The organism is Flavonifractor sp. An92 (assembly GCF_002159175.1).
GTDB lineage: Bacteria > Bacillota > Clostridia > Oscillospirales > Oscillospiraceae > Pseudoflavonifractor_A.
The window spans coordinates 1-55,604 of record NZ_NFGZ01000016.1; the positions used below are offsets into that span (position 1 = coordinate 1).

The following is a 55,604-nucleotide window of genomic DNA, read 5'->3' on the forward strand; positions in this document are numbered from 1 at the left end:
GGGGCGGCATCGCCGCCCCCGCGCCGGTTGCACACGGGTTCAGTATAGCAGAAAGAGCCGACGGATTCAATCTCAGTCGTGATCCCGCTCCGCCTCCAGGATGGTACCGTTCACCGCGTCCAGCTTGTACTCGTACTCCACGCCGCCGCTGCGGAACTCCAGCTCATACTCCAGGCGGCCGTCATCGCGGTCCAGCTCCGCCTTCTGGAAGGTGGCGCTGGAGGCGCTGACGCCGGCGTGCTTGAGGGCGATGGCCTTGGCCTCGTCCACGCTCATGGCAGTACCGGTGGAGGAAGAGGGCGCGTAGTGCTCTGCGTCGTAGTCGTAGTCCAGGACGGTGCCGTCGTCGGCGGCGATCTCGTAGTCGTACTCCTTGTTGCCGGAGTAGAACTCCACCTCGTACACCAGGCGGCCGTCGTCCCAGTCCCGCTCCACCTTCACGAAGGTGGCGTTGGAGGCGCTGACGCCGGCGTGCTTGAGGGCGGCGGACTTGGCGGCCTCCGCGCCGATGTCCTTGGTGGAGCTGCTGGGGATGGTGTAGTTCTCCACGTCGTAGTCCACGCTGCGGATGGTGCCGGTGTAGGCGTCGATGTCGTAGTCGTACTCCTTGTTGCCGGAGTAGAACTCCACCTCGTACTCGGGCTTGCCGTCATCCCAGTCCAGCTCCACCCGGAAGAAGGTGACGTTGGAGTAGCTCAGGCCCGCGTGGTCCAGGGCGATCTCCTTGGCCCGCTCCTTGCCGATGTAGGTACCGGTGGAGGTACCGCCGGAGGTGCTGCTGCCGTCGTCGTTGAGGATGACGGTCTGGGTGTCGTCGTCCCAGTCCACCGTCATGCCGGCCAGCTGGCCCACCGCCCGAATGGGCAGGTAGGTGGAGCCGTTGTAGATGATGGGGTAGACGGCGTTGCCGTTGCCGTCCTTCAGGTTCTGCTCATCGCCGTTGACCTTCACGGTGATGTCGGGGCGGATCTCCGCGGTGACGTTGCGCCGCACCGCGTCGGCAGCGGCAACGCCCACCACCAGAGTGCCCACCAGACCAACCGCCATCAGGGTACGCTTCCAATTCCAATTGTATTTCATCTCGATCCATCCTTTCTGAGTTGACATCCCGGCGTGCTGCCGGGTCTTTTTTGTCCTTTCACCCAGATAACGAAGGAGGGGTCGATTTTATCGCAGGGATTTTAAAAAAATTTTTTTATTTTTTCAGACGGGGAATACGTCGGTGTAGACCAGCACCTGATAGAGCAGGGCCGCGGCCTCCTCCCGGGTGGTGGTCCCCTGGGGCTCGATGTTCTCCAGGTCGTCCCACAGGAGGCTGATGGTGTTGCCAAAGTACCCCTGCTGGCTCAGGGCCAGCAGCCACACCTCGTCCCGGGCCCAGGCGGAGTAGTCCAGCAGGGACACCACCTTGGTGGCGTCAGCCGGCATGGCCTTGGCGTCCTCATAGAAATTGATGTTCAGATACTGGGCCAGCCGCCCCAGAATGGAGATGAACTGCTCGTGGTTCACCGGGTCGTCAGGGCGGAAGGTGCCGTCGCCCACGCCGGACACCAGTCCCATCTTGGCCAGGGCGTTGACGGCGGGGCCGTACCAGCTGTCCATGGACACGTCGGAGAAGGCGCTCTCCCCGCTGGGGACGGTGCAGTTGAGGGCCTGGGCCAGCAGAGCACAGAGCTGGGCCCGGGTCAGGGCGCCCTCGGGCTCAAAGGCCCCGTTGCCGGTGCCGGAGAGGATGTCATAGGTGGCCAGCAGATCGATGGCCTGGGCGTAGGGGCTGTCCTCCGTGTCGGTGAAGGAGCGGTCGGTCACCGTGACGCCGGTGTCCTGGGTGATCTTCTCCACGCTGGTGCTCTGCCAGCCGCTGGAGCCGCCGGTGCCCTCCCACACCTTGGTGGTGGGGGGCAGGGCCTCCAGCAGGGCCGCCATGGCGTCGGCCCACTCCGGCTGGGAGGCCAGATCCTTGTCGATGTACCAGCGCCACTCCAGATCCACCCGGTAATACCCGGTGGTGTCCGAGGTGGGGCTGCTGGCCGAGAGCAGATAGGCCACGTCATCGGCCAGCCCGGCGGGGACCAGCAGGTCGGGGATCACGCCCACCACGTCGTTGGTGGCGCCCTTGTTGGAGAAGAAGCGGTAGGTGGTGATCTTCATGGCGCTGCCGTCGGGGAAGAGGTCGGGGAAATTGGTCTCGTCCATCAGGGTCTGGGCCACACCCTTGCCGTAGGTGCGTTCACCGATGACGATACCGCAGCCCAGATCTCCCACCGCCTTGGAAAAGAGCTCCGAGGAGCTGGCGGTGTAGGGGTCGGAGAGGACGATCACCGGCTCGATGGTCTTGGCCCCGCCCTCACTGGCGAAGGCGTAGTACTTGCCCTGTCCGTCCCGCAGGTATCCCACGGTGCCCGCTCCGGCGAAGAGGCCCACGCTGTCCACCGCCGCCTGGGTGAGACCGCCGCCGTTGCCCCGCAGGTCCACGATCCAGTGGTCCACCTGGCTGCCGTAGGTGGTGATGCCCTCCTCCATATGTCCGGCGGTGTCGCTGCCGAAGGTGGTGCAGGTGATGTAGCCGATGTGGCCGTCCAGCAGGTCGGTGGTGGTGGCGGGGATGACGATGGCCGCCCGGGTCAGGGTCAGCTCATGCTCCGCGCCGTCCCGGAGATAGCGCACAGTCACCTGGGTGCCCTCCTCGCCCTGGATCCAGCCGGTGACGGTCTCCAGCGCCTCCCCGGCCACCTTGTGGCCGTCCACCTGGGTCAGGATGTCTCCCGCCTGGAGCCCCGCGGCCTGGGCCGGGGAGTCCTCCAGGATCACGCTGATCCGAAGGCCCTCCTCGCAGGCGGTGCCGGTGATGCCGATGCCCACGATGTTGCCGTCCTCCATGGAGGCCAGGAATTCCGCGTATTCTTCGGCGGTGAAATACTGGGTGTAGGGGTCGCCCAGCGCCTCCAGCATGGCCTCAATGGTGGTCTGATTGAGCACCTCCGGAGACACCGGATCGATGTAATACTGCTCCAGCAGCTCCCCGGCCTGTTCCACCGTCAGAGCCTGGGCGGGCAGGGCGAGCATCGTAACAGCCAGAACCGCCGCGCTCAGTCGGCGGAGAAGGATTTTTTTCATGGAGTATCGCCTCCTTATTATGTTAACGGTCCAATTCTACAACAGATTGGAGGACCGCACAATCCCCATTTTGGTTTTGTCACCAGATTGTTTCTTTTTGGGCGGCGCCGGGGCAAGAAAAAAACCGGGCTGTTCTCCTTCGAGAACAGCCCGGTTTTTTTGTCGGGTTATGGGATGGGATCACATGATGTGACGGCCGTAGACATAGACGCGGCTGTAATAGCCGGAGTCCAGGTTGTCGATCTGCACGGAATATGTATTGGTGGAGGCGTGGATGAACTGGCCGCCGCCAATGTAGATGCCCACGTGGGACACCGGCTTGGTGGTGTTGGCGCGGAAGAACACCAGGTCGCCGGGCTGCAGCTGGCTCTTGGAGACGGCGGTGCCGTTGGCCAGCTGGTCGGTGGCGGTGCGGTTCAGGGTCACGCCGAAGTGGGCGTACACATACTTGGTGAAGCCGGAGCAGTCAAAGCAGTTGGGGCCGTTGCCGCCGTAGACATAGGGGGTGCCCAGGAACTGCTTGGCATAGGCCACGATCTGCTCCCCGATGCTGGAGCTGGAAGTGGTGGTGGTGGAATCGCCGCGGGAGGTCATAGACTTGACGGTGTCCACATACTCGCTGCTGACATAGCCGGTCTGGCCGTTGTAGGAGATCTTGTACCAGCTGCCGTACACGCCGGTGATCTGGAAGGTGGCGCCGTCCGCCAGAGTGGCGACCTTGGCGTAACCGGTGCCCGGGCCGCTGCGCATGTTCAGAGTCGAACCGCCGGCGCTGACCTGACCATAGCCGATGGCGGCATCGCCCTGAGTGGCGACGGTCAGATACTCACCGGACATGTAGCCCTCCACCGACTGATAGTCTACCTTGTACCAGTTGTTGCCGGCGTCGGCCAGAACGATGACGTTCTCACCCTCGGAAACGGTGGCCAGGATGGTGGAATCGGTGCTGGCCGACTCCCGCAGACGCAGAGCGCTGGTATCAACGGTGCCGACACCGATGCTGGCGGCGGCGGCGCTGGCCATACACAGTCCGGAGACGGCGGCGGTGAGGAGCAGCATGCGCAGGGCCTTGGAACTTCTCATTGGTATGTGACCTCCCATTCTTGAGTCAGGGCCGCCCCGACAGCGGCCGTTGGCGTTTTCTTACGTGTATCCGTGGGGTCTGGCCTTACTTGCCGGCCAGAGCCCGATCCAGCCAGACGGCCGCCACGTCCATGGCGGCGTAGAGGCTGTCCTTTTCGCTCTTCTTGACCACGCGGTCCCGGCTCTTCAGGTCGGGATCGGTGAGCTGGAGCTGGACCAGGACCTTATTGGCCACATCCAGATCCTTGACCTTGCGGGTGCTCATCACCTGGATCATGATGATATACTTATCGGCCATGCTGCCGTAATAGATGAGGTTGTCTTTTCTGCGCAGGGGATGTCCCTTGTAGACCAGCGGTAATTTTTCGCCTGCCATTGCGTACCTCCTGAAAATCGGATTAAAAACTGTAACCAAATTGTAACACATTGTTTCCAGGTTGTCAAACACCAATTGCAATTATGTCACTATTATGTTAAGTTAACGCTTTCCAGGACCAGAGAGGTACTTTTTTGTTACTTTTCCACTTCCAGCACCACCCGGCGCTGGGGATCGGTCATGCGCAGCACCACGGCGGCGGCCTCGGCCCGGGTGAGGGAGTTTTCCGGCCGGAAGGTGCCGGAGGGGTCGGTGCCCACCATCACGCCCGCCCGGACCAGGCGGTAAATGGCCTCCGCCTGGGGGTGCGTTGTGGGCACATCGGGGATGGATTTCACGTCGTTGACCGACTCCAGCGCCTCTTCCGGCAACGCCCGGGCCAGGAGCGCAGCAAACCCGCCCCGGGTCAGCACCGCGCTTCCCTGGGCGGCTGTGGGAGCAACATCCAGGATGCCGTGCTCCAGCGCATAGTTGACATAAGTTTGATACCACGGCGACCCCGCCTTCAGGTCGTCGCTCCCGGCGGCGTGGATGCGGTGGACCCGGGCGGCCAGGGCCACTCCCTCCCACAGGGTCAGGATGCGCTGGGGGGCAAAGGACGTGCCCCCCACCCCCTGCATGAGCCCGGCGTCATAGGCGGCGTACACCTCCGCCTCGTACCAGCTCCCGGCGGGGATGTCGGTGAAGGGCCGCTGCGCCGCCACGGTGCGGCCAATGGCGCTCAGGAGGCTGTACGGCCGGTTTGTCGTGTCCTGGCTCAGCTCCCAGATCATCACGCCCCCCAGCTTCTCCAGGGCGTAATTGGTCTTGGCGGTGATGGTAGGGATGCCGTTATACCAAACTGTGCTGCCCTGGTAGGTCACGCTGTCCCGCTCCCAGGCATTGGGCACCGCCGCCAGCAGGTCCCCGTAGGGCACATACCGGTCCCGGCCGTAGAAGGGCACGCCCAGCACCACCTTGTCCCCGTGGAGGCCCCGCTGTCCGGTCCAGTACTCGGCGGCATAGACGGCGAAGTCGTAGGTGGAGTGCTGAGCGCCGTTCCCGCCCTCGTAGGCCATGACGTTGATCCAGTCCACCGCGTTCAGCACCGCGTCGGTCTGGCCCATGCTGTCCCGGTAGGGGGTGCCCTGGGGGGATACCCCGGCGGGGACCGCCGCAGTCAGGAGCAGCCCCCGGCTGTGGAGGGCGTCGGCCAGCTCCAGCATGAAGGCCTCGTACTGCCGGTATGTACCGTCAGAGATCCGGGGGTACTCCCAGTCCATGTCCACTCCGTCAAAGCCGTACTCCTCGCACATGGCCACGATGGCCTTCACAAAGCGGGTCCGCTTCTCCGCCGTGGCGGTGGCAGAAATGAAGGTGTCGTTGAGGGGGATATTCTGGTAGCTCCAGCCGCCCACCGCCAGGAGCACCTGCACGCCATTGGCGTGGGCCTCTTTTAGGATGCGCCGGGCCAGGCTCTGCCCCTCCAGGGGGAGCAGCCCTCCGTCCTTGGTGGGGATGGCAAAGGCGTAGTTGATGTGGGTGAGGACGTCGTACTGGATCCGGTCCACCTTGTTCGGCTCCCAGTAGGGGTAGTAGCCCACCACCCGGAAGGAGCGCCCGGCCGCATCCGGGCGGATGGGCAAGAGTGCGGCCAGCAGCGCCAGCATCAGGAGCGCAGCCGCGCCCCGGGTTCGTATTCGCATGGTTGTGTTCCTGCCTTTCTCGTTCAATTGCCGCCCATTGTACCAAAAAGGTCCAAAAAAAGCTATGGAAATAGAAGGAACGCCAGCTGGAAGTTCCAACCGGCGTTCTCGAAAAGATTCGGATGTCTCAGCGGCCCTGGATGAGGCGGACGCGGAACACGCCCTCCACCGCCCGCAGGGCGTTCAGGCTGTCCTCCTGCACGGGGGCGTTCAGGTCCACCATGGTGTAGGCGTATTCGCCCCGGGCCTTGTTGGTCATGTGCTCGATGTTGAACCCCGCCCCGGACAGGACGGTGGTCAACTTGAGGAGCATGTTGGGGATGTTGCGGTGCAGCGCGCACACCCGGGGCAGGCCCCCCCGCTCCATGGAGACGTTGGGGAAGTTCACCGAGTTCTGGATGTTGCCGTTTTCCAGGTACTCCCGCAGCTCCTTGGCGGCCATAACGGCGCAGTTGCGCTCGCTCTCCGGGGTGGAGGCCCCCAGATGGGGCAGGGCCACCACATTGGGGGCCTGGACGATCTGGTTGTTGGGGAAGTCGGTGACGTAACGGGCCACCTTGCCGCTCTGGAGGGCGGCGATCATGGCCGTGTCATCCACCAGGCCGCCCCGGGCCAGGTTCACCAGGCGCATGCCGGGCTTGCACAGCTCCAGCACCCGCTCGTTGACGGTGTGCTTGGTGGCGTCCATATAGGGCAGGTGGAGGGTCACATAGTCGGCCCGGCGCCACAGCTCGTCGCAGTCCTGCACGCAGTGGACATGCCGGTCCAGCCGCAGGGCGGTCTGCACCGACAGATAGGGGTCGTAGCCGTAGACCTCCATGCCCAGGGACAGGGCCGCGTTGGCCACCAGCACGCCGATGGCGCCCAGGCCCACCACGCCCAGGGTCTTGCCCGTGATCTCCGGCCCGACGAAGGCCGCCTTGCCCTTCTCCACCACGGCGGAGAGGTCGGCTCCGGCCTGGAACTGCTCCCGCACCCAGGCCGCGCCCCCCACCAGATCGCGGGAGGCCATCAGCAGGGCGGCCAGGGTCAGCTCCTTCACGGCGTTGGCGTTGGCGCCGGGGCTGTTAAAGACCACGATGCCCGCCTGGGCGCAGCGGTCCAGGGGGATGTTGTTGGTGCCCGCGCCCGCCCGGGCGATGGCCCGGAGGGAGGGGTTGAACTCCATCTCGTGGAGGGAGGCCGAGCGGACCAGAATGCCGTCGGGATCGGTCACCTCAGCGCTCACCTGAAAGCCCGCGTCGGTGAGCACTTCCACACCGGCGGGGTCGATCTGATTCATCGTCTGAATGTTATACATGTCGCGGTTCCTCCCTCTCAGTGGCTGCGCTCAAAGGCGCGGATGAAGTCGCACAGCTTCTCCACGCCCTCCACGGGCATGGCGTTGTAGATGGACGCGCGCATGCCGCCCACCAGCCGGTGGCCCTTCAGGTTGGAGAACCCGGCCTCGGTGCTGGCCTTCACGAAGGCGGCGTCCAGCTCGTCGCTGCCGGTGCGGAAGACCACATTCATGTCGGAGCGGGCCTCCTTCTCCACCGGGCAGTGGAACATCCTGGAATCATCCAGCACGTCGTAGAGCATACCGGCGCGGGTCTTTTTGAGCTCCACCATGCCGGCGAGGCCGCCCTGCTCCTGGACCCAGTCCAGCACCAGGCCCAGCATGTAGATGCACCAGCAGGGGGGCGTGTTGTACATGGAGTCCTTCTTGATCATGGTGTCGTAGGAGAGCATCAGCGGGGTGATGGGCATCTCCTGACCCGCCAGGTCCTTCCGGATGAGGACCACGGTGAGTCCAGCGGGGGCCATGTTCTTCTGGGCTCCGGCGAAGATGATGCCGTACTTGCTCACGTCCACCGGCTGGGAGAGGATATCGGAGGACATATCGCACACCAGGGGCACGTCACCGGTCTCGGGGACGTACTTCCACTCGGTGCCGAAGATGGTGTTGTTGGCGCAGTAGTAGAAATAGGAGGCCTCCCGGTCCAGCTTCAGCTCCCCCTGGCCGGGGATACGGGTGTGGTTGCAGTCGGAGGTGTCGGCGGCCAGATGGACCGTGCCGTACTTTCCGGCCTCCTTGGCGGCGATCTTGGCGAAGTTGCCGGTCACGGCGTAGTCGGCCTTCCCGGTGCGGCCCATCAGGTTCAGCGGCACCATGGAGAACTGGGTGGACGCGCCGCCCTGGAGGAACAGGATCTCATGGCTGTCGGGCACCTGCAGCAGGGTGCGCAGCTTGGCCTTGGTGTCCTGGAAGATGCGGTCGAACGCCTTTGAACGGTGACTCATCTCCATGACGGACATACCGGAACCGCCATAGTTGGTGATTTCGGCCCCGGCACGGGTGAGCACCTCCAGCGGAAGCATGGAGGGGCCGGCGGAAAAATTGAAAATGCGTTGGTTTTCCATTTGGATACCCCTTTCATCGGCTGGGCAGATCTGCCCCGTTCTCTCCTCCCGGACAGACGTCCATGGAGGTTGATACGTATTATATCAATTTAATGCGCTAAAATCAAGGCGAAATCTCCAGGATCCCCCTGTTTTTCCACCAATTCGCCTTGAAATTATATCTAAAAAATCAGGCCGCTCCGGCTCGGATTCTGTGCACTCTTTCCAGTGGCGGTCTGTATCTCCGTTCTATGCCGCAGGGGCCCGCCCGGTTCCAACAAAAACGGACCGGCCCCAATTGGGGGCCGGCCCGCCGGAAGGTTGTGAACTTACATCCCCATGTAGGAGAAGTGCATGTAGTCGTGGTAGCCGCTGGAGGCGTCGCTGTCATAGGCCCAGGCGTCGCCGCCCCAGCTCCAGCCGTGCTCGGCAAAGATCCGCACCACCGAGCCGCCGGGGGTGATGGAGTAGGGGTTCACGCCCGGCTGCCAGAGGGAACCCGCCAAGGCCTGTCCGTCCCGGACCTGGTAGTTCTCATTGGAATTGATGTCGATGGCGGTGCCGCAGTTGTGCTCGCCGGTGGCGGTGTCGTCCCGCCAGGAGTAGCCGCCCAGATCATGGATGGGGAACTGCTCGGGGTCGTTGTAGATCTCGGTAAAGATGGCCTTCACGTCCTCAGCGATGGCGGCGTGGACGGAGAAGCTCATGGTGGAGGAGACCTTCTTGCCGCCCGAGAGCTTCCACACCGGCACAGTGACAGTGGTCATGTTGGCCTGGGCGGTGGCCTGGTCGGGGAAACGGCGGATGGAGGTGTCACCGAAGAGAAGCTGATACTTCCGGCTGTTCTCGCCCTGGAATTTCAGCCAGAAATCCTGGGCGTAGAACTCCTCGATGGTCATCTCGCCGCTGCCCAGTTTCCGCTCGGCATCCTCCATGGCCAGCTCGGCCGCGGTGAGCTTGCGGTAGCACACGGTCACCTCGGTGGAGACGGTGCTGAAGGAATACATATAGTCGTCGCTGAAATCATAGCCGTAGGGGTCCTCCAGCGCGGTGTAGCGGTCCCCCACATGCACCGTGGCGGTGTAGGCGGGCTGGATGGCGGCGCCGTTGGTGTCCACCGGGTGGACGAGGACGGTCACTTCCTCACCGTAGTGCTGGTTGTCCACCGTCTCCAGCAGCCCCATCAGCAGCACGGTGCCGTCGGCCCGGGCCAGGGTCTTTTCTCCGGCAAAGGTGCCGTCGCTGGTTCCGTTGATGATGCGGGCCTCATAGAGGGCTTCCACCGCGTCCTGATAGGCCTCGGGGATGGAGTCCCAGTCGCTCAGATCCTTCTGGGCGTCCCGCTCTTCCCAGCCCCACCACCAGCCGCTGCCGGAGCTGCTGCTGTCGGCATCCTCGGGCATGAGGCGGTAGAGGAGCTCGGCGGCCTCCTGGCGGTTGATGGGCGCGCTCAGGGTGTCCAGGCTCACCGGGAGCACATCGTCCTCCCGCAGAAGGCCGGTGTCCAGCGCCGCGTAGTAGCCCCGGTGGTCCCAGTTCTCCCCCGCCGGGGCGGCCTCGTAGTCCGCGCGGTAGAAGGTACGGCCCAGCATGGTCAGGTACTGGCCCCAGGTCAGGGTGCCGCTGGGGTCCATCCGCCCGTCCGGCAGGCCGGAGAGAATGCCCAGGTTGCTGGCCCGGTCCATGTCGTCAAAGGCCCAGTGGGCCTGGTTCAGGTCGGGGTAGTGACCCGCCGCGGCAGCAGGCACGGTCAGGACGGCCAGCAGCGCCGCCCCCGTCAGGACTGCTTTGAAATGCTTCATGGGTATCGCGCTCCTTTCTCTCGCAACTTGAAAAGTATACCATGTTTCTGCTACAATAGCATTAAATCTTGCTAATTTTTTTAAGCTCCGTGCATCCCCGGTTTGCATACGGCGCTTCTCACAAGGAGGCTCCCATCATGCGCGAAAAACTCCGCCGCTGGTGGCCGTGGCTGCTGGCGGCGCTGCTGCTGCTGTCCCTCATCCCCATCCTCTCCCTGGGCCGCTACGCCCGGGCCGCCGCCGACGACTACGGCTACGGTATCTTCACCCATCAGGCCCTCCAGAACGGCCGCGGCTTCCTCCGGGCCATCTGGCACACCGCCACCGGGTACTATGACTCCTGGCAGGGCACCTTTTCCGCCCTGGCCCTCATGTCCCTCACCCCCTGCATCTGGTCCGAGCAGGCCTACTGGCTCACGCCGGTGGTGATGCTCCTGTCCCTGGTGGGGGGCACCCTGCGCCTGTCCCACACCCTCTGCCGCCGTCTGGCCGGCGGGACGGGGCGGCAGGGTCTGGTGGTGGCCACGGCGCTGCTGCTCCCCTCCATCCAGTGCCTGAAAGCCCCCCTCCACAGCTTTTTCTGGTGGAACGGGGCGGTCTACTACACCTTCACTTATGGAATGTTCCTTCTGTATGTGGACTGTCTGGTCCGCCTGCTGCTGGAGGAGCGCCCCGGCCGGGTGGGGATCTGGCTCCCGGGCGTGCTTTTGGGGATCTTTCTGGGCGGGAGCAACTATGTCTCCGCCCTTCTGGCGACCCTGCTGGCGGGGCTCACCCTGTGCTATGCCCTCTTCCTCCGGCGGGAGCGGCTGTGCCCGGCGCTGGCCCTCTTTCTGGCGCTGGCCGTCCCCTTCGCGGTCAGCATCCTGGCCCCCGGCAATCAGGTCCGCCAGGGCTATGAGACCGGTATGCCCCCCTTCGAGGCCATCGGCGCGTCCATCGCCCAGGCCTGGGAGGACTGTCTGGACTGGCCCAACTGGCTGACGCTGGTGTGCTTCCTGGCCCTCATCCCCCTGCTGTGGAAGCTCACCGGGCTGCGGGAGCGCCGTTTCCCCCTGCCGGTCCTCTTCACACTCTTCACCTTCCTCCTCTTCGCCGCCCAGAACACCCCCCACTTCTACGCCGAGTCCATCCCCGGGCCGGAGCGGCTGCGCAACATCATCTACTTCTCCCACTACTGGCTCATCCTGATCAACGAATTTTACTGGCTGGGCTGGGTCCGCCGGGCGGTACTGCCCTGGGTGAAGGACCACCTTCCCGCCGGACGGGCCCCGGCGCGGATCAAGGCGGCCTGGCTGGCTCTGCTGGCGGTGGTCCTGCTGGGGTGGCTGCCCCACTACTGGCCGGAGCTCACCGCAGTGCGCTGCTCCGCCGCCCTCGCCGACGGCTCCGCCGTGGCCTACGCCCAAGAGCGGGACGCGCGCATCCCCGCTCTGCTGGACCCGGAGGTCACCGATCCCCGCTTTGAACCCCTGGAACACCGACCGGCGCTCCTCTATCTTGGGGACATCACCGCCAATCCCTCCGACTGGCACAACAACACCATGGCCGTCTTTTACGGCAAGCACTCGGTGGCTCTGAAGTCCTGAGCGCGTAAAACTTGAAAACAGATGGTAATCAAAACCGAACGGTGCCTTGGCACCGTCCGGTTTTCCACTTATCCACATTGTCCACCGACTTTTCCACATCTTGCGTGCACCCAGATACCAACCACCAAATCCTGTGTTTCTTCCCCTTTTCTCGCCCACATTCGCCCGGCGGACAGGGCGATTTTCCGGCGAAACAGGCCGTATTCATCCGTACCGCCAAAATACAAAAAACACGCGCCGCGGCATAAGCCGCGGCGCGTGTTTTCAGCCGATTGCGGTCAGTTCTTGCAGCCGCTGGCGCCCAGCTGGAAGGAAGCGCACTGGGTGCCGGCGCAGGACTTGGTGTTGCTCTCGCAGCAGCCCACCTTGATCTCGTTCAGGGTGCAGTAGTCCTGGGCGCAGTGGTGGGAGCAGTTGGTGACCGAGCACTTGATGCTGTGGTTGGGGTTCTGATTCATGTTCATGGGAACAGTCCTCCTTTTCCGGTGATAGTCCCAGTATGTCCCCTCCCACCGGGGAATATACCTACTTCCCCGCCCGGGGCAACAATTCTTCCGCCAGGGCCCGATATTCCTCCGCCCCGTGGCGCAGGCCCTCCAGCTCCTCCGGGGTCAGCGGGCGCTTCACCTTGGCCGGGGAGCCCATGACCAGGCTGCCGTCGGGGATGACGGCGTTCTGGGTCACCAGGGCTCCAGCGGCGATGAGGCAGTTTTTTCCGATCACGCAGCCGTTGAGCAGAATGGCCCCCATGCCCACGGTGGTGCCGTCTCCCACGGTGCAGCCGTGGAGCACGGCGGCGTGGCCCACGGTCACATCACTCCCCACGTCCAGGGGAAAGCCCTCGTCGCAGTGGAGCACGGCGTTGTCCTGGATGTTGGAGCCCGCCCCAATCCGGATGGTGGAGCAGTCGCCCCGCAGCACGGCGCCGTACCAGATATTGGCCTTCTCCTCCACCGTCACCGCGCCCACCAGCACGGCGCTCTCCGCCGCCCGGGCGTCGGGGTGCAGCATCGGCGCGTGCCCCCGGAAGGTCTGAAGCATACCGGTCCCTCCTTAAATACAGAAAAATTTTCTCCATTATACCGCCCCCGGCCTGCCGCCGTCAAATCCGGCTGCGGGACCGCATACACTGGTCTATCCTGACCAAATGGAGGCGATCGTTTTGAATCTGAAAAACGGCAAGATCACCGTGGGGGAACTGCTGGACGACCCCCGCTCCCGCGCGGTGCTGCAAAAGCGCTTTCCCGCCGCCCTGCGCCACCCCATGACCGGAGCCGCCCGCACCGTCACGCTGGAGCAGCTTCTGGCCGCCGCGTCGGCCTGGCTCCCCCGCCGGAAGCTGGACGAGGCGCTGGAGGAATTGCGCCGGGTCTGAGGGCCTCTGTCTACCCTGCCCGAAGGTACGCCGGGACTGCGGGGCAGATTTGGCAAAAAGAACCCATAAAAGATAAGAAGTTGTCCTTGTCGCCGCCCAGGAAATGTGGTAAGATAATTTGAAAAAAATATCACAAGGAATGGAGAAGATGGGCATGCGGCATCTGATCGATTTTGGAGATCTGTCTCGGGCGGAGTGGGAAGCACTGTATCAGCGTACCAGTGCTATTATTGACCACCCCGCCGATTTTATGGACGCGTGCAAGGGACGCGTGGCCTCCACCCTGTTTTTTGAGCCCTCTACCCGTACGAACTTTTCTTTCCAGACCGCCATGCTGCGGGTAGGCGGCACGGTGTTCGGCTTTGCCGACCCCAACTCCTCCTCGGTGGCCAAGGGCGAGTGTCTGAAGGACACCATCAAGATGGTCTCCGGCTATGCCGATGTGGTCATCATGCGTAACCCCCGCGAGGGCGCCGCCAAGGCCGCCTCTCTCTACTCCGACGTGCCGGTGATCAACGCCGGTGACGGCGGCCACATGCACCCCACCCAGACCACCACCGACCTGACCACCATCACCCGGATGCTGGGCGGCGTGGACGGCATTTCCATCGGCCTGTGCGGCGACCTGAAGAACGGCCGCACCGTCCACTCCCTCATCAAGGCTCTGGCCAAGTTCGACAACGTCAAGTTCTACCTCATCTCCCCCCGTGAGCTGGCGGTGCCCGACTATATCCGCTCCTTTATGAAGGAGAAGGGCCTGTGGAGCGTGGAGGTCACCGGTCTGGAGAACGTCATTCCCCAGCTGGACGTGCTCTACATGACCCGTATCCAGCGTGAGCGCTTCGTGGACCCCCTGGAGTACGAGCGCAACAAGGGCATCTATGTCCTCACCCGCCGCAAGCTGGAACGGGCCCGCAAGAACATGCTGGTCATGCACCCCCTGCCCCGCGTGGACGAGATCGCCCTGGACGTGGACGATGATCCCCGTGCGGCCTACTTCCAGCAGGCCCGGTACGGCATGTTCTCCCGTATGGCCATCCTCTCGGACCTGGCCAACCAGCCCCGCATGAAGCCCGATCCGGTGGAGATCGGCACCACGCCCGTGTGCTCCAACCCCCGGTGCATCACCCAGACCGACCACTACCTGCCCCCGCTGACCAAGATGAACGGCGGCGTGGAGTGCTGCGCCTACTGCGACGCGGCGTTGCAGAAGTAAGAAGCTGGACCTGTGCTCGCCGCACAGGCCGCCTGCTCGGCGGGAGCACCGCTTTCTTTGCAAAGAAAGCGGTGGGAAAGAAAGCGCAGAGGTGGGATACCCCCCTCTGCACTCCCCCAAGGCGCACCCCGGCTTATCTTCCACTGCGGAGGGATTTCCTTACCCCGGCGGAACAAAAATCAGGCCCGGTGCCTATGAATCAGCTGTTGTACCCCGGCAATTTGGGCGGCCCCTAAAAAGGCCGCCCTTTTGGAGGGGAGTGGAGAGGGGAACGAGAAGTTCCCCTCTCCGCTTTTTCTTTCCCCCATTTCTTTTCGCAAAAAGAAATGGGGCGCTGTCCGCGCAGGACGCCCGCGCGGCGAGCGCAAACTCTCCGGGCCTCCCGGAAGTGAGTGTCCGCTTTACTCCTCCACACCCAGCGCGGCGGCCCAATCGGCGGCCTTGAAGCCCACCAGCACGAAGCCGTCGGCGATCAGCATGGGGCGCTTGACCAGCATCCCGTCGGTGGCCAGGAGCGCGAACCGCTCCTCCTCGCTCATGCCGGGCAGCTTGTCCTTCAGCTCCAGGGCGCGGTACTGCAGGCCGCTGGTGTTGAAAAAGCGCTTGAGGGGCAGACCGCTGCGGCCGTGCCACTCCTTCAGCTCCTCCAGAGAGGGATTCTGCTCCTTGATGTCCCGCAGGTCGTAGGAAATTCCGTGGTCGTCCAGCCAGGCCTGGGCCTTCTTGCAGGTGCTGCACTTGGGATAACAAAGAAAAATCATGGTTTGCCTCCTGTATGTTCGGCCCCTTCTGGGCCTTTTTCTATACTGTACCGGAAACTCCCCAGTCTGACAAGCCCCTGGAAGCACTTGACACCCCGGAGAGGGCATGGTAATATAATGGTCAATGAGAGCGTGAGGAACGGGAAAAGTAGCATCTCACCCGGACGGACAGAGAGGGCGTGTTCAGGCTGAAAGCGCGCCTACGGCGGAGGATGTGAAGTGCGCCCGGGAGCGCGGGGCGTAATGGCCCCCGGCAGGCCGCCGTTACCGGCCGGGCCGGTTGCTGGACCGGCTGTGAGTGAATGCAAGAGTGGGACCGCGACTGAAAAGCCGCCTCTTGTGCCTTTGGGGCATAAGGGGCGTTTTTATTTTTCTGAGGGAGGGGAGCAATTCCATGACTCGTTTAGGCGAGACTTTGGCGGCCTATCAGGCCCGCGACCCGGCGGCCCGGAGCAAGCTGGAGATCTTCCTGCTCTACCCCGGCGTACACGCCACCATCTACCACCGCATCGCCCATTTCCTCTACTGTCACAATCTGAAATTCCTGGCCCGGCTGGTCTCCCAGTGGAGCCGCTTCTGGACCGGCATCGAGATCCACCCCGGCGCCAAGATCGGCCGCCGCTTCGTCATCGACCACGGTATGGGCATCGTCATCGGCGAGACCGCTGAGGTGGGCGACGACTGCCTCATCTACCACGGCGTCACCCTGGGCGGCACCGGCAAGGACCAAGGCAAGCGCCACCCCACCCTGGGGAACAACGTGATGGTGTCCACCGGCGCCAAGGTGCTGGGCCCCTTCAAGGTGGGGGACGGCGCCCGCATCGCCGCCAACGCGGTGGTGCTGAAGGAGATCCCCCCCAACGCCACCGCCGTGGGCGTGCCCGCCCGGGTGGTGCGCATCGCCGGCGAAAAGGTGGACTATGCCACTACCGTGGACCAGATCCACGTCACCGACCCCGTCCAGAAGGAATTGCAGGCCCTCTCCTCCCGGCTGGAGTTTTTGGAAAAGCTGATGGACGAGGAGTCCCGCAGAAGCAACGCATAACGCTCCCAGGAGCGAGAAAGGATATGGAACATGAAACTTTACAACTCTCTCACCCGCCGCAAGGACGAATTCCAGACCCACACCCCCGGCCATGTGGAGATGTACACCTGCGGCCCCACCGTGTACCACTTCGCCCACATCGGAAACCTGCGCTCCTACATCATGGAGGACGTGCTGGAGAAGTTCCTGCGCTACTCCGGCTATGATGTGAACCGGGTCATGAACATCACCGACGTGGGCCACCTGGCCAGCGACGCCGACACCGGCGAGGACAAGATGCTCAAGGGCGCCAAGCGGGAGCACAAGACCGTCATGGAGATCGCCCAGTACTACACCGACGCCTTCTTCTCCGACTGCGAGAAGCTGAACATCAAGCGTCCCGACGTGGTCCAGCCCGCTACCGGCTGCATCGACGAGTATATCCAGATCGTCTCCACCCTCCTGGACAAGGGCTACGCCTATCTGGCGGGCGGCAACGTGTACTTTGACACCTCCAAGCTGGATCGCTACTACGTCTTTAACGACCACGACGAGGAGGACCTGGCCGTGGGCGTCCGGGACAGCGTGGAGGAGGACCAGAACAAGCGCAACAAGGCCGACTTCGTCCTGTGGTTCACCAAGAGCAAGTTTGAGGACCAGGCCCTCAAATGGGACTCCCCCTGGGGCGTGGGCTATCCCGGGTGGCACATTGAGTGCTCCGGCATCTCCATGAAGTACAACGGCGAGTATCTGGACCTCCACTGCGGCGGCATCGACAACGCCTTCCCTCACCACACCAACGAGATCGCCCAGAGCGAGAGCTTCCTGGGCCATCCCTGGTGCCCCCAGTGGTTCCATGTCCACCACCTGAACACCAACTCCGGCAAGATGAGCAAGTCCAAGGGCGAGTTCCTGACGGTCTCCCTGCTGGAGGAAAAGGGCTACGATCCCCTGGTCTACCGCCTCTTCTGCCTCCAGAGCCACTACCGCAAGGGTCTGGTGTTCTCCTGGGAGAACCTGGACAACGCCAAGGTCACCTACAACAAGCTCCTCAAGCGCGTGGCCGCCCTGAAGCCGGAGGACGGCGAGGTGGACGAGGCCGTGGTGGCCGAGTACCGCCAGAAGTTCCTGGACCAGGTGGGCAACGACCTGAACACCTCTATGGGCGTCACCGCGCTCTACGACGCGCTGAAGGCCAAGACCAACGACGCCACCCGCCTGGCTATCCTGGCTGACTTCGACCAGGTGCTGAGCCTGGACCTGCTCAAGAAGGCGGAGGAGCTGCGCAAGCAGGCCGCCGCCCAGGCCAAGACCGAGAGCGCCGGCGGCTACACCATCACCGGCGAGGGCGACAGCGCCATCGACGAGCTGGTCCTCCGCCGCTACGAGGCCAAGAAGGCCAAGAACTGGGCCGAGGCCGACGCCATCCGCGACCAGCTCAAGGGCATGGGCATCGAGCTCACCGACGTGCCCGGCGGCGCGGTGTGGAAGCGCGTATAACCTACTTTTCTTTATAAAGAAAAGTAGGCAAAAGAAATTTTCATCTTCTCTAACGAAAAAACAGCACTGGCCTGGCGTCCACAGGGATGCCGGGCCAGTTTTTATATATAATGTCCGGAACCTGGGGCCCCACACGGTGGGGCAATTCATTTGCCCCGAGCATTTGAAAGATCCCAGGATTCTAAAAAAACAACCACACCGAATGGTGTGGTTGTTTTTTGTCTTGTCCGTAAACTATAGATGCCACGGTTCAGTTACCTTTTAATATTCATGTTCCATACAGTGAGGATGAACTTCATTAATAATAAAATGGTCTAACATCCCGAAAAATATTTTGTAACTGATTTGCTACACCATCAAATACTACTTTTTTTTGTGGCCTTTTCTTGGGCTGTTTGACCTTCTCTTCAGCAATTACTCCCGCAAAAAAGCCAAGAACAATAATACATTTATGAGGAGTGCAAAGAAATCTTCTTATAATCTGTCTATCCTCTCTATCTCCGCTAAGAAGACCACAAATTATACAGAGAACTGTAAATCCTGGAATATAAACTACATATTTTTTTGCTTTACACAACTGAGGCGTTTCTACGCACAAAGAATAAATACCAATTACTGTACCAATATAAACAGATGCTATTATCCCAAGTATAACTATTATCCAACTCACTGCTTTACCTCCCGACCATTAACAACAGCGGCTTTAATTCTTGCAGACTGTTTGCATGGAGAACACGTATAATACGCGACCGGAATCAGAAGATTTACAATAAGAAGTATTGCAATTAGGACTTTTGAGATTTTAAACCCGCCAAATAACATCATTGATTCAACAATAAAATAACTGTTTGAGTCTTGAGTTACTATTCCTCCAAGTCCCAAAAAACAGATAATCATTATTATGACATCAACTGATCCGATTACCCAACGGACTATGCGAGCAACTTTATTAGTAGGACCAGAACACACAATATCAATCAATACTGGAGCAATAAAAAGCATTGTCTGGAAATATGTAAAATTTTGCGGGTTGCTGAGCAACACGAATATTCCTACAATGACATAGATGCCCTGCCAAATAAACCGATAATTATTATCTGGCAACTGGCACGCATCATACGAGCACTTAGCCAAAGCAAACACTCTTTCTCTCTTTTCTATAATTATATTTTACTCCAAATTCAAACAGACTGCAATTACTATTTGGCATATTTTCTCAAAGACTACAATAATATTTTAAATTATTTTTCCTTTTGGATAGAGACTTCTCTAAACTATTATACGCAGATAACATAAGGATCTCCACAAAAAGACAAATTATCATAAGCCTAAAATAACTTTCCAAGTATCATGCTGATAAATTCTTCCCATTATTTTATAAATATCAGTAGAGTTAATGATACTGTTCATTGCAGTAATGCAGCGTAAATATGGAATGTGCAGTAAAATATTTTCATCACCAAAAAGGAGATGAAGGTATGTCAACCAAATACTCAGCAGAATTCAAAAAGAAAACCATTCAACGCTACGAAAAGGGGGTATCAATCAAAATACTGAGTCAGGAATTAGGCGTTTCACAAAGCACGATCTACCAATGGCGCAAGCAGTACTGTTCTATCCAAACACCTAACCGTACCTATACTCCAGCAGAGTTTGATGCTGTCACAAGACGCTTAACAAAGTTGGAGCACGAAATGGAGATCATCAAAGCATCTGGTTACCTCAGCCGCGTACCACTTCAGGAAAAGTTAGTCACATTGGAAGGGATCTACAAACAAGAGAACAATCCATACAGTGTCTATGAGTTGTGTGAAGCATTGGATGTTGCACGCGGGACCTTCTATAATCACATCTTCCGTCGTGCAGACCGGAGTAAACGAGAAAAGGAGCAGCAAGAACTGATGCTAAAAGTGCAGCAGATTTTTGATGATAATCAGCAGCGATTTGGTGCCGAGAAAATCAGAACTGTTTTAGCACAAAATGGAGTGCGGGTCAGTGTGAAACGAGTCTCCGCAATCATGCAGGAGTTGAATCTTCGAAGTATCCGTACAGATGCAAAAAAGCAGTACAAAAAGCGGCAACAATATGCAAAACGCAATTTACTCGAAAGAGAGTTTACTGCAGAGCATCCAAACCAAATATGGGTCAGTGATATTACTTACTTTAAAGTCAACAACTATTGGGTATATTTCTGTATGATTTTGGATCTCTATTCCCGAAAGATTGTGGGCTACAAAGTATCGCGTAATGCCAGTACAAACTTAGTTACTACCACGTTTCGAAATGCTTATCAGGAGCGCGGCAAACCCAGAAATCTGACATTCCATAGTGATCGTGGAACGCAGTACACATCTGCTGCTTTCACAAAACTTCTTCAAAAGTACGGTGTCAAACAGTCCTTTTCCGCCACTGGCCGCCCTCACGACAATGCAGTTGCTGAATCCTTTTTTGCCACATTCAAAAAAGAAGAGGCATACCGCAGAGAGTATACCTCAGAACGAAGTTTTTGCAAGAGTGTTGAGCAATTTGTTCGATACTACAATGAGGTTCGTCCTCACCAAACGCTAAAATATCAGACGCCACAGGCTTTCGAAGAAAAGTATTATGCCGGTACTATTGAAAACGACTGTTCAAATAGCGACACAGCGCAAAAATAATACTTCTGCATTTTGCGATTTTTGAAAAACTCTAACTAAAGCATAAAAAGAGGAAAGCCTTGTGTATCAAGGCTTTCCGAAAATGAGAGGTCCGCTTTTCGATAAAAATGTTCGAAAAGCGGACCTCGTTCATTTGGAGGCGCCACCCAGAATCGAACTGGGGAATAAAGCTTTTGCAGAGCTCTGCCTTACCGCTTGGCTATGGCGCCATATGGAGGACGGGAAGCCATCCCATCCTCATTTGTTTGGAGCAGGTGACGAGGCTCGAACTCGCTACCTCCACCTTGGCAAGGTGGCGCTCTACCAGATGAGCTACACCTGCATACGCAGTACCCACTTGGGGCCCCGGTGAGATACCCACGGTATCTCACCGGGAATTTGGTGCCTCCGGCCGGAATCGAACCAGCGACACGGGGATTTTCAGTCCCCTGCTCTACCAACTGAGCTACAGAGGCATATGGCGACGCGGAAGGGACTTGAACCCTCGACCTCCGGCGTGACAGGCCGGCGTTCTAACCAACTGAACTACCGCGCCATATGATATGGTGGGAACAACAGGGCTCGAACCTGTGACATCATGCTTGTAAGGCATGCGCTCTCCCAGCTGAGCTATGCTCCCCTGTTCGCCTTCGTCAGACCTTCCTGCTCTTCACACGCTGTCGTGTCTCACACGGCGAAATGTATTATACCAAAGCCTGGGGCCAAAGTCAAGTTCTTTCTTGAAGTTTTTTTCGGGCCGCCGGACGAGTTTTTTCCGGCGGCCCGTGTGCGTTACATCCGGGCCAAAAGGTCCTCCAGCTCCTCCTTGGAGTAGTGATACACCTTGTCACAGAACTGGCAGGTCAGCTCGGCCTCGCCCTGATCCTCGATGAGCTCGCCCAGGTCCTTCTTGCCCATGCTGATGAGGGCCCGGGTCACCCGGTCCTTGGAGCAATAGCAGCGGTACTCCACCGGCGACTCCTCCACGATCTCCAGCTCGAAGTCGCACAGCACCCGCTTCACCAGGTCCAGGGCGGTGAGCCCCTCCTGAAGGGCCTTGGTCACCGCGCCCATCTCGACTACCCGCTGCTCCAGCTTGGAGATGACCTCCTCGCTGGCGCCGGGCAGCAGCTGGATGAGGTAACCGCCGGCGCACATCACGCTCTGGTCGGTGTCCACCAGCACGCCCAGGGCGCAGGCCGAGGGGATCTGCTCGCTCTCCACCAGGTAGGAGGCCAGGTCATCGGCGATCTCGCCGGACAGGAGCTCCACCTGGCCCACATAGGGCTCCTTGAGGCCGATGTCCTTGATGACGGTGAGGGTGCCGTCGGTGCCCACAGCCCGGCCCACGTCCAGCTTGCCGGGGTGCTTCTCCATGAGCTCCACGTCCCCGTTCTGCACATAGCCCCGGACGTTGCCGGCGCTGTCGGAGACGGCGGTGATGGACCCCAGGGGGCCGCCGCCGTTCACCCGCAGGGTGACGGAGCCGTTGTCCTCCTTGAGCTGGTTGCCCAGCATGGAGCAGCCCAGCAGAGCCCGGCCAAGGGCGGCGGTGGCCACCGGCAGGGTCTTGTGGATCTGCCGGGCCCGCTCCACCAGGTCTTTGGCGGAAATGGCGCTGGCCTTGATGGGCGCGTCCTTGGCCAGCACCCGTACGATCTGATCTGACATGGTTTATTCGTCCTTTCGTGCTACAAAGAAAATGCGGTCCTCCCCCTCCTTGGGGGCGCGGAACACCCGCTCGCCGTACCGCTTGATGTGAGTAAATCCCGCCCGGCGGAGCATGTCCTCCAGCTGCTCAGGTGTGTAGGCATACTCCTCGTGGAGCTCCTCCCCCCGCTCCCACAGGCCGCTGTCGGTGAGCTGGAAGATGTCCATGGCGTAGGTGCAGATGTTCCGGCGCTGGGAGAACTCCGCCCGCCAGACGCAGTAGGCGTCCTCGGTCTCGTCCAGAAAGACCTGCCCGTCCAGGCGCCGGAGCTTTTCCGGGGTATTGATGTCGAAGATGAACACGCCGCCGGACATGAGGAAGAGGTGGACCCGCTCAAAGGCCCGCTCCAGCAGGGCGGGGCGGGTGACATAGTTGACGCTGTCCAGGCAACAGACGCAGGCGTCGATGGTGCCGTAGAGGTCCAGCTTCTCCATGGGCTGGTGGAGGAAGAGGGGCGGGATGTCCACCTGCTCCTCCATCCCCTTCTCCTGGGCGGCGGCCAGCATCTCCTCCGACCGGTCCACGCCGATCATCTCATAGCCCCGCCGGGCCAGCTCCCAGGTAAGGCTGCCGGTGCCGCAGGCCAGGTCCAGGACCGTATGGACCGGGAGCTTTGTGCGGTGGAAGTGCTTTTCCAGATAGTCGGCCCACTGGCGGTAGCCCACGTCGGTGGTCAGCTCGTCATAGCACCCGGCCAGAAACTCATAGCTCCCCATTGGCCCTCATCTTCTCCTTGACGCGGGGGAGCACGGTCTGATAGCCGTCCGCCCCATATTGCAGGGAGCGGTTGACCCGGCTGATGGTGGCGCTGCTGGCTCCGGTGCGCTCCAAGATGTCATTGTAGATCATGCCGTCACTGAGGAGGAGAGCCACCTCAAAGCGCTGCTCCATGGCCTTCAGCTCGGCCACCGTACACAGGTCGGAAAAAAATTTCTTGCACTCGTCCAGATCCTTCAGGGTCAGGATGGTCTCATAGAGCCGGTCGCTCTGGGCCTGCTTTCGATTTCTTGCCAAAACGGTTACCTCCCGCTTTCGTGCTGCTGCTGTCCATACACAGCGTACAGACTTGGTTTACGCTCTGTTTCTTATTTTACCAAAGTGAATCGTCAAAGTAAACACAATTTCTTAAAATTTTACCAAAGCACCCCCCGGTCTCCGGCGGCATAGTCTGGAACAAATCCCTAAAAGGAGGTCCCGTCATGTCCGCTGAGCCCCTGCTGATCCAGGCCCTGCACGACGACCGCACCCTTGACCGGGAGGGGCGTCCGGTGCTGGAGCTGTCCATGTCCCGCCCTCACCTGCCCGGGGAGGGCGTCCCCGTCCGGCGGGTGGAGCGCTACTATCAGGCCCTGTGCAAGAACTGGATGGCCCACTGGACCGGGCCGCTCTATCGCCGCGCCTGTGAGGGTGAGGAGGCCGCTCTGGCCGCCGCCCGGCCCTTCACGCCCTGGAAGGCCGCCTTCACCTGGTCGGTCACCCACGCCGACGAGCAGGTCCTGAGCCTGTGCTGGGAGGCGGTGGAGGAGGGGGACGGCCCCCGCCGGGTCTGCCGCCGGTACGACGTGTGGAGCCGGAAGGACGGCCGCCCGCTCACTCTGGCCGACGTGCTCCCCCAACGGAAGGGCTGGCGGGCTCAGGTGCGCCGCCGGGTGGCCCGCCAGCTGGAGGAGCTGGCCGACCGGACGCCGGAGGAGGTCCTCCCCCGCTGGCGCGCCGGTCTGGGCCGGGCCCTGCGGGCGGGGCGGTTCTACCTCACGCCGGAGGGCCCGGTGCTCCTCCTCCCCCCGGGGAGCGTGCGCCCGGCCCGGGCGGGCTGGTGCTCCTTCCCCCTCTCAGGGGAAAACGAGCCCGGCCTGTGAGACCACAGGCCGGGCTCGTGGGGAACCCTTAGCGTTTGCGCCGGGGCGCTTCTGTCGGACGGGGTTTCTCTTTATCGGGCTTGGCCGGTTTGGCGGCCTGCCGCTTGGCCTCATCCTTCTCAAAGGCTTTGACGATGTCACGGACGATTTTGTTCCGCACCACGTCCCGATTGTTAAGCCGGACCACCGAGATGCCCTCGATGCCGCCCAAGATCTCGGCGCACCGCTCCAGACCGGAGTCCACCGAGCGGGGCAGGTCGATCTGGGTCACGTCGCCGGTGAGGACCATCTTGGACCCCTCGCCCAGACGGGTGAGGGCCATCTTCAGGGTGGGCAGAGAGGCGTTCTGGCTCTCGTCGATGATGACACGGGCGTGGTTGAGGGTACGTCCGCGCATATAGGCCAGGGGGGCGATCTCGATGGTGCCCCGCTCCCGGAGCTTTTCGGCCTTCTCGGCGCCGAAAATGTCGTGGAGGGCGTCATACAGAGGCCGCAGATAGGGGTCCACCTTCTGGGCCAGGTCGCCGGGCAGGAAGCCCAGGCGCTCCTCACCGGCCTCGATGGCGGGGCGGCTCATGATGATACGCTCGATGTCGCCGTTTTTCAGCTCCTTGGCGGCCTGGGCCACGGCCAGATAGGTCTTGCCGGTGCCGGCGGGGCCGATGCACAGGGTGACGGTGTTCTCCTGGAGGGCCTTGATGTAGTTCTTCTGGCCCAGAGTCTTGCACTTGATGGGGGCGCCCTTCTGGGTGATGGTGACGATGCTGTCCATGGCGGAGAAGGTCTCCTCCAGGCTGCCCTCCCGGGCCTCGTCGATGAGCCGGGCCACCACGCTCTCAGTGAGGGGCTCGCCCCGGCGGTAGAACTGCAGCAGGGAGCGCAGCACCTCGGTGGCCAGGCGCACATTCTCCTCCGACTCGCCCCGCACGTCCACATCGTAGTCCCGCAGCCCGATGCGGACCTCCAGGGCCTTCTCGATCATCTTGGCGAAGTCATCCTGGGCCCCGAACACGGCCTGCTGCTGGTCGATGGTATCAAAGGACAGACGCTCTGTTTGCAAACAACATTCCTCGCTTTCGCATACCGCTCAAATGCGGTATCGTAACACTGAATACCTAGATTAGATTATATAGAAATCCGGTCCTCTTTGCAAGCCGCCGGAGAAAAAGGGAGCGCGCCGCGGCCGCGGGGCGCTCCCATCGGAATCTGGATTACTGGCACAGCTCCACGATGGCCTGGGTGAAGATCTTGCAGGAGGTGAGCAGCAGATCAATGCTGGCCTGCTCATTGGGGGCGTGCATCTTGGGGTCGAAGCCGGGGAACTGGCAGCCGCAGGCCACGCCGCCGGGGATGTCGTGGACGTAGGTGCCGCCGCCGATGGCCAGAGGCTTGGCGTTGGTGGTGCCGGTGTAGGTCTCGTAGCAGCGCAGCAGGGTCTGCACCAGGGGGGAGTCGGAGGGCACGCAGTGGACGGTGGTCATGTTCTCGTCCCCGGTGACGGCGATGCCGTAGTGGGCAAAGCTGGCCTCACAGGCCTTCTTGCAGTTGTCCTCGTTGGCGCACAGGGGGAAGCGCACGTCGAACTTGCCGGTGAAGCCGGTGTCGGTGACGGTGAGAAGGGCGAAGTTCAGGGTGAGGGGGCCGCTCTCCTCGTCGGACTGGGCGATGCCCAGGGCCGCGCCCCGGGTGTCCCCGAAGGGGAAGAGGGTATGGAGGGCCTGGAGGGCGCGGGTGCTCTCACAGTCGGCCAGGGGCAGACGGGCCAGCAGGGTCAGCAGGGCGCAGATGGCGTTGATGCCGTCGTCGGGGCTGGCCGCGTGAGCGTTCTTGCCGGCGCAGTGGATGTGCACGCCGTCCTTCTCCTCGGTGAGGGTGAAAGGGGTGCGGGTCTGGTTGGTGACGGCGTCGGCGTGGGGCTTCACGTCGGCGGCGGTCAGGCCGGCCACCACACACTGGGCCTCGGGGGGCACCACGTTGAAGCGGAAGCCGCCGGTGAGCTCGGTGACCCGGGGCAGGACGGTCTCGGCCGCCCAGGTCTTGCCGAAGTCGGGGTGATAGTGGCCCTTCTCGATGTTGATGACCGGGAAGTCGGCGTCGGGAGTGAAGGAGTAGGGGGCATAGGGGTGCTTGGAGTAGTAGTAGGCGATGTCGCTGGAGCCGCTCTCCTCGTCGGTGCCCATGACCAGCTTCACGTTGGCATTCACAGGCAGGCCCAGGTCCTTCACGGCCTTCATGGCCATGAGGGCGCAGACCACGGGGCCCTTGTCGTCGGACACGCCCCGACCGTAGAGCATGCCGTCCTTCTCCACGCAGGTGTAGGGGTCGGTGTCCCAGCCCTTGCCCTCGCCCACCACGTCCAGGTGGCCCAGGATGTGCAGGCGGGTCTCCTTGTCGTTGAGGTCGGCGGTGCCCACATAATTCTCCACGTTCTCGGTCTGGAAGCCCCACTCCCCGGCCAGGGCCAGGCCCTCGGCCAGCGCGGCGGCGGGGCCCTCACCGAAGGGCTTGCCCGGCTGGGCCTCGCCCCGGACGCTGTTGATCTTCACCAGACGGGCGATGGCCTTCACCAGCGTCTCCCGGGCCTCGGGGGTATCGAAATAAGCGTTGATCTTCTCCTGATACATGGCAATTGCTCCTTTTTCTTGCTGTCTAAGGTTCCGCCCCCGGCTCGCCGCTGTTCTCGGCCAGCTCGCCCAGGTATTTATACACCGTATACCGGGAAACCTGGAGCCGACGGGAGACGAAGGGCACGGATTTGCGGAAGGAAAAGGCGTTTTTCTGGTCCAGCAGGGCGATCACCTTCATGCGGTCCTTCTTGTTCAGCTCGCTGACCGGCTTGCCCACGGCGGCCAGACACTCGTCGAAGATGTCGGCCAGGCGGCCGTCGCCCCCCTGCCACATGGCGCTCTGGAGGTCGGCCTCGGCGTTCATCAGGTCCACCAGGGTGCGGTTGGCGTACGCCAGAGAGGTATAGTCGAAGTTGATGCCCAGCGCCAGGTTGTACCCGTCCCCGATGAGGTGGAAGGTACTGCTCTTGATCTGCCGCCCGCTGGGGGTGGTGGCGGCCAGATTGACGAAATCGGTGACCAGAGCCGTGGCGTCCAGCTCCTTGGCGGTGCCCAGGATGTCCATGGTGGAGCCCACCGAGCGCCCGGACACGTGGCCGTTGTAGATGGACAGGATGGGGTGCTTGGGGTCCCCCATGTCGTGGACCAGCGTCTCGCAGGAGGAGCCGAACATCTCCGCGATGCCCCGGGCGGTCCGATCCAGAAATTCCAGGGCCTCCTCGCGGTTCATGCCCCTCACCTCGTTTTCCGAAGATGCCCCGCCCTTCCGGCGGGGATGGACCGCGCCCTGGGGCGCGGTCTCACAGAGACTATTATAATACCTTTCGCCTCCGCCCGCAAGTGCGGAGCGTATTCACAGCCAGAGCCAGGCCGCCCAGCCCGCCGTGGCCAGCAGGGCCCCCGCCAGGGCCCACAGCACACCCCGACCCTTTTGCAGCGCCCGCTCCAGCGGCGCGGTGCGGCGGGTGTAGCCCCGGGCCACCTTCTGGGCCTCCTGGAGGACCTGGTCGGCGTTGACGCCGCCGCCGCTGAGGGCCTCCTCCCGGACGATGAAAATGGCCTCCTCAAAGAGCCGGGGGTCGGGAGACTTGACCAGGATGACCCGGCGGGAGATTCCTTTGACCATGGTACACACTTCCTTTCCTCTCCAGTATGGCCCCGGCGGTCCGCGGTCATACCGGGGAGGAAAAATTTGTGCCCCGTGTCCGGCGCATATCCGCCCTTCCCGCTCCGTACACTACATCACAAATCGCGTGGCCCGGCGCTGTGCCGGGCAAGGAGGAAACACACCGTGTGTAAGGACCGTAAACGGCTCATTGTGGGGCTTCTGCTCCTGTTTCTGGCCAACATCCTCATCATCACCCTGTTCCAGACCGCCGCCCAGGCGGCCACCTTCCGCCAGGGCTCCACCGGCACGGCGGTGCGCACCATCCAGACCAAGCTGAAGAACTGGGGCTACTACGACGGCGCGGTGGACGGCATCTACGGCAGCGCCACCACCGAGGCGGTGAAGTATTTTCAAAAGACCAACGGCCTCACCGTGGACGGCATCGTGGGCCCGGCCACCCTGAAGGCCCTGGGCATGCCCACCGACGGGGGCGGGAGCAGCTCGGTGTCCTCCAGTGAGGTGGACCTGCTGGCCCGGGTCATCTCCGCTGAAGCCCGGGGCGAGCCGTACAGCGGCCAGGTGGCGGTGGGGGCGGTGATCCTCAACCGGGTGGAGCACCCCTCCTTCCCCTCCACCATCTCCGGCGTGGTCTACCAACCGGGGGCCTTCACCTGCATGGTGGACGGGCAGTTCAACGAGCCGGTAGCCGACTCGGCGGTGCGGGCCGCCCAGGACGCCCTCAACGGCGTGGACCCCAGCGGCGGGGCCATCTACTACTTCAACCCCACCACCGCCACCAGCGCCTGGATCTGGAGCCGTCCTCTCATCACCATCATCGGCAATCACCGCTTTTGCGCCTGACGTACACCGGGCTGCGCGTCCACTCCACCCCGCAGGGCGGCACCTCCCCCAAGCACAGCCCGAAGCGGTCGGTGCAGCGGCTCTCCAGTTCAAAGAGCCGCCTGCCCTCCTCCGGGAGGTCCCGGGCGTGGGCGGGCTTGGTGAGGACGGGAAGCGTTGCCTTTTCCTTCATCTCCCCCAGAAGGGTTCTCCCCCGCTCGCTGAAGGCCAGCACCCGCAGATAGGGGACATGCTCCGGCCGGTCGGCGGCGGTGAGGCCCAGATAGGCCCAGGTGAGCAGCCGCCGCAGCCGGGCCAGGGGGAAGCGCTTCGTCTTGGCCAGGGCGAGGAACTCCTCCGCCGAGCGGGCCTGCCGCCCGCAGCGGACCAGCCGGGCGGGGAGCCCCTCGGCGCTCCCGCCGTCGGGGAGGGCGGCCCAGTCGTCCTCCCCCATGGTGCGCACCCGGTCCAGCAGGACCGCGCCGCACCGCCGGAAATCCGCAATCTCCCCCGCCCAGGGGGTACATAGATAGGGCTCCGCCTCTCCCCCGTTTCCGGCCCGCAGCAGCTCCCGCAGGTGGGAGGCCGAGGCGAAGCCACCCGCCGCGCCGCCGTCGTGGTCCACGCCCTGCCGCTGCACCGCCAGGGCCTTCCAGTGGGACGGGATGGCCCTCAGATACTCCACCGCCAGGTTGGCATTGGGCTTGTCCAGCACCGAGGGCCCGCCCAGCCGCTCCTCCGCCGCCCGCTGCCGGGCCACCGGGAAGGGCAATCCCTGGGCGGAGAGCTCCTTCACCCGGGCATGGTACTCCGGCTCTTCCAGCACCGCCGCACTCGCCCGCAGGGCGGAGAGGTCGGCGCACTCGCTGCCGAAGGAAAGGGTGTCCACCACCCCCGTCCCGGCCAGCACCTCCACGGCCCCCCGGGCAAAGGTCTCCGCCGACGCGCAGGCCCATACGGTGGGGAGCTCCAGCACCAGGTCGGCCCCGGCTTCCACCGCCCAGGCCGCCCGCTTCCACTTGTCGGTGACGGCACAGTCCCCCCGCTGGACCCAGTGTCCGCTCATGGCGCACACAATGGCGCTCTCCGCGCCCAGCTGCCGCCGGGTCTCGGCGATGTGCCACCGGTGCCCGGTGTGAAAGGGGTTATATTCGGCTACGATGCCGGTTCCTGCCATGTCAGTTCCTCCCAAGTCGAAAAAAGTGCCGCCGCTCCAAAAATTCCGGTTGTCCTTTGCCGCGGAATAAGCTACAATAAAAGTAGCCTTACGGTTTTAGTTTACTACGCCGTATCCCTGTCCGCAAGACAGGGAAAACCAAACAAAGGAGCGTTATGTGTCATGAAGGTTCTTGTTATCAACGCGGGCAGCTCTTCTCTGAAGTATCAGCTGCTGGATCCCAGCACGGAAGAGGTGCTGGCCCAGGGTCTGTGTGAGCGCATCGGCATCGACGGCCGCCTCACCCACAAGATCCCCGCCACCGGCGCGAAGCATGAGTTCGAGATCCCCATGCCCACCCATGCCGAGGCCATCCAGTCCGTCATCGACGCCCTGCTGTCCAAGGAGCACGGTGTCATCGCCTCCATGAGCGAGATCGACGCGGTGGGTCACCGCGTGGTCCACGGCGGCGAGGCCTTCAACAAGTCCGTCCTCATCACCGACGAGGTGATGAAGGCCATCGAGGACTGCATCCCCCTGGCCCCCCTGCACAACCCCGCCAACCTGACCGGCATCCGCGCCTGCCAGAAGGTCATGCCCGGCGTGCCCATGGTGGCCGTGTTCGACACCGCCTTCCATCAGACCATGCCCGCCAAGAGCTACATCTACGCTCTGCCCTATGAGTACTACGAGAAGGACAAGGTCCGCCGCTACGGCTTCCACGGCACCTCCCACAAGTATGTCTCCGGCCGCGCCGCCGCCATGCTGGGCAAGAACATCGAGGATCTGAAGATCATCACCTGCCACCTGGGCAACGGCTCCTCCGTCACCGCCGTGGACGGCGGCAAGAGCGTGGACACCTCCATGGGCTTCACCCCCCTGGCCGGTCTGCCCATGGGCACCCGCTCCGGCGATCTGGACGCCGGCATCCTGGAGTACCTGATGAACAAGTACAACATGGACATCAAGGAGATGCTCAACGTCCTCAACAAGAAGTCCGGCGTGCTGGGCATTTCCGGCGTGTCCTCCGACTTCCGTGACCTGAGCGAGGCCGCCGAGAAGGGCAACGACCGCGCCGGCCTGGCTGTGGACGCCTTCAACTACGGCGTGAAGAAGCTCATCGGCGCTTACGCCGCCGCCATGGGCGGTGTGGACGCCATCGTGTTCACCGCCGGCGTGGGCGAGAACTCCGCCGACCAGCGCCTGGCCATCGCCTCCGGCCTGGAGTTCATGGGCGTGAAGATGGACGCCGAGGCCAACAAGGTCCGCGGCAAGGAGACCGTCATCTCCGCCGCCGACTCCCAGGTCAAGGTCCTGCTCATCCCCACCAACGAGGAGCTCATGATCGCCCGCGACACCGCCGAGATCGTCTCCAAGTAAGGTTTCCCCTGATCTGCAAAAAATCCGCCCTGGTTGGTCCAGGGCGGATTTTTTTATCCGGGAAACAGGAGCTTCAGCGCCACGCCGACCACGCCGCAGCCCAGCATGACGAACACCGGGTCGGGCTTCCACTTGCGCAGCACCACAAAGGCCACCACAAAGAGCCCCAGCGCCGGAAGGTCCGGCGGCACGGCCCGGAAGCCCTCCTCTCCCCACAGGGCGTGGATGAGGAGAGAGAGCCCGGCCCCGGCGATGAGGGCCACGATGGCGGGCCGCAGGCCGTTGAGGGCCCCCCGCAGGGCGGTGAGCTCCCGCCAGCGGAAGTAGACCCAGGCCAGCAGGGACACTACGATGCAGGAGGGCAGCACGCACCCCAGGGTACACACCACCGCCCCCAGCGGTCCCCCCAGCTGGATGCCCACAAAGGTGGCGGCGTTGATGGCGATGGGCCCGGGGGTCATCTGGGAGATGGTGACGAGGTCGGTGAGTTCCGAGAGGGACAGCCAGTGGTGCACGTCCACCACCTGGGCCTGAATGAGAGGGAGGGCGGCGTACCCGCCGCCGAAGCTGAACAGGCCGATCTGGAAAAAGCTCCAGAAGAGCTCCAGATAGAGCGTCATCCCTCTCCCTCCTTCCGCTTCTTCCAGAAGGCGGCCAGGATGCCCAGCAGGGCACACACAAACAAGATCCAGGCCACATTCAGGTCCTCAAAGAGCAGGCTCACCCCGAAGGAGCCCACCAGAATGGCGGTACTGAGCCACTCCCGCTTGCGCAGCACATCCCCCGCCATATCCACCACCACGCTGGCGATGACGGCGGAGACCCCCGCCTCCATGCCCTTCAGCGCGGCGGCCACGATGGTGTTGGCGCGGAAGGCGGCGTAGCACAGGGAGATGGCGGAGAGGATGAGAAAGGGGGGCAGCACGGTGCCCAGGATGGAGAGGGCCGCCCCCAGCGGTCCGCCCACCCGGTAGCCCACCAGGATGGCGGCGTTGACCGCGATGGGGCCGGGGGCCGACTGGGCAATGGCGGTGAGGTCCAGCATCTCCCCCTCCTCCAGCCAGCCCAGATCGTCCACAAAGCGCCCCTTCATCAGCGGCACGATGACGTAGCCGCCCCCGAAGGTGAAGGCGCTGAGGAGAAAGGTGGCGGTGAAGAGCGTCCAATAGAGTTTCCAGGTCCGTTTCAAGAAGCCTCCCCCTTTCCGTCAATCAGCCTTCATTGTATCCGCTTTTCCCGGCGGTGTAAAGGGTCACTTCAACGCGTCGGCCACCAGACCCAGGGTGCTGGCGTGGGTGTGGTCCAGCAGGTGGGTGTAGATGCGCCCGGTGGTGGAGGGGGTGGAGTGGCCCAGGGCCCGACCGATGTCGAAGAGGGGCGCCCCCTGGGCCGAGGCCACAGTGGCGAAGGTGTGGCGCAGACCGTGGAGGGTCAGCTTGGGCAGGTGGTTTTTGCGGATGAAGCGGGTGAAGGCCAGGGACACGGCGTTGGGCGAGTAGGGCTTCCCCCGCCGGTCCACCGCCACCAGGCCGGTGTCCACCCACTCTGCCCCCAGCCGCAGGCGGTTTTCGGCCTGCCGGGCCCGCTCCCGCTTGAGGAGGAAGTACACGTCGTCGGTCATGTAGAGGGCACGGGTGGAGGCACGGGTCTTGGTCTCCTTCTCCACGATGACCGCGCCGGCGGCGGTGCGGGCCTGGCAGATGTGGATCTTGCGCTGCTGGAAGTCCACGCAGTCCCACCGCAGGCCGCAGATCTCCTCCCGCCGCAGGCCCAGGGACCCGGCCAGCTTGACGATGACCTCCAGCCAGGTGTCCTGCACCAGGAAGTAGAGCTCTTTGAGCTCCGAGGGGCCGTAGTAGCCGATCTCGGTCTGGACGGTGCGAGGGGGCTCCACCCGCTCGGTGGGGCTGCGCAGGAGGATGTCGTGGCGCACCGCCGCGTGGAGGGCGGCGGAGAGCAGGTCGTGGTGCCGCCGCACCGTGTTGGGGGAGAGCCCCTTGTCCCGCAGCAGCATGGTGTAGTACTCCTGGAGGTGCCGGGGGGTCAGCTTCTGGATGGGCACATCCCCCAGAGCGGGACCCAGGTGGTTCTCGATGATCTTCTGGTAGCCGTACAGGGTGGTCACCGCCCGGTTGGGCCCGATCACCCCCTTCATCCAGTAGCTCAGCCACTCCTCCAGCGTCAGCTTCTGGGGGGTCACATCCTGATTCACCGCCCGCTCCGCGTGGAATTCCCGCAGGGCCTTCCGGGCCGCCTGCAGGTTGGGAAAGGTCTTGTAGCGGCGGATGCGCGCGCCGCTGGCGTCGGTGCCGTAGTCCATGTAGACATAGTAACAGCCCCGCTGGTCGTCATAGGAAATGTTGGGTTCGATCTTTCTTCTCGCCATGCCTTTGGCCTCACTTTCATTCTTTCTCTGAGCCGGAAGGCCGTTTTGCCGTGGACTCATGTTATATAGTGTGGCCAAATTTCGCAGAAGAAACAAGTTGAAATGAAAAAAGAGGACCGGCCAAAGGCCGGTCCTCTGAAAAAACACACACCGAATCAGTCGGTCACGAAGGGCAGCAGGGCGATCTGACGGGCACGCTTGATGGCCTCGGTCAGCTGGCGCTGATGCATGGCGCAGGTGCCGGTGGTGCGGCGGGGCAGGATCTTGGAACGCTCAGACAGGAAACGGCGCAGCTTGGCCGCGTCCTTGTAGTCGATGTGCTCCACCTTGTCCACGCAGAAGGTACAAACCTTGCGGCGCTTGCGGCCGCGGGGACGCTCTCTATCCATAGCCATGGTACAGTTCTCCTTTCACGATACTTCCTCCGGACCGGGAGAGGTCCGGGGAGTGGAAATGGCGCTTACGCGCCCAGCCGCGCAGGGCGGCAAAAACACATTGTCTGCTGCGCCTTCTGAGATCAGAAGGGCAGCTCTCCGTCATCGTCGGACAGGTCGGCGAACTGGTCGCCGCCCATGGGGGCGGAGTAGGCGGGGGCGGCAGGAGCCGCCGGCGCGGACGGGGCGGAATAGCCGCCGTAGGCGCCCGCCGGGGCATAGCCGCCGGCGCTCTCGGCGTCCCGCTTGGAGTCGCCGAAGTACACATTATCCGCCACGACCTCAGCGGCACGGCGCTTGTTGCCGTCCCGGTCGGTCCAGTCACGCAGCTGCAGCCGGCCCTCCACCACGGCCATGCGGCCCTTGGTGAAGTAGCGGGAGACGAACTCCGCCGTGCTGCGCCAGGCGACGATGTCGATAAAATCCGTGCTCTTCTCGCCGGTGGACTTGTCCTTGAAGTCCCGGTCCACGGCCAGGGAGAAAGAGGCCACGGGGGTCCCCGTCTGGGTGTGCCGGAGCTCCGGGTCCCGGGTCAGGCGCCCCATGAGGATGATCCGATTCAGCATTTCGCTGCCCCCTTACTGCTCGTCCTTGCAGATGATGAGGGAGCGCATCACGCCGTCGGTGATCCGCAGGATACGGTCCAGCTCCTGGGGGAAGGCGGGAGCGGAGCTAAAGGTCATCAGAACGTAGTAGCCCTCGGTGTAGTCGTTGATGGGGTAGGCCATGTGACGCTTGCCCCACTCGTCAACCTCGGCCAGCGTGCCGTTGTTCTCCACCAGAGTCTTGAACTTCTCCACCAGGGCGGCGGTGGCCTCCTCGGTCAGGGTGGGATCGAGGATGTAGACGGCCTCATAGTTTGCATTCAGCTTTGCCATTTTGTTGCACCTCCTTATGGACATATGGCCCCCGCTCTCAGGCGGGAGCAAGGATTCAGCCTGCAAACGCAAGCTATATTATTATATAGGAATCTGCGGGTATGTCAAGGCTTTTTTCCGATTTTTGAAAAATTTTATCCCGCCTGCAGCCGCTCCCCCGCCAGGGCCATCTGCTCCGCCGTGGGGGTGAAGTCCAGCTTCAGGGACACCAGCCGGTCCGGCCAGCACAGGAGGTAGCAGTCCCGCGCCTCCCCGCCCAGGGTGAGCTGATAGGCTTTCTCCGCGCCCCAGGGCGCGGGGTCGCAGGGCTCATACACATAGCGGAATTCCGGCTCATCAAAGCTCCAGTCCTGGTACTCCTTTAACATCTCGTCCAGGCACAGATCGTAGAAGGGCGGGCATTTCACCTCCACCAGGGTGTATTCCAGTCCGGGCAGGATCTCCCCCTCCTGCCAGCGGACGTACTGGCTCACCTCCAGCTTGGAGAGAAACACCGTCTCCTCCAGTCTGGTGTTGGTGACATACTTCCCCTCCTCGCCGGTGAGCGCCTGCATCTGGAGAGGCGGCTCAACCCCGCTCTCGCTGGAAAAGGCCCCGCTGCGCACCCCGGACAACAGCATGGCGGTCAGCACGCCCCACAGCGCCAGGGCCAGCAGCACGTCCACCCCCAGGGTCACCACGCGGTTGACCTCGGTGGGGGCGCCCCGGCGTTTCAGGAAGTTTTTTGTCCCCTGGACCGCCAGCATCAGGACGGCGATGATCCCCACCTGCGCCGCCATTAGCGCCTGCATGCCGGAGCACCGCTCGGTCAACAGCCAGTAGAGAAGGCCGAGCACCACCAGGGCCGCCACACCCAGCAGCAGCTTATGGTGGCCCCTGGTGGGGACGAACTCCCCCAGGGCCGCCGCCTTCCGGGCCCGGTAACGCCAGCGGTAGTAGGTCCACAGGTCCGCTGCGCTGTACACAAACAGGCCCAGCCACGCAAGGCCGGTGAAAAGGTTCAGGCTATTGGACAGCAGGTCCACCGGCCGGTTCACCAGCGACCAGCAGAAGGAGCCGCCCATCCAGAAGCCCAGAAGGAGCCACACCCACAGCAGCACCACCATGATCCGGGTGGCCCGAGCCATCTGTTTGAGCTCCAGGGCCGGGTCGGTCTCGATGGGCAGCGGGTCCTCCTCGGCGCTGTAAAAGAAGTACATCTTTCCCGCGGCCGCCGCAAAGTGCCAGCCGCCGTGGGCACAGAAGTCCTGATAGGTCTGCTCCTCCTCGGTGGGGCCGGGGGCGAATTCCGAGAGGCGGTGGTCATAGGTCACCGTGAAGTGGAGCTTGGCGGGCTCGATGCGGCGGTAATGCCAGCCGAAGGGGGTCACCTTGTCCAGCAGCCAGCCCTCCGCCGCCCGCTTCTCCAGGTGGGCGGCCATGCCGGTGCGGTCGTAGAAGGAAAAGGGGATGAAATCGCGCTTGTGGTTTTTCATGTGAGGGCCTCCTCTCCAAACATCCGTCGGTAGTCCTCGGCCTGGGCGCAGATGCGCCGGTACTCGGCGTGGAGCCGGTCCCGGCCCTGGTCGGTGAGAATGTAGCTGCGCCGCCTCCCCTCCGCCTTGGTCTCCCGGATCATCCCGGCCTCCAGAAATTCCTCCAGCAGATGGTACAAGGTACCCGAGCCCACCTGCACCCGCCCGCCCGTCATAGCGGGGACCCGGTCCATGATGTCCATACCGCAGCACTCCCTGCTCAGGCACAGGAGGATGTAGTACATCTGCTCGGTGAGGGTCTGGAACTTCATGCGCGGCATGTGGTCCCGCCTCCTTTGTCGAATATCGATATTCTTTCTGTCTGTATTATAATCTCGAATATCGACATTGTCAATTCAAAGAAAGCAGCCGCCCCCGTAAATCCACAGAGGCGGCTGTCCAGGCCCGTCTGCTCTTTACAAGCAAACACGGGACCGATATACTTTTCTTATCTGAATTCTGTGGAAAGGAGTCCTCCTCATGCAACTGCCGGACTATTACGAGGCCGATGTGCTGCGCTACTTTGACCAGAAGCCCCAGGAGGCAGCCCTCTACGAGGCCTTGTTCCAGCGTCTGTGCGACGCCGTCCCCGACGCCTCCGTCAAGGTGCAGAAGAGCCAGATCAGCTTTTACGGCCGTCACCTCTTCGCCGCCGCCTCCATCCCGGTGCGCCGGAAAAGGAGCTGGCCGGAGCACTGTCTGCTGGTGACCTTCGGCCTGGCCTTCCGGCTGGACTCCCCCCGCATTGCCGTGGCGGTGGAGCCCTACCCCAACCGCTGGACCCACCATGTGGTCATCGACCGGCCGGAGCAGCTGGATGAGGAGTTGATGGGCTGGGTACGGGACGCCTATGACTTTGCCCAGAGCAAGTGATCAGCCCCGCGTGGCCACCGCCTCGGCGATGCGCACGCCGTCCACCGCGGCGGACATGATACCTCCGGCATAGCCCGCCCCCTCGCCGCAGGGGTACAGGCCTTCCAGGGCAGGACACTGAAAATCCTCCCCCCGCAGGATGCGCACCGGCGAGGACGAGCGGGTCTCCACGCCGGTGAGAACGGCATCCGGGTGGGCAAAGCCGTGGACCTTCCGGTCAAAAATGGGCAACGCCTCCCGCAGGGTGTCGGTGACATAGTCGGGCAGGCATTGCGTGAGGTCGGTCCAGGTGACCCCGGGCCGGTAGGTGGGCTGGACCGCTCCCGGTCCAGCAGAGGCTTTTCCGGCCAGGAAATCTCCCACTTTTTGGGCGGGGGCGGCGTAGGACCGCCCGCCCAGCTCCCAGGCGGCCTTCTCCCACTGCTCCTGGAAGCGCACCCCGGCCAGGGGGTCGTCGCCCGGGAAATCCTCCGGGCCCACGCCCACCAGGAAGCCGCCGTTGATGTTCTCCCCGTCCCGGGCGCGGCAGCTCATGCCGTTGGTGACCACGCCCCCCTCCTCCGAGGCGGCGGCCACCACCTGCCCGCCGGGGCAGACGCAGAAGGTGAAGGCGCTGCGGCCCGAGGGCAGGTGACAGGACAGCTTATAATCTGCCGGGGGCAGGTCCTTCCAGTAGTCGCCGAACTGGGCGGCACTGATGGCGGACTGCTTCTGCTCGATGCGTACCCCGATGGCGAAATTCTTCTGCTCCAGGGGGAGGCCCATGTCGTGCAGGAGCGCGAAGGTGTCCCGGGCGGAGTGGCCGGGGGCCAGCACCAGGGCGTCACAGGGCAGCTCGTAGCGCTCCCCATCGTGCTCCACGGTGACGGAAGTCACCCTTCCGTTCTCCGTCTGAATCCCGGTAAGACGGCTCTCAAAGCGCACCTCGCAGCCCAGCCGGAGAAGTTCCAGGCGGATGTTCTTCACCACGGTGCGCAAAATGTCGGTGCCGATGTGGGGCTTGTGGCTCCAGGCCACGTCGGCGGGAGCGCCGAATTCCACCAAGGTGTCCAAAACGGTGGAAATACGGCTGTCGTGGGTGCCGGTGGTGAGCTTTCCGTCGGAAAAGGTGCCCGCGCCGCCCTCGCCGAACTGTACGTTGGAGAGGGGCGAGAGTTTCCCCTCCCGCCAGAAGCGCTCCACGTCCTCCGCCCGCTGCTCCACGGGGCGGCCCCGCTCCAACACGATGGAGGGGACCCCCGCTCGGGCCAGATACAGGGCGGCGAAGAGCCCGGCGGGGCCCATGCCCACCACCACCGGCCTCTGCTTGGAGGTCCGGAGCACCGGTGGGAAGCGGTAGACCTTCCGCTCCACCTTGCTCACCTGTTTGGACTTACAGCGGGCGAGGACCTTGTCCTCTTTGTCCACGGCGACCTGCACCGAGCAGACCAGGTGGACGTCATTTTTCTTCCGGGCGTCGATGGACTGCCGGATGAGCCGCAGTCCCCCCACAGCCTCCGCCGGTACGCCCAGCACTTTGGCGCAGCGGCGGCGCAGCTCCGGTTCTCCCGCCCCCACCGGCAGCTTCACATTCTGGATCAGCAGCATGGAAGCTCCTTACAGCCGGGTGGCGGTCTCCAGCGCCACCTCCATCATGGCGGTGAAGGCGGTCTGCCGCTCCTGGGGGGTGGTGGCCTTATTGGTGAGGATCTCGTCGGACACGGTGAGGAGGGTCATGGCCCGCTTGCCGCACCGAGCGGCGTTGCAGTAGAGGGCCAGGCTCTCCATCTCCAGGGCCAGCACGCCCATCTTCCGCCACGCCTCCACCGGGGAGATGTCGTCGTAGAAGGTATCATTGGAGCCCACGTTGCCCACCACCACGGGGTAGCCCTTCTCCCGGGCGATGGCCTCGGCCTCCTTCACCAGGGGGAAAGAGGCGATGGGGGCGAAGGTGCCGGGGAGCTGGTACTGGGCAGCGTAGTTGGAGTTGGAGCAGGCGCCCAGGGCGATCACCAGGTCGCCCAGATGGAGGTCCTCCTGGATGGAGCCGGTGGTGCCGATGCGGATGATGTTCTCCACGCCGTAGAAGTGGAAGAGCTCATAGGAGTAGATGCCCATGGAGGGGCAGCCCATGCCGCTGCCCTGCACCGAGACCGGCACGCCCTTATACTTGCCGGTAAAGCCCAGCATCCCCCGCACGCCGTTGACCTGAACGGCGTCGGTGAGGAAGGTTTCCGCGATGAACTTGGCCCGGAGGGGATCGCCGGGCATGAGGACGGTCTTGGCGTAGGCGCCGTTTTCCGCTTCGATGTGGGGGGTAGGCATAAAAATCGCTTCCTTTCTGTACTTGGTTCAGGATACCCGGATGGTGTAATCCTCCGCCCCGGGGAGGGCGGTGATAAACTCCTCCACCACGGTGCGGGCCCGCTCCGAGGCGGCGGTGAGCAGGCCCTCGCTGATGGCCCGCTCCTCCATGGAGGCCTTCTGGTCGGCGGTGAAGCCGGTGTAGTCCTCGATCTGGATGGGGTTGAAGATGTTCTTGGTCTCGTCAAAGACCTCAATGCTCTCCTCGTCGATGTCGTGGGAGAGGATCTTCCCCTCCGGCAGGGTGACGGAGATGGTCTTGCCGCTGACCTCCACCTGGAGCTCCGACAGGTCTACGCCCGCCTTGATGACCCCGTCATAGGCCACGATGAAGCTCTTGGTGGTGAAGGGCACCTTCCAGCCGTAAAAATCCAATTGGTTCTGGAATCGTCCCATATTGGTGTAGTGGTACTCCTGGGTGGCCAGCTCCTGGATGGCGCTCAGGCGCTGACCCAGCAGGGAGCTGGTGATCTGGGGCTGGCTGTTCCGTCCGGCCATGACGCCTCCCAGGAAGAAGGCGCCGGCCACCACGGCGATCAGGATCAGCACCAGGATCGCCCGCCGCTTCAGCTTGCCGAACCGGCGGACGGTCTGGGTGGTCTCACTCATGCAGTCTTTCCTTTCTCTCAGCCCTTCAACCCCTCCAGAGCGGACTGCGCCAGCAGCGCCGCGCCCAGGGGGATGGCCTCGTCATCGGTGCGGAAGTGTTCGTTGTGCCAGCAGGGGTTGTGCTGGCCGGGGAAGCCGGTGCCCAGCCAGTAGAAAAAGGCGGGCACCTCCTGGCCAAAGACCGCGAAGTCCTCCGAGCCCATGTCCGGGTTGGGAGACACCACGTGGTCCTCCCCCACCACCGCGGCGGCGGAGCGGCGGGCGATCCTGGTCATCTCCGGGGAGTTCACCGTGGCGGGGACACCGGGGTGGAATTCCACCTGGGCGGTGCAGCCGTAGGCGTTTGCCACCCCCACCGTCAGCTCCTCCAAGCGCTGCTCGGCGTGGCGGTGGGCCTGGGCGCCGTGGGCCCGGATGCTCCCGGTCATGGTGAGGACGTCGGGCACGAAGTTGTCCGGGGTCCCGGCGTGGATGGACAGCACCGAGCACACCACGCTCTCCAGCGGGTCGGTGTTGCGGCTCACCACGGTCTGGAGGGCGTTCACCACCCCGGCGGCGGCCACGATGACGTCGGTACACTTGTGGGGGGAGCCGCCGTGGCCGGACTTGCCGTGGAGGGTGATGGTGAAGTGGCTCTTGCCTGCCATCACCGGGCCCTCCATGGCGGCGATGTCCCCCACCGGCAGCTCCGGCCGGGTGTGGAGGGCAAAGATCCGCTCCGGCTTGGGCACCGGCAGCTTGTCCCACAGCCCATGGTCCAGCATGGCCTGGGCGCCCTGGGTGATCTCCTCAGCGGGCTGGAACACAAAGACCACGTTGCCCGCGACCTCCTCCTTCCGCTCGCTCAGGATCTTGGCCGCGCCCAGCAGGCAGGTGGTATGGAAATCGTGGCCGCAGGCGTGCATCTTGCCCGGCTCCTCGGATACCACGCCGTTGTCGGCGGGCTCCTGCTGCTCAATGGCGTCGATGTCGGCCCGCAGGGCCACGGTGGGGCCCTCCTGGCCGCCGAAGAGGACGGCCACCGCGCCGGTTTCCATCCCCAGGTCCACCAGATGCAGGCCCATGGCCAGCAGCTGGTCCTGGATGATCTTGGTGGTGCGCACCTCCTGGAAGCTCAGCTCCGGGTGAAGGTGGATATCATTCTTGATGCTCTGAAGCTCGGGCGCCAGGGCCTGGGCCCGCTCCCGTATGGAAGTCATAAAAACCCTTCTTTCTTGCAGTCGGTGTTGGTTCGTACTATACTATTATGTTATAAGTGGTCATTCGTCCGGAAACCCAGCCCTTCGCCGGTGTTCCCGAACACACTATATTCCATTCCCCTGGGATTTGCAAGGGGCGGGAGGGTTTTTATGCACGAAGAACAGCACGATTTCTCACAGGGCAGCATACCCCGCAACATTCTCAGTCTGGCCCTGCCCATGACGGCGGCCCAGCTCATCAATATCCTCTATAACATCGTGGACCGCATGTACATCGGGCGCATCCCCGGGGAGGGGCGGCTGGCTCTGACGGGCCTGGGGCTGTGTCTGCCCATCATCTCCATCCTCATCGGCTTTGCCAATCTCTGCGGCAGCGGAGGCGGCCCGCTGTGCTCCATCCACCGGGGCCGGGGCGACCGCGAAGAGGCTCAGAAAGTGATGGGCAATTCCTTCACGCTGCTCCTCCTCTTCGGCACAGCCCTCACGGTGCTGTGTCTCCTGTTCCGGCGTCCCATCCTCTACCTCTTCGGGGCCAGCGATGTGACCTACCCCTACGCCAACGACTACCTGACCATCTATCTGCTGGGTACCCTCTTCGTGATGATCGGTCTGGGTATGAATCCCTTTATCAACGCCCAGGGCTTCGGCCGGGTGGGCATGGGGACGGTGGCGCTGGGCGCGGTGGTGAACATCGTGCTGGACCCGGTCTTTATTTTTCTGCTGGGCATGGGAGTGAAGGGTGCCGCCCTGGCCACCGTGCTCTCCCAGGGCTGCTCGGCGGCGTGGGTGCTCCTCTTCCTCACCGGCAAGCGCACCGAGCTGCGCCTGCGCCTCTCTGACCTGCGCCTCCAGCGAACCCGGGTGGGGCGCATCCTGGGGCTGGGCTCCTCGGGCTTTGCCATGTCCCTCACCAACAGTCTGGTGCAGGTGCTGTGCAATGCCACGCTGAAGATCTACGGCGGCGACCTCTATGTGGGCGTGATGACGGTCATCAACTCCATCCGGGAGGTCATCTCCATGCCCATCCAGGGCATCACCCAGGGCTGTCAGCCGGTGCTGAGCTTCAACTACGGCGCCGGCCGGCCCGAGCGGGTGCGCCAGGGAGTGCGCTTCACCGCCGCCGTGACCATGGTCTACTCCATCGTCGTTTGGGTGGTCACCCTGGCGGTTCCGGGCTTCCTGATCCGCATCTTCAACGACGACCCGCTGCTCCTGGCCGACGGCGTGCCCGCCTTCCGCATCTACTTCGCCACCTTCGCCTTCATGTCCTTCCAGTTCATCGGCCAGTCGGTGTTCGTGGCCCTGGGCCGGTCCCGCAGCGCGGTGTTCTTCTCCCTGCTGCGCAAGGCCTTCATTGTGGCCCCGCTGACCGTCCTCCTGCCCCTGTTCGGCCTGGGGGTGAACGGCGTGTTCCTGGCCGAGCCCATCTCCAACGTGGTGGGGGGCCTGGCCTGCGTGCTGACCATGTATTGCACCGTCTACCGCCATCTGGACGCCGTCCGCTGACCTTCCCGCGCTCCGCCTTATCCAGGCGGAGCGTCTTTTTATACATCGTTTTTACAAAAAGTTCACAAACTTCCTATGCTTCGCCCTTGCACTTTTACCAAAAACGCGGTATAATAATCCCAGTTTGAATGAGAAAGGAGATGAGAGATATGATTCTGACCAAGTTCCGCGGCGCCTATGGCAGCGATGTGGACGAGCTCATTTTTGGCAGTGAGGAAGACGTCATTTACAGCGAGCGCTGATCCGGTTTCGGAAAAGAGAGTCGTTTGAATGGTTCCACACCTGTGAGCTTGTGACAGCCACAACGGTGTGGATTTTCTTTTTGGATCCCAATCCGATGCAGCTGTATTCGGTCCCCTGCGGACCGTTGCGATACAACACCCTGCCTTCTTGATCCGTCTGGGCGTGGACCGTTCCGGTCCACGCCCGTTTTTTCTGCTCCGTCACAAAACCTTAATGAAATCTCCATAGAATTCCCCACCGCTTCGTGCTAAGCTGGTACATCATACAGAGAAACGGAGCGCTGACCCATGAAACGCTATTCCTGGCCGCTGACGCTGCTGCTCACCCTGGTTCTGCTGGGCGGCGGCGGGTATTTTCTGTGGCGGACCGGCTTTTTCGCCATCACTTCCCTGGAGGGGATGCGGACCTATATCCAGAACTTCGCCCCCTACTCCCACCTCCTCTATTTTCTCATCCAGCTGGCCTCGGTGATCCTGGCCCCCATCCCCAGCAACCTGACCGCCATGGCGGGAGGCCTGCTGTTCGGGGCGGGGCTCTCCTTCCTGCTCACCGCCGGGGCGGTGATTTTGGGCTCCATGATCGTCTTTCTGCTGGCCCAGGCGCTGGGGCGCTCCTTCGCCGACCGCTTCGTGAGCCAGCGGGTCAGCGAGCGCTACCTGGAGATCATCCGGCGCAAGCGGGATGTGTTCCTGGCCCTGGTGTTCCTCTTCCCCTTCTTCCCCGACGACCTCATCTGCATCCTGGCGGGGCTCACCGACATCCCGCCCCTGCGCTTTCTGGTTTTGGTGACCCTCACCCGGCCCTGGGGCCTGCTGGTGGCCTGTGCTCTGGGCGGATCGGTGATCTCCATCCCCATCTGGACCATGGTGCTCATCGGGGCGGTGGGGCTGGTGCTGTTCCTGGTGGCCCTCAAGTACGGCGACCGGTGGGAGGCCGCCCTGCTGGAGCGTTTTCAGAAATAAAACAAGAGGCCGGACCCCGCTGTGGGGTCCGGCCTCTCTTATCTCTTATGGTTTATGCTTCGGGGGCGGGGGCGGGAGTCTCAGCGGCCGGAGCCGGAGCCGCGGGGGCCTCGGCCTCCTTCCGCGTGCCCAGATAGGAGGGCAGCTCCATGCCGGCCATGTCGAACATCTCGCTCATGGGGGGGATGCTCTTCATCATGCCGGAGACAAAGTTGGCGGTGGCGGTCTTGCCGTCCTTGTTCTCGCCGCCGTCCCAGACGGTGACCTTGTCGATCTTGATGTTCTTCACGGCGTCCACCTGGATGCGCATGAGCTCCTCCATCTTGTCGGCCAGCATCAGGCGCACGGCGCTGTCGGCGTCGCCGCCGGCGGCGGCCACCACCTGGCGCAGACCGTCGGCCTGCTTCAGCAGGATCTCCTGGGCGCCCTGGGCCTCGGCCTGCATCTTGGCCAGGATAGCGTCGGCCTCACCTTTGGCCTTGCGGCGGATCTGCTCAGCCTCGGCCTCGGCCTCCAGCTCCTTCTTGCGCTTCTCGATCTCGGTCTTGACGATGATGTCGGCCTCCTGGGTGGCCTTCTCACGGGCGGCACGGGCGGCCTCGGCCTTCTGCTCGGCGGCGTAGGCCTCCTCCAGGGCCTGAGCGGCGGCGATCTTCTCGGCAGCGGTGGCGATGCGGGTGGCCTCGGCCTCCTTCTCCCGGCGCTGGGCGTTGGACATGGCCACTTCCACCTTGGCGTTGTTCTCACCCTGGATGGCCATGGCGTCGGCCTGGGCCACCTGGACGCGCTGGTCCTTGCGGGCGTTGGCCTCACCGATGGAGCCGTCGCGGTCCTTCTCGGCCACGTTCTTCTTGGCGTCGTTGATGGCCTTGGCAGCGGCCTCCTTACCGAGGGCGTCGATATAGCCGGACTCGTCGGAGATGTCGGTGACGTTGACGTTGATGAGGCGCAGGCCGATCTTCTTCAGCTCGCCCTCCACGTTGCGGGAGACCGCCTCCAGGAACTTGTCGCGGTCGGTGTTGATCTCCTCGATGTCCATGGTGGCGATGACCAGACGCAGCTGACCGAAGATGATATCCTTGGCCAGCTCCTGGATCTCCTGGAGCTTCAGGCCCAGCAGGCGCTCGGCGGCATTCTGCATGACGCCGGGCTCAGTGGAGATACCCACAGTGAAGCGGCTGGGTACGTTGATGCGGATGTTCTGGCGGGACAGGGCGTTCTCCAGGTCCACCGAGATGGACAGGGGGGTCAGATCCAGGAACTCATAGGACTGGATCACGGGCCAGACGAAGGCCGCGCCGCCGTGGATACACTTGGCCGAACGGGCCGAGCCGTCCTTGTTGCTGCCCACCTTACCGTAGATGACCATGACCTTGTCGGAGGGGCACTTCTTATAGCGCTTGATGAGGAAGAGCAGCAGAGAGAATACGATGAGTACGATGACACAGGTGAGGACCATTCCAAAGATGTTGTCGAACATAGCTTACCTCTCTTTCGTTCAATCGTTTGTGGTCGGTTCTACCAGAAGCACCGCGCCGTCCAGACCGGTGACCAATACGGTGCTGCCGGTGGGGAGGGCGGCGGAGCTTTCCGTCTCCGCTTCAAATTCCCGGAGCTGGTCCTGGACCAGCACCGTCACCTTGCCCCGGCCCGAGCGGACTGGCGGGATGGTGAGATAGACGCTGCCCGTCTGGCCGATGGCCCCCCGCAGGCGGAGGGTGCCGTCGGTCTGGAGGTTGAGGGCCGCCCGGACCAGGAGGGCCATGCCCACCATGCCCGCCACGCCGATCTGTATCCCCAGGAAGAGGGCCAGCCAGGCGGGGAGGAACTGGCAGAGCCACAGGCTCCCCCAGCCGAAGAGGGCGAAGAAGGCCACCACGCCCCGCAGGGTAAAAATCTGCAGCGGGGCTCCGGTCGTGTCCGGCGCGTCGGGAATGCCGTCACCGTCCACGTCGATCCAGCCATCGGGGAACCCATCTCCGTCCAGATCCGCCGCCCCGTCGGGGATACCGTCCCCGTCCAGATCGGCGCCCGGACCGCCCCCGCCCAGCAGGAGCAAAATGGTCTGGACCAGCAGCAGGAGCGTGGCCGGTACGGCCACATAGAGGAGCACGTGCTCCAGGGTCGTCAGGGATTGCCACCAGAGGGCCATGTTAGACCTCCTTTCCCTCGTTGGTGTCCAATTCTGTGATGAGAGTCTCGGCCCGGCGTTTCAGCACGCAGGAGAACCAGGCCGTCAGGATGATCCGCAGCACCTGCTCCACGCGGGCCTTGGCGCCGGGGATCACCTCCTCATAGGGCTCCAGGGCCTGCGCGCACCATGCGTCCAGCTCGGACTGGGTGGGGAGGACCCCCTGTTCCATCCGGAGCGTCAGAGCGGAGACATAGCCGTAGAGCTGTTCGTCGTCGATGAGGTCATCGCTCTCGTCGTCCAGGTCGCCGTTGACATAGCTGAGCAGGCAGCAGATCTTATCCAGTTGCAGGCAGTCTTTCAGCAGGTTGATGGTGGCGATGCGGCAGAACTGCCGGCGGCTGTAACGCTTCCGCACCGGCGGAGAGACGAAGCCGCGCCGCACCCAATTTTGGACCGTATAGGGCTCGAGCCCGGTGAGCTGTGCCACCTGGGACAGCATCAACCCCCCTGCCAGGAAGAGGGGCTTCAACACAGTCTCCGCCGCGTCCGGTTGCCCCGGGTCCACCGGAATGGTGGTACCTGGTAGTGTGTGTGGCATGTACGCCGCCTCCTCTCTTTAGGGTGATTTGATTGTATCATACAGTCATGTGATTGTCAAACAGAATCGTTAGATTTTATAAAAAAGTAAGAAATCCCCGGTCCCATTTTGGGACCGGGGATCGTAAAACGGTTTACTCCACGATCTCGCCGGTGAGGACGGTCTTGCTGTCCACCACCAGCGCGCCGTCCCGGACGTCCACCGTGAGGGTGTCGCCGGGCTGGACCTCGTCGCCGATGATCTTGCGGCTGATGAGGGTCTCCACGGTGTGCTGCAGGTACCGGCGCAGGGGCCGGGCGCCATAGATGGGGTCGTAGGCCTCGTCGATGATGAACTGCTTGGCCGCCGGGGTGAGGACGCAGGAGAGCTGCTTGTCGCCCAGGCGCTGGTTGATCTCGCCCACCATCAGGTCGATGATGTGAGTGATGTTGTCCTTGGTCAGGGGCTTGTAGAACACGATCTCGTCCAGACGGTTCAGGAACTCGGGGCGGAAGGAGTGCTTCAGCAGGTCGCTCACCTGGTTGCGGGCATTCTCGCTGATCTCGCCGTCGGCATCGATGCCGTCCAGCAGGAACTGGGAACCCAGGTTGGAGGTCAGGATGATGATGGTGTTCTTGAAGTCCACGGTGCGGCCCTGGCTGTCGGTGATGCGGCCATCGTCCAGCACCTGCAGGAGGACGTTAAAGACGTCGGGATGGGCCTTCTCCACCTCATCGAAGAGGATGACGGAGTAGGGTTTTCTTCTCACGGCCTCGGTGAGCTGGCCGCCCTCCTCATAGCCCACGTATCCGGGAGGCGCTCCGATCAGGCGGGACACGGAGAACTTCTCCATGTACTCGCTCATGTCGATACGCACCATGTTCTTCTCGCTGTCGAACAGGGCCTCGGCCAGGGTCTTGGCCAGCTCGGTCTTGCCCACGCCGGTGGGGCCCAGGAACAGGAAGGAGCCGATGGGCCGGTTGGGGTCGGCGATACCGGCGCGGCTTCTCAGGATGGACTCGGACACCAGGCGCACGGCCTCGTCCTGGCCCACCACCCGCTGGTGGAGGATGTCCTCCAGGTGCAGCAGCTTCTCCCGCTCGCCCTCCATCAGCTTGGCCACGGGGATGCCGGTCCAGCGCTCAATGATGCGGGCGATCTCCTCTTCGGTGACCTTATCCCGCAGCAGCGAGGCCTCCTTGCCCTGCTGGGCAATGGCCTCCTCGGCCTCCAGCTGGCGGCGCAACTCGGGGATCTTGCCGTACTGGAGCTCGGCGGCCTTGTTCAGGTCGTACTCCCGCTGGGCCTTCTCCAGCTGGGCATTGGCGGCTTCCAGGTCCTCGCGCAGCTTCTGGACCTTGCCGATGGCGTTCTTCTCGTTCTCCCACTGGGCCTTCTTGGCGTTGAACTCGTCCCGCATCTCGGCCAGTTCCTTCTGGATTTCAGCCAGATGCTCACGGGACAGGGCGTCGTCCTCCTTCTTGAGGGCGGCCTCCTCGATCTCGTGCTGGATGATCTTACGCTGGATGACATCCAGCTCGGTGGGCATGGAGTCGATCTCGGTGCGGATCATGGCACAGGCCTCATCGATGAGGTCGATGGCCTTATCCGGGAGGAAGCGGTCGGTGATGTAGCGGTTGGAGAGGGTGGCGGCGGCGATGATGGCGCCGTCCTGGATCTTTACGCCGTGGAACACCTCATAGCGCTCCTTCAGGCCGCGGAGGATGGCGATGGTGTCCTCCACGGTGGGCTCGTTGACCATGACGGTCTGGAACCGGCGCTCCAGGGCGGCGTCCTTCTCGATGTACTGGCGGTACTCGTTGAGGGTAGTGGCGCCGATGCAGTGCAGCTCGCCCCGGGCCAGCATAGGCTTCAGGAGGTTTCCCGCGTCCATGGAGCCCTCGGTCTTGCCGGCGCCCACGATGGTGTGCAGCTCGTCGATGAAGAGGATGATGCGGCCCTCGGACTTCTTGACCTCGTTCAGGACGGCCTTCAGCCGCTCCTCGAACTCGCCGCGGTACTTGGCGCCGGCGATCAGCGCGCCCATATCCAGGGCGAAAATGGTCTTGTCCTTCAGGGATCCGGGCACATCGCCCTTCACGATCCGCTGGGCCAGGCCCTCGGCGATGGCGGTCTTGCCGACGCCGGGCTCGCCGATGAGGACGGGGTTGTTCTTGCTCTTTCGGCTCAGGATGCGGATGACGTTACGGATCTCGTCATCCCGGCCGATGACCGGGTCCAGCTTGTTCTGGCGGGCCCGCTCCACCAGGTCGGTGCCGTACTTCTTCAGGGCGTCATAGGTCTCCTCGGGGTTGTCCGAGGTGACGCGCTGGTTGCCGCGGACCTTGGAGAGGGCCTGCAGAACACCCTCCTTGGTAATATTATAGGTGCGGAAGAGCTCCTTGAGGGCCCGGTTGGGGTGCTCCACCAGGGCCAGCAGCAGGTGCTCCACCGAGACATACTCGTCCTTCATGGACGCGGCGATGGACTCGGCGGCGTTGAAAGCTTGGTCCACGTCCTGGGCCACATAGATCTTGCCCTGCTCCCGACCGGAGCCGGAGACCCGGGGCAGCTTCTCCACCTCGGCCTTGGCGGCGGCGGTGAGGGAGGGCACGGTGAGGCCCATGTTCTCCAGGAGCTGGGGCACCAGGCCGCCCTCGGCGGTCAGGAGGGCCAGGAGCAGATGGGGCTGCTCGATCTGCTGGTTGCCGTACTCGGTGGCCAGGCTCTGGGCCGCCTGGACGGCCTCCAGGGATTTCTGGGTATATTTCTGAGCGTTCATAACGCGATTCACATCCTTTCGGAGCGGAAAAATTGAAAAGTCATGAAAAGGAGCCGGCCAGCAAGGACTGACCGGCTCCCCGTACCTGGTTTACTCGATGGCGATCTTGCGGGCCTCGGGCACCACGGGGCGGGCCTTGGGCAGGTTCAGCTCCAGGATGCCGTCCTTGTAGGAGGCGGTGATGCCGTTCTCATCGATGCCCGTCACATCAAAGCTGCGGGAGAAGCTGCCGTAACGGCGCTCGCGGCGGATGTACTCGCCCTTGCTGTTCTTCTCCTCGTCGCTCTCCTGATGCTCGGCGTGGATGGTCAGGATGCCGTCCTTCAGGTCCAGGTGGATGTCCTCCTTCTTGAAGCCGGGCAGCTCGGATTCTAAGACAAAGCGGTCGCCGGCGTCCCGGATGTCGGTGCGGAAGGCGGGGAGGTTGGCGCCGCTGTCCGAGAAGAACTTGCGCTGGAAGTTATCGAAGGTGTCGAAGAAATTGTCGTTGCGATTTTCAAAGGGAAGCATACCAAACATAAGTCAAAACTCCTTTTTGGCGGTTGAATTTGGGTGAGAACAGTTCTGGCACTCAGCCTTATCGACTGCTGACAGGTGGCTCAGGCCGGGGTCTCCGGTCGGGGCCTCTGTTTCTCATCCCCCGTTTGTTGCCTTTAGTATAGGGCTCAATTATGAATAAATCATGAACGTAATATGTCTGAATTGTAAATGTTAGCACTCTCGATTCAAGAGTGCTAATTTCGCAGAGCCGCAAAACTTCCTGTTTACTCCCGGGCGGAAAAGCATTATACTACTGGGTGCAATCTTGGGTCTATGTAAGGAGAGAGAGTATGAAACGGACCAATGATCTGGGCCGGGACCCGGTCTTTCCCCTGGTGCTCCGCCTGGCCATCCCCACCATGCTGGCCCAGCTGGTGAGCGTGCTGTACAGCATCGTGGACCGCATTTACATCGGCAACATCCCGGACATCGGAGGGCTGGCCCTGGCGGGTGTGGGCGTGTGCGGCCCCATCGTGACGCTGCTGAGCTCCTTCGCCTCCCTGGTGGGACTGGGCGGCAGCCCCATCATGGCCATGCGCATGGGCGAGGGCCGGATGGCCAAGGCCAAGCAGATTCTGAATAACTGCTTTGCCATGCTGCTGGTGCTGTCCCTGGTGCTGACGGTCAGCTTCCTGCTGGCCAAGGACCACCTGCTCATGTGGTTCGGCGCCAGCCCGGCCACCTTCCCCTACGCCAACACCTATATGACCATCTACACCGCGGGCACCTTCTTCGCCCTCATGGCCACCGGCATGAACAACTTCCTCATCTGCCAGGGCTTCTCCGGGCTGGGTATGGCCACGGTGATGCTGGGCGCGGTGCTGAACATCGTGCTGGACCCGGTGTTCATCTTCCTGCTGGACATGGGCGTGGCCGGCGCGGCGGTGGCCACGGTGCTGAGCCAGATGGCATCCTGTGTGTTCGTGCTGACCATGCTCCTCAGCCGCCGGGTGCCGGTGCGCCTGGGCTGGGGGTTCTTCTCCTGGCCGGTGATGCGCCGGGTGCTGGCCTTCGGCCTGTCCCCCTTCCTCATCATCGCCACCGACAGCGTGCTGCTCATCGTCCTCAACACTGTGCTCCAGCGCTACGGCGGGGCCGAGCTGGGCGACACCCTGGTGACCTGCGCCACCATCGTGCAGAGCTATCTGCTCCTCATCACCATGCCCATGGGCGGCATGACCCTGGGCACCCAGCCGGTCATCAGCTTCAACTTCGGCGCGGGCCAGCCGGAGCGCATCAAAGTGGCCCTCAAATCCATCGTGGGGCTGTGCCTCGCCTTCTGCGCGCTGATGATGGTGGTGACCTACACCATCTCCCCGCTGTTCGTGCGCCTGTTCAGCAGTGACGCCGAGATCATGGCCCGCTCGGTGAAGTACATCAAAATGTTCACCTGCATGATCATCCCACTGGCCATCCAGTACCCCCTGGTGGATGAGACCACCGCCCTGGGCCACGTGCGGCAGGCGCTGTTCTGCTCCCTGTTCCGCAAGACGGTGTTCCTGGCCGCCCTGCTGCTCCTCCCCTACTTCTTCGGGGCGGAGGCCACCTTCTACTCCGAGCCCATCGCCGACCTGGTGGCCGCCACCATGACCACTATCCTCTTCCTGCGGGCCCTCCCCCGCATCCTGGCCCAGTGTACCCACGGCGCCCGGCACCGCCGCAACCTGACCCAGACCGTGGAGAACAGCCAATAAGCAAAAGGCCCGGCGTACCGCAAGCGGTACGCCGGGCCTTTTTTGTGTTTACCACACCACGGTGGCGAAATAATCGTCGGGGGTCTCGGCCCGGCGGATGAGCTCCACGGAGCCGTCCTCCTTCAGCAGCAGCTCCGCCGAACGCAGGCGGCCGTTGTACTGATAGCCCATGGCGTGGCCGTGGGCGCCGGTGTCGTGGATGACCAGCAGGTCTCCGATATCGATCTTGGGAAGCATGCGGTCGATGGCGAACTTGTCGCTGTTCTCGCACAGGGCGCCCACCACGTCGTACTTGTGGTCGCAGGGGGCGTTCTCCTTGCCCAGGACGGTGATGTGGTGGTAGGCCCCATAAATGGCCGGGCGCATCAGGTTGGAGGCGCAGGCGTCCACGCCGATATACTCCTTATAGGTGTGCTTCTCGTGGACGGCCCGGGTGACCAAGTGTCCGTAGGGGGCCAGCATGAAGCGGCCCAGCTCGGTGCAGAGGGACACATCCCCCATGCCCGCGGGCACCAGGATCTCCTCATAAGCCTTGCGCACTCCCTCGCCGATGACGGCGATGTCGTTTTCCGGCTGCTCGGGGCGGTAGGGCACGCCCACGCCGCCGGAGAGGTTGATGAAGGTGATGTGGCAGCCAGTCTCCTGCTGGAGCTCCACGGCGGTCTGGAAGAGGATGCGGGCCAGGGCGGGGTAGTAGTCGTTGGAGATGGTGTTGGAGGCCAGGAAGGCGTGGATGCCGAACTCCTCCGCCCCCAGCTCCTTCAGGCGGCGGAAGGCCTCGGTCATCTGGGGCCGGGTGAGGCCGTACTTGGCCTCGCCAGGGTTGTCCATGACCTGGAAGCCCTCTTTGCTCTCGCCCAGGGTAAAGGTGCCGCCCGGATTATACCGGCAGGAGATTTTTTTCGGAATATAACCCAGTGTATCCTTCAAAAAGTTCACATGGGTGAGGTCGTCCAGGTTGATGGTGGCCCCCAGCTTGGCGGCCAGCTCAAACTCCTCCGCCGGGGTCTCGTTAGAGGAGAACATGATCTCCCCTCCTGAGAAGCCGCAGCGGTCGGACATCATCAGCTCCACCAGGGAGGAGCAGTCCACACCGCAGCCCTCCTCCTTCAGCAGCTTCAGGATAGCAGGCGTGGGAGTGGCCTTCACGGCAAAGTATTCCTTGAAACCGGGGTTCCAGGCAAAGGCGGCCTTCAGCCGCCGGGCGTTGGCCCGGATGCCCGCCTCGTCGTAGATGTAGAAGGGCGTGGGGTAGCGCCGGGCGATGTCCTCGGCCTGCTCCCGGGTGAGGAAGGGAGTTTTCATTCGGTTCACCTGACTTTTCTCAATGTAGTGCGGCAAAGAATCCATTCTTTACTATAAAGAATTCCGGGGGAATTTGTCAAGTGCCCGCCCGGAACTCTTGACAAAGAAAAAAAAGTGCGGTACCATACTGTTCGCTTCCTAACAATAAAAAAGAGAGAGGTGGTCAACATCCAGCTGCAAAACGACTGCGGCGCATGGATCAACCGGCTGTCCCACAAGGTAAAGAAGCGGCTCAACGCCACTCTGGCGGATCTGGGCATCACCGGCGTACAGAGCCGGGTGCTCCACTACATCCTGATCCACGCCCAGGAGGGCCCGGTCTATCAGCGGGATGTGGAGAGCGCCTTTGAGCTCAGCCGTTCCACCACCACCGGCATCCTGCAGCTGCTGGAGCGGGACGGGCTGCTCACCCGGGAGAGCGTGGAGTGCGACGCCCGGCTCAAAAGCCTCATCCCCACCCCCCGGGCCGCCGAGATCGACGCCCAGGTGCGGGACTGCATCCGGGAGATCGAGGGCCAGCTTCTGCGGGACATCCCGCCGGAGGACATCCAACGCTTTTTGAAGATCGCCGCAAAAATGTCGGAAAATCTGGACCATTGACGGTCCGCAATGTCCCCTATTCCCGTCCGCGCCGCCTGCGCGGACATGGCACATCGGCCGCCGCGCGCCGTCAAGCGCGGCACCCGGGCGGAAAACGCCCGGTCCAGCAAGGGAGGTATTATGTTAAAAGTACTGGCCAAAAGCATCCGCGAGTATAAAAAACCTTCGCTGCTCGCGCCTGTGCTGGTCTCCGGTGAGGTGGTGATGGAGTGTATCATCCCCTTCCTGATCGCCAATCTGGTCAATCAGATCAAGGCCGGCTGCTCCATGGACGTCATCCTGAAGTATGGACTGATCCTGGTGGTGATGGCCGCCCTGTCGCTGACCTTCGGCGCTCTGGCGGGCTCCGCCTGCGCCACCGCCAGCTGCGGCTTTGCCCGCAATCTGCGCAAGGATATGTTCTACAAGATCCAGGACTACTCCTTCGAAAACATCGACAAATTCTCGGTCTCCAGTCTGGTCACCCGTCTGACCACCGACGTGACCAACGTGCAGAACGCCTACATGATGCTGGTGCGCACCGCCATCCGCTGCCCCCTCATGCTCATTTTTGCCTTCTGCATGGCCTTCTATATGGGCGGCCGGCTGGCCTTTATTTTCCTGCTGGTCATCCCCATCCTGGTCTTTGGCCTGGTCATGGTCATCAGCCGGGCCATGCCCCTGTTCCGCAAGGTCTTTAAGAAGTACGACGCCCTCAACAACTCCGTCCAGGAGAACATCAAGGGCATGCGGGTGGTGAAGTCCTACGTCCGGGAGGACTATGAGAAGAAGAAGTTCAGCGTGGCCGCCGAGGACGTGCAGGCCGACTTCACCAAGGCCGAGCGCATCCTGGCCTTCAACGCCCCGCTGATGCTGTTCTGCATCTACACCGTCATGGTGTTCGTCATGTCCTACGGCTCCTATACGGTCATCACCTCCCGGGGCCTGGATCTGGACGTGGGCCAGATGTCCGCGATGATCACCTACAGCTTCCAGATCCTCATGAGCCTGATGATGCTCTCCATGGTGTTCGTCATGATCACCATGGCCACCGAGTCGGCTCAGCGTATCGTGGAGGTCCTCAGCGAGGAGAGCTCCCTCCACAACCCCGAGCACCCCATTATGGAGGTCCGCGACGGCTCCATCGACTTTGACAACGTGAGCTTCAAGTACTCCAAGACCGCCAGCCGGATGTCCCTCTCCAACGTGAACCTGCACATCCGCTCGGGCGAGGTCATCGGCGTCATCGGCGGCACCGGCTCCTCCAAGTCCACCCTTATCCAGCTCATCTCCCGCCTGTACGACGCCACCGAGGGCACCGTGAAGGTGGGCGGTGTGGACGTGCGGGCCTACGACCTGGAGGTGCTGCGCAACCAGGTGGCCGTGGTCCTCCAGAAAAACGTCCTCTTCTCCGGCACCATCAAGGAGAACCTGCGCTGGGGCAACCCCGACGCCACCGACGCGGAGATGGAGGAGGCCTGCCGTCTGGCTCAGGCCGACGAGTTCATCCGCCAGTTCCCCGCCGGGTATGACACCTACATCGAGCAGGGCGGCTCCAACGTCTCCGGCGGCCAGAAGCAGCGCCTGTGTATCGCCCGGGCCCTGCTGAAAAAGCCCAAGATCCTCATTCTGGACGACTCCACCTCCGCCGTGGATACCCGCACCGACGCCCTCATCCGGCAGGCCTTCCGGCAGTTCATTCCGGAGACCACCAAGCTCATCATCGCCCAGCGCATCGCCTCGGTGCAGGACGCCGACCGGATCATCGTCATGGACGGCGGCGCGGTGAGCGCCATTGGCACCCACGAGGAGCTCCTGCACAGCAGCGAGATCTACCGCGAGGTCTATACTTCTCAGAACAAGGCAGGTGACGACGATG

General features: G+C 62.7%; 55 protein-coding genes and 5 tRNA genes (2 of these 60 only partly in view). 16 read left to right on the plus strand and 44 right to left on the minus strand.

The genetic code is table 11. From position 1 onward, the window contains the following. Positions 1–72: 72 nt before the first annotated feature. The 8 genes from B5G43_RS11200 to B5G43_RS11235 form a co-directional block, all read right to left on the minus strand. Positions 73–1,080: a PepSY domain-containing protein gene (locus tag B5G43_RS11200; protein WP_158097417.1), complete on the minus strand. Its 1,008-nt coding sequence runs from the start codon at positions 1,078–1,080 to the stop codon at positions 73–75. 123 nt (positions 1,081–1,203) lie between these two features. Further along, positions 1,204–3,117: a S41 family peptidase gene (locus tag B5G43_RS11205; protein ID WP_087261358.1), complete on the minus strand. Its 1,914-nt coding sequence runs from the start codon at positions 3,115–3,117 to the stop codon at positions 1,204–1,206. Between the two features lie 180 nt (positions 3,118–3,297). Further along, the gene (locus B5G43_RS11210) at positions 3,298–4,200 is read right to left on the minus strand and encodes a C40 family peptidase (RefSeq protein WP_087261361.1); all 903 of its coding nucleotides are present in this window, start codon (positions 4,198–4,200) and stop codon (positions 3,298–3,300) included. 85 nt (positions 4,201–4,285) lie between these two features. Beyond that, entirely contained in the window at positions 4,286–4,576 is a 291-nt protein-coding gene (locus B5G43_RS11215) for a hypothetical protein (protein WP_087261364.1), read from the minus strand. 137 nt (positions 4,577–4,713) lie between these two features. Then, on the minus strand, positions 4,714–6,261 hold the full coding sequence (locus B5G43_RS11220) for a glycosyl hydrolase family 18 protein (RefSeq protein WP_087261367.1): 1,548 nt from the start codon (positions 6,259–6,261) through the stop codon (positions 4,714–4,716). A gap of 127 nt (positions 6,262–6,388) precedes the next feature. Next, complete coding sequence (locus B5G43_RS11225) at positions 6,389–7,561, minus strand: phosphoglycerate dehydrogenase (protein ID WP_087261370.1); 1,173 nt, start codon at positions 7,559–7,561, stop codon at positions 6,389–6,391. A gap of 17 nt (positions 7,562–7,578) precedes the next feature. Beyond that, complete coding sequence (gene serC / locus B5G43_RS11230; RefSeq protein ID WP_087261374.1) at positions 7,579–8,664, minus strand: 3-phosphoserine/phosphohydroxythreonine transaminase; 1,086 nt, start codon at positions 8,662–8,664, stop codon at positions 7,579–7,581. Positions 8,665–8,972: 308 nt separating this feature from the next. After that, positions 8,973–10,445, minus strand: a complete 1,473-nt coding sequence (locus tag B5G43_RS11235) for an S-layer homology domain-containing protein (RefSeq protein ID WP_087261377.1) — start codon at positions 10,443–10,445, stop codon at positions 8,973–8,975. A 137-nt stretch (positions 10,446–10,582) separates the two neighbouring features. Here B5G43_RS11235 and B5G43_RS11240 point away from each other — a divergent pair, with 137 nt between their 5' ends. After that, a complete protein-coding gene (locus tag B5G43_RS11240) occupies positions 10,583–12,034 on the plus strand; it encodes a DUF6056 family protein (protein ID WP_087261381.1) in 1,452 nt (483 codons plus the stop codon). A gap of 278 nt (positions 12,035–12,312) precedes the next feature. Here B5G43_RS11240 and B5G43_RS11245 read toward each other — a convergent pair whose 3' ends face one another. Further along, positions 12,313–12,492, minus strand: a complete 180-nt coding sequence (locus B5G43_RS11245) for a DUF1540 domain-containing protein (RefSeq protein WP_087261505.1) — start codon at positions 12,490–12,492, stop codon at positions 12,313–12,315. Positions 12,493–12,559: 67 nt separating this feature from the next. Then, positions 12,560–13,075, minus strand: coding sequence for a gamma carbonic anhydrase family protein (locus B5G43_RS11250; protein ID WP_087261383.1), 516 nt, complete (start codon positions 13,073–13,075; stop codon positions 12,560–12,562). Between the two features lie 121 nt (positions 13,076–13,196). On the opposite strand from B5G43_RS11250, the gene B5G43_RS11255 reads away from it, so the two are divergent. Both B5G43_RS11255 and pyrB read left to right on the plus strand, forming a co-directional pair. Beyond that, a complete protein-coding gene (locus tag B5G43_RS11255) occupies positions 13,197–13,409 on the plus strand; it encodes a hypothetical protein (RefSeq protein WP_087261386.1) in 213 nt (70 codons plus the stop codon). 154 nt (positions 13,410–13,563) lie between these two features. Then, the gene (gene pyrB, locus B5G43_RS11260; protein ID WP_087261508.1) at positions 13,564–14,625 is read left to right on the plus strand and encodes an aspartate carbamoyltransferase; all 1,062 of its coding nucleotides are present in this window, start codon (positions 13,564–13,566) and stop codon (positions 14,623–14,625) included. Between the two features lie 401 nt (positions 14,626–15,026). Here the strand turns inward: pyrB and B5G43_RS11265 are convergent, their stop codons facing one another. Next, on the minus strand, positions 15,027–15,386 hold the full coding sequence (locus B5G43_RS11265; protein ID WP_087261388.1) for an arsenate reductase family protein: 360 nt from the start codon (positions 15,384–15,386) through the stop codon (positions 15,027–15,029). 394 nt (positions 15,387–15,780) lie between these two features. Here B5G43_RS11265 and cysE point away from each other — a divergent pair, with 394 nt between their 5' ends. Next, positions 15,781–16,431, plus strand: a complete 651-nt coding sequence (cysE, locus tag B5G43_RS11270; protein ID WP_087261390.1) for a serine O-acetyltransferase — start codon at positions 15,781–15,783, stop codon at positions 16,429–16,431. Between the two features lie 30 nt (positions 16,432–16,461). After that, positions 16,462–17,910: a cysteine--tRNA ligase gene (cysS, locus tag B5G43_RS11275; protein WP_087261393.1), complete on the plus strand. Its 1,449-nt coding sequence runs from the start codon at positions 16,462–16,464 to the stop codon at positions 17,908–17,910. A 298-nt stretch (positions 17,911–18,208) separates the two neighbouring features. On the opposite strand, the gene B5G43_RS17115 is transcribed toward cysS, so the two are convergent. Both B5G43_RS17115 and B5G43_RS17120 read right to left on the minus strand, forming a co-directional pair. After that, entirely contained in the window at positions 18,209–18,580 is a 372-nt protein-coding gene (locus B5G43_RS17115; RefSeq protein WP_143382863.1) for a hypothetical protein, read from the minus strand. Continuing rightward, positions 18,577–19,044, minus strand: coding sequence for a hypothetical protein (locus B5G43_RS17120; RefSeq protein ID WP_143382864.1), 468 nt, complete (start codon positions 19,042–19,044; stop codon positions 18,577–18,579). The genes B5G43_RS17115 and B5G43_RS17120 overlap by 4 nt, the downstream gene beginning before the upstream one ends. Positions 19,045–19,388: 344 nt before the next feature. Here B5G43_RS17120 and B5G43_RS11280 point away from each other — a divergent pair, with 344 nt between their 5' ends. Continuing rightward, on the plus strand, positions 19,389–20,567 hold the full coding sequence (locus B5G43_RS11280) for an IS3 family transposase (RefSeq protein ID WP_158097418.1): 1,179 nt from the start codon (positions 19,389–19,391) through the stop codon (positions 20,565–20,567). Positions 20,568–20,701: 134 nt separating this feature from the next. Here the strand turns inward: B5G43_RS11280 and B5G43_RS11285 are convergent. From B5G43_RS11285 to B5G43_RS11320, 8 genes are all read right to left on the minus strand, one after another. Continuing rightward, positions 20,702–20,776 (minus strand) — tRNA-Cys (locus B5G43_RS11285). A 37-nt stretch (positions 20,777–20,813) separates the two neighbouring features. Beyond that, positions 20,814–20,889 (minus strand) — tRNA-Gly (locus B5G43_RS11290). 57 nt (positions 20,890–20,946) lie between these two features. Further along, positions 20,947–21,022, minus strand: a tRNA-Phe gene (locus B5G43_RS11295). 3 nt (positions 21,023–21,025) lie between these two features. Next, a tRNA-Asp gene (locus B5G43_RS11300) sits at positions 21,026–21,102 on the minus strand. An 8-nt stretch (positions 21,103–21,110) separates the two neighbouring features. Then, positions 21,111–21,186, minus strand: a tRNA-Val gene (locus B5G43_RS11305). A gap of 152 nt (positions 21,187–21,338) precedes the next feature. Beyond that, a complete protein-coding gene (hslO, locus tag B5G43_RS11310; protein ID WP_087261397.1) occupies positions 21,339–22,217 on the minus strand; it encodes an Hsp33 family molecular chaperone HslO in 879 nt (292 codons plus the stop codon). A 3-nt stretch (positions 22,218–22,220) separates the two neighbouring features. Then, complete coding sequence (locus B5G43_RS11315; protein ID WP_087261400.1) at positions 22,221–22,973, minus strand: class I SAM-dependent methyltransferase; 753 nt, start codon at positions 22,971–22,973, stop codon at positions 22,221–22,223. Beyond that, positions 22,960–23,271: a YerC/YecD family TrpR-related protein gene (locus B5G43_RS11320; RefSeq protein WP_087261403.1), complete on the minus strand. Its 312-nt coding sequence runs from the start codon at positions 23,269–23,271 to the stop codon at positions 22,960–22,962. The genes B5G43_RS11315 and B5G43_RS11320 overlap by 14 nt, the downstream gene beginning before the upstream one ends. Positions 23,272–23,456: 185 nt before the next feature. Here B5G43_RS11320 and B5G43_RS11325 point away from each other — a divergent pair, with 185 nt between their 5' ends. Then, entirely contained in the window at positions 23,457–24,116 is a 660-nt protein-coding gene (locus tag B5G43_RS11325) for a hypothetical protein (RefSeq protein WP_087261408.1), read from the plus strand. A gap of 28 nt (positions 24,117–24,144) precedes the next feature. On the opposite strand, the gene B5G43_RS11330 is transcribed toward B5G43_RS11325, so the two are convergent. The 4 genes from B5G43_RS11330 to B5G43_RS11345 all read right to left on the minus strand — a co-directional run bounded on the left by B5G43_RS11330 (position 24,145) and on the right by B5G43_RS11345 (position 27,809). Then, on the minus strand, positions 24,145–25,176 hold the full coding sequence (locus B5G43_RS11330; protein ID WP_242960546.1) for a PhoH family protein: 1,032 nt from the start codon (positions 25,174–25,176) through the stop codon (positions 24,145–24,147). Positions 25,177–25,327: 151 nt separating this feature from the next. Next, entirely contained in the window at positions 25,328–26,740 is a 1,413-nt protein-coding gene (locus B5G43_RS11335) for a Sapep family Mn(2+)-dependent dipeptidase (RefSeq protein WP_087261414.1), read from the minus strand. Positions 26,741–26,765: 25 nt separating this feature from the next. Continuing rightward, complete coding sequence (locus B5G43_RS11340) at positions 26,766–27,413, minus strand: helix-turn-helix transcriptional regulator (protein ID WP_087261418.1); 648 nt, start codon at positions 27,411–27,413, stop codon at positions 26,766–26,768. A 123-nt stretch (positions 27,414–27,536) separates the two neighbouring features. Then, complete coding sequence (locus B5G43_RS11345; protein ID WP_087261422.1) at positions 27,537–27,809, minus strand: translation initiation factor 2; 273 nt, start codon at positions 27,807–27,809, stop codon at positions 27,537–27,539. A 165-nt stretch (positions 27,810–27,974) separates the two neighbouring features. On the opposite strand from B5G43_RS11345, the gene sleB reads away from it, so the two are divergent. Continuing rightward, positions 27,975–28,652 carry a spore cortex-lytic enzyme gene (sleB, locus tag B5G43_RS11350; RefSeq protein ID WP_087261426.1) on the plus strand — a complete coding sequence of 226 codons (678 nt, stop codon included), beginning with the start codon at positions 27,975–27,977 and terminating at the stop codon, positions 28,650–28,652. Here sleB and B5G43_RS11355 read toward each other — a convergent pair. Beyond that, on the minus strand, positions 28,624–29,808 hold the full coding sequence (locus B5G43_RS11355) for a nucleotidyltransferase family protein (RefSeq protein WP_087261429.1): 1,185 nt from the start codon (positions 29,806–29,808) through the stop codon (positions 28,624–28,626). The genes sleB and B5G43_RS11355 overlap by 29 nt on opposite strands. A gap of 162 nt (positions 29,809–29,970) precedes the next feature. Between B5G43_RS11355 and B5G43_RS11360 the strand changes: the two genes are divergently transcribed. Then, on the plus strand, positions 29,971–31,167 hold the full coding sequence (locus tag B5G43_RS11360; RefSeq protein WP_087261432.1) for an acetate kinase: 1,197 nt from the start codon (positions 29,971–29,973) through the stop codon (positions 31,165–31,167). Positions 31,168–31,220: 53 nt separating this feature from the next. Here B5G43_RS11360 and B5G43_RS11365 read toward each other — a convergent pair whose 3' ends face one another. The 8 genes from B5G43_RS11365 to B5G43_RS11400 form a co-directional block, all read right to left on the minus strand. Further along, a complete protein-coding gene (locus B5G43_RS11365; protein WP_087261436.1) occupies positions 31,221–31,787 on the minus strand; it encodes a chromate transporter in 567 nt (188 codons plus the stop codon). Next, entirely contained in the window at positions 31,784–32,356 is a 573-nt protein-coding gene (locus B5G43_RS11370) for a chromate transporter (RefSeq protein WP_087261438.1), read from the minus strand. The genes B5G43_RS11365 and B5G43_RS11370 overlap by 4 nt, the downstream gene beginning before the upstream one ends. Positions 32,357–32,419: 63 nt before the next feature. After that, on the minus strand, positions 32,420–33,553 hold the full coding sequence (locus B5G43_RS11375) for a site-specific integrase (RefSeq protein ID WP_087261441.1): 1,134 nt from the start codon (positions 33,551–33,553) through the stop codon (positions 32,420–32,422). A gap of 155 nt (positions 33,554–33,708) precedes the next feature. Further along, on the minus strand, positions 33,709–33,948 hold the full coding sequence (gene rpsR / locus B5G43_RS11380) for a 30S ribosomal protein S18 (RefSeq protein WP_087238992.1): 240 nt from the start codon (positions 33,946–33,948) through the stop codon (positions 33,709–33,711). 122 nt (positions 33,949–34,070) lie between these two features. After that, complete coding sequence (gene ssb / locus B5G43_RS11385) at positions 34,071–34,553, minus strand: single-stranded DNA-binding protein (RefSeq protein WP_087261444.1); 483 nt, start codon at positions 34,551–34,553, stop codon at positions 34,071–34,073. Between the two features lie 12 nt (positions 34,554–34,565). Continuing rightward, on the minus strand, positions 34,566–34,865 hold the full coding sequence (gene rpsF, locus B5G43_RS11390; RefSeq protein ID WP_087261447.1) for a 30S ribosomal protein S6: 300 nt from the start codon (positions 34,863–34,865) through the stop codon (positions 34,566–34,568). A 134-nt stretch (positions 34,866–34,999) separates the two neighbouring features. Beyond that, positions 35,000–36,340, minus strand: coding sequence for a DUF2812 domain-containing protein (locus tag B5G43_RS11395; RefSeq protein ID WP_087261451.1), 1,341 nt, complete (start codon positions 36,338–36,340; stop codon positions 35,000–35,002). Beyond that, positions 36,337–36,660, minus strand: coding sequence for a PadR family transcriptional regulator (locus B5G43_RS11400; RefSeq protein WP_087261454.1), 324 nt, complete (start codon positions 36,658–36,660; stop codon positions 36,337–36,339). The genes B5G43_RS11395 and B5G43_RS11400 overlap by 4 nt, the downstream gene beginning before the upstream one ends. A 199-nt stretch (positions 36,661–36,859) precedes the next feature. On the opposite strand from B5G43_RS11400, the gene B5G43_RS11405 reads away from it, so the two are divergent. Then, a complete protein-coding gene (locus B5G43_RS11405; protein ID WP_087261457.1) occupies positions 36,860–37,252 on the plus strand; it encodes a DUF5655 domain-containing protein in 393 nt (130 codons plus the stop codon). Here the strand turns inward: B5G43_RS11405 and B5G43_RS11410 are convergent, their stop codons facing one another. The 4 genes from B5G43_RS11410 to B5G43_RS11425 are packed head-to-tail and all read right to left on the minus strand — an operon-like array spanning position 37,253 to position 41,403. Beyond that, positions 37,253–38,839 carry an FAD-dependent protein gene (locus tag B5G43_RS11410; protein WP_087261461.1) on the minus strand — a complete coding sequence of 529 codons (1,587 nt, stop codon included), beginning with the start codon at positions 38,837–38,839 and terminating at the stop codon, positions 37,253–37,255. It lies immediately after the preceding gene. Positions 38,840–38,848: 9 nt separating this feature from the next. Continuing rightward, positions 38,849–39,556 carry a purine-nucleoside phosphorylase gene (gene deoD / locus B5G43_RS11415; RefSeq protein ID WP_087261465.1) on the minus strand — a complete coding sequence of 236 codons (708 nt, stop codon included), beginning with the start codon at positions 39,554–39,556 and terminating at the stop codon, positions 38,849–38,851. A 27-nt stretch (positions 39,557–39,583) separates the two neighbouring features. Next, the gene (locus B5G43_RS11420; protein WP_087261467.1) at positions 39,584–40,204 is read right to left on the minus strand and encodes a DUF4230 domain-containing protein; all 621 of its coding nucleotides are present in this window, start codon (positions 40,202–40,204) and stop codon (positions 39,584–39,586) included. Between the two features lie 17 nt (positions 40,205–40,221). Beyond that, a complete protein-coding gene (locus B5G43_RS11425; protein WP_087261469.1) occupies positions 40,222–41,403 on the minus strand; it encodes a M20 family metallopeptidase in 1,182 nt (393 codons plus the stop codon). Between the two features lie 150 nt (positions 41,404–41,553). Between B5G43_RS11425 and B5G43_RS11430 the strand changes: the two genes are divergently transcribed. Both B5G43_RS11430 and B5G43_RS11435 read left to right on the plus strand, forming a co-directional pair. After that, positions 41,554–42,909, plus strand: a complete 1,356-nt coding sequence (locus tag B5G43_RS11430; RefSeq protein WP_087261472.1) for an MATE family efflux transporter — start codon at positions 41,554–41,556, stop codon at positions 42,907–42,909. Positions 42,910–43,439: 530 nt separating this feature from the next. Beyond that, positions 43,440–44,114 carry a VTT domain-containing protein gene (locus B5G43_RS11435; protein ID WP_087261474.1) on the plus strand — a complete coding sequence of 225 codons (675 nt, stop codon included), beginning with the start codon at positions 43,440–43,442 and terminating at the stop codon, positions 44,112–44,114. 52 nt (positions 44,115–44,166) lie between these two features. Here B5G43_RS11435 and B5G43_RS11440 read toward each other — a convergent pair whose 3' ends face one another. The 5 genes from B5G43_RS11440 to B5G43_RS11460 all read right to left on the minus strand — a co-directional run bounded on the left by B5G43_RS11440 (position 44,167) and on the right by B5G43_RS11460 (position 50,126). Then, positions 44,167–45,594, minus strand: coding sequence for a flotillin family protein (locus B5G43_RS11440; protein ID WP_087261476.1), 1,428 nt, complete (start codon positions 45,592–45,594; stop codon positions 44,167–44,169). 18 nt (positions 45,595–45,612) lie between these two features. After that, positions 45,613–46,266 carry an NfeD family protein gene (locus B5G43_RS11445; RefSeq protein ID WP_087261478.1) on the minus strand — a complete coding sequence of 218 codons (654 nt, stop codon included), beginning with the start codon at positions 46,264–46,266 and terminating at the stop codon, positions 45,613–45,615. Position 46,267: 1 nt separating this feature from the next. Then, positions 46,268–46,846 carry a DUF1836 domain-containing protein gene (locus B5G43_RS11450; protein WP_087261480.1) on the minus strand — a complete coding sequence of 193 codons (579 nt, stop codon included), beginning with the start codon at positions 46,844–46,846 and terminating at the stop codon, positions 46,268–46,270. A gap of 133 nt (positions 46,847–46,979) precedes the next feature. After that, positions 46,980–49,607 (minus strand): ATP-dependent chaperone ClpB, encoded by a 2,628-nt coding sequence (gene clpB, locus B5G43_RS11455; RefSeq protein WP_087261482.1) that lies wholly within the window; start codon positions 49,605–49,607, stop codon positions 46,980–46,982. A 90-nt stretch (positions 49,608–49,697) separates the two neighbouring features. Beyond that, positions 49,698–50,126 carry an Hsp20/alpha crystallin family protein gene (locus B5G43_RS11460; RefSeq protein WP_087261484.1) on the minus strand — a complete coding sequence of 143 codons (429 nt, stop codon included), beginning with the start codon at positions 50,124–50,126 and terminating at the stop codon, positions 49,698–49,700. Positions 50,127–50,437: 311 nt separating this feature from the next. Between B5G43_RS11460 and B5G43_RS11465 the strand changes: the two genes are divergently transcribed. Beyond that, the gene (locus tag B5G43_RS11465) at positions 50,438–51,841 is read left to right on the plus strand and encodes an MATE family efflux transporter (RefSeq protein ID WP_164488739.1); all 1,404 of its coding nucleotides are present in this window, start codon (positions 50,438–50,440) and stop codon (positions 51,839–51,841) included. A gap of 48 nt (positions 51,842–51,889) precedes the next feature. On the opposite strand, the gene B5G43_RS11470 is transcribed toward B5G43_RS11465, so the two are convergent. Continuing rightward, positions 51,890–53,146 carry a diaminopimelate decarboxylase gene (locus B5G43_RS11470; protein WP_087261486.1) on the minus strand — a complete coding sequence of 419 codons (1,257 nt, stop codon included), beginning with the start codon at positions 53,144–53,146 and terminating at the stop codon, positions 51,890–51,892. A 159-nt stretch (positions 53,147–53,305) separates the two neighbouring features. Between B5G43_RS11470 and B5G43_RS11475 the strand changes: the two genes are divergently transcribed. After that, positions 53,306–53,746: a MarR family transcriptional regulator gene (locus B5G43_RS11475; protein ID WP_158097419.1), complete on the plus strand. Its 441-nt coding sequence runs from the start codon at positions 53,306–53,308 to the stop codon at positions 53,744–53,746. Between the two features lie 120 nt (positions 53,747–53,866). Further along, positions 53,867–55,604, plus strand: the 5' portion of a protein-coding gene (locus B5G43_RS11480) for an ABC transporter ATP-binding protein (RefSeq protein ID WP_087261492.1). It continues 11 nt past the right edge of the window; 1,738 of the gene's 1,749 nt are visible here — the first part of the coding sequence; the start codon lies at positions 53,867–53,869; its stop codon lies beyond the right edge, outside the window. Then, positions 55,602–55,604 carry the 5' portion of an ABC transporter ATP-binding protein gene (locus B5G43_RS11485; protein ID WP_087261494.1) on the plus strand. It continues 1,905 nt past the right edge of the window, so only the first 3 of its 1,908 coding nucleotides appear in the window; its start codon is at positions 55,602–55,604; its stop codon lies beyond the right edge, outside the window. Before B5G43_RS11480 ends, B5G43_RS11485 begins: the two co-directional genes overlap by 14 nt.

Coding starts and splice junctions, on each gene's coding strand:
- B5G43_RS11430 (WP_087261472.1), top strand. CDS start 41,554: ATGCACGAAGAACAGCACGATTTCTCACAGGGCAGCATACCCCGCAAC.
- B5G43_RS11445 (WP_087261478.1), bottom strand. CDS start 46,266: ATGGCCCTCTGGTGGCAATCCCTGACGACCCTGGAGCACGTGCTCCTC.
- B5G43_RS11465 (WP_164488739.1), top strand. CDS start 50,438: ATGAAACGGACCAATGATCTGGGCCGGGACCCGGTCTTTCCCCTGGTG.
- pyrB (WP_087261508.1), top strand. CDS start 13,564: ATGCGGCATCTGATCGATTTTGGAGATCTGTCTCGGGCGGAGTGGGAA.
- B5G43_RS11335 (WP_087261414.1), bottom strand. CDS start 26,740: ATGTATCAGGAGAAGATCAACGCTTATTTCGATACCCCCGAGGCCCGG.
- B5G43_RS11200 (WP_158097417.1), bottom strand. CDS start 1,080: ATGAAATACAATTGGAATTGGAAGCGTACCCTGATGGCGGTTGGTCTG.
- B5G43_RS11250 (WP_087261383.1), bottom strand. CDS start 13,075: ATGCTTCAGACCTTCCGGGGGCACGCGCCGATGCTGCACCCCGACGCC.
- clpB (WP_087261482.1), bottom strand. CDS start 49,607: ATGAACGCTCAGAAATATACCCAGAAATCCCTGGAGGCCGTCCAGGCG.
- B5G43_RS11315 (WP_087261400.1), bottom strand. CDS start 22,973: ATGGGGAGCTATGAGTTTCTGGCCGGGTGCTATGACGAGCTGACCACC.
- cysS (WP_087261393.1), top strand. CDS start 16,462: ATGAAACTTTACAACTCTCTCACCCGCCGCAAGGACGAATTCCAGACC.
- serC (WP_087261374.1), bottom strand. CDS start 8,664: ATGGAAAACCAACGCATTTTCAATTTTTCCGCCGGCCCCTCCATGCTT.
- rpsF (WP_087261447.1), bottom strand. CDS start 34,865: ATGGCAAAGCTGAATGCAAACTATGAGGCCGTCTACATCCTCGATCCC.
- B5G43_RS11470 (WP_087261486.1), bottom strand. CDS start 53,146: ATGAAAACTCCCTTCCTCACCCGGGAGCAGGCCGAGGACATCGCCCGG.
- B5G43_RS11345 (WP_087261422.1), bottom strand. CDS start 27,809: ATGGTCAAAGGAATCTCCCGCCGGGTCATCCTGGTCAAGTCTCCCGAC.
- deoD (WP_087261465.1), bottom strand. CDS start 39,556: ATGCCTACCCCCCACATCGAAGCGGAAAACGGCGCCTACGCCAAGACC.
- B5G43_RS11240 (WP_087261381.1), top strand. CDS start 10,583: ATGCGCGAAAAACTCCGCCGCTGGTGGCCGTGGCTGCTGGCGGCGCTG.
- ssb (WP_087261444.1), bottom strand. CDS start 34,553: ATGCTGAATCGGATCATCCTCATGGGGCGCCTGACCCGGGACCCGGAG.
- cysE (WP_087261390.1), top strand. CDS start 15,781: ATGACTCGTTTAGGCGAGACTTTGGCGGCCTATCAGGCCCGCGACCCG.
- B5G43_RS11365 (WP_087261436.1), bottom strand. CDS start 31,787: ATGACGCTCTATCTGGAGCTCTTCTGGAGCTTTTTCCAGATCGGCCTG.
- B5G43_RS11210 (WP_087261361.1), bottom strand. CDS start 4,200: ATGAGAAGTTCCAAGGCCCTGCGCATGCTGCTCCTCACCGCCGCCGTC.
- B5G43_RS11460 (WP_087261484.1), bottom strand. CDS start 50,126: ATGTTTGGTATGCTTCCCTTTGAAAATCGCAACGACAATTTCTTCGAC.
- B5G43_RS11395 (WP_087261451.1), bottom strand. CDS start 36,340: ATGAAAAACCACAAGCGCGATTTCATCCCCTTTTCCTTCTACGACCGC.
- B5G43_RS11405 (WP_087261457.1), top strand. CDS start 36,860: ATGCAACTGCCGGACTATTACGAGGCCGATGTGCTGCGCTACTTTGAC.
- B5G43_RS11440 (WP_087261476.1), bottom strand. CDS start 45,594: ATGTTCGACAACATCTTTGGAATGGTCCTCACCTGTGTCATCGTACTC.
- B5G43_RS11280 (WP_158097418.1), top strand. CDS start 19,389: ATGTCAACCAAATACTCAGCAGAATTCAAAAAGAAAACCATTCAACGC.
- B5G43_RS11410 (WP_087261461.1), bottom strand. CDS start 38,839: ATGCTGCTGATCCAGAATGTGAAGCTGCCGGTGGGGGCGGGAGAACCG.
- B5G43_RS11245 (WP_087261505.1), bottom strand. CDS start 12,492: ATGAATCAGAACCCCAACCACAGCATCAAGTGCTCGGTCACCAACTGC.
- B5G43_RS11425 (WP_087261469.1), bottom strand. CDS start 41,403: ATGACTTCCATACGGGAGCGGGCCCAGGCCCTGGCGCCCGAGCTTCAG.
- B5G43_RS11400 (WP_087261454.1), bottom strand. CDS start 36,660: ATGCCGCGCATGAAGTTCCAGACCCTCACCGAGCAGATGTACTACATC.
- B5G43_RS11215 (WP_087261364.1), bottom strand. CDS start 4,576: ATGGCAGGCGAAAAATTACCGCTGGTCTACAAGGGACATCCCCTGCGC.
- B5G43_RS11265 (WP_087261388.1), bottom strand. CDS start 15,386: ATGATTTTTCTTTGTTATCCCAAGTGCAGCACCTGCAAGAAGGCCCAG.
- B5G43_RS11355 (WP_087261429.1), bottom strand. CDS start 29,808: ATGGCAGGAACCGGCATCGTAGCCGAATATAACCCCTTTCACACCGGG.
- B5G43_RS11205 (WP_087261358.1), bottom strand. CDS start 3,117: ATGAAAAAAATCCTTCTCCGCCGACTGAGCGCGGCGGTTCTGGCTGTT.
- rpsR (WP_087238992.1), bottom strand. CDS start 33,948: ATGGCTATGGATAGAGAGCGTCCCCGCGGCCGCAAGCGCCGCAAGGTT.
- B5G43_RS11375 (WP_087261441.1), bottom strand. CDS start 33,553: ATGGCGAGAAGAAAGATCGAACCCAACATTTCCTATGACGACCAGCGG.
- B5G43_RS11420 (WP_087261467.1), bottom strand. CDS start 40,204: ATGAGTGAGACCACCCAGACCGTCCGCCGGTTCGGCAAGCTGAAGCGG.
- B5G43_RS11235 (WP_087261377.1), bottom strand. CDS start 10,445: ATGAAGCATTTCAAAGCAGTCCTGACGGGGGCGGCGCTGCTGGCCGTC.
- B5G43_RS11220 (WP_087261367.1), bottom strand. CDS start 6,261: ATGCGAATACGAACCCGGGGCGCGGCTGCGCTCCTGATGCTGGCGCTG.
- B5G43_RS11360 (WP_087261432.1), top strand. CDS start 29,971: ATGAAGGTTCTTGTTATCAACGCGGGCAGCTCTTCTCTGAAGTATCAG.
- B5G43_RS11225 (WP_087261370.1), bottom strand. CDS start 7,561: ATGTATAACATTCAGACGATGAATCAGATCGACCCCGCCGGTGTGGAA.
- B5G43_RS11340 (WP_087261418.1), bottom strand. CDS start 27,413: ATGAACCGCGAGGAGGCCCTGGAATTTCTGGATCGGACCGCCCGGGGC.
- hslO (WP_087261397.1), bottom strand. CDS start 22,217: ATGTCAGATCAGATCGTACGGGTGCTGGCCAAGGACGCGCCCATCAAG.
- B5G43_RS11325 (WP_087261408.1), top strand. CDS start 23,457: ATGTCCGCTGAGCCCCTGCTGATCCAGGCCCTGCACGACGACCGCACC.
- B5G43_RS11435 (WP_087261474.1), top strand. CDS start 43,440: ATGAAACGCTATTCCTGGCCGCTGACGCTGCTGCTCACCCTGGTTCTG.
- B5G43_RS11450 (WP_087261480.1), bottom strand. CDS start 46,846: ATGCCACACACACTACCAGGTACCACCATTCCGGTGGACCCGGGGCAA.